At 64.5% G+C, this 57671-nt stretch carries 47 protein-coding genes, 1 other RNA gene and 6 pseudogenes (2 of these 54 running past the window's edge); 19 read left to right on the top strand and 35 right to left on the bottom strand.

The annotated features are described in order from the left end of the window. The 8 genes from DK389_RS32340 to DK389_RS13245 form a co-directional block, all read left to right on the top strand. Positions 1 to 202, top strand: partial view of a hypothetical protein gene (locus tag DK389_RS32340; protein WP_162560633.1) — the 3' portion only. 38 nt of this gene lie to the left of the window's left edge; 202 of the gene's 240 nt are visible here — the last part of the coding sequence; its start codon lies off the left edge, out of view; it ends in the stop codon at positions 200 to 202. Between the two features lie 748 nt (positions 203 to 950). Continuing rightward, positions 951 to 1066: a transfer-messenger RNA gene (gene ssrA / locus DK389_RS35870) on the top strand. A 304-nt stretch (positions 1067 to 1370) separates the two neighbouring features. Further along, the gene (locus DK389_RS13260; RefSeq protein ID WP_109890195.1) at positions 1371 to 1631 is read left to right on the top strand and encodes a hypothetical protein; all 261 of its coding nucleotides are present in this window, start codon (positions 1371 to 1373) and stop codon (positions 1629 to 1631) included. 599 nt (positions 1632 to 2230) lie between these two features. Then, positions 2231 to 2440, top strand: a complete 210-nt coding sequence (locus DK389_RS13255; protein WP_109890193.1) for a cold-shock protein — start codon at positions 2231 to 2233, stop codon at positions 2438 to 2440. Between the two features lie 465 nt (positions 2441 to 2905). Further along, positions 2906 to 3169 carry a hypothetical protein gene (locus tag DK389_RS13250; RefSeq protein ID WP_236960846.1) on the top strand — a complete coding sequence of 88 codons (264 nt, stop codon included), beginning with the start codon at positions 2906 to 2908 and terminating at the stop codon, positions 3167 to 3169. 82 nt (positions 3170 to 3251) lie between these two features. Continuing rightward, positions 3252 to 3494: a hypothetical protein gene (locus DK389_RS32335; protein ID WP_162560632.1), complete on the top strand. Its 243-nt coding sequence runs from the start codon at positions 3252 to 3254 to the stop codon at positions 3492 to 3494. 22 nt (positions 3495 to 3516) lie between these two features. After that, positions 3517 to 3708, top strand: a complete 192-nt coding sequence (locus tag DK389_RS32330) for a hypothetical protein (RefSeq protein WP_162560631.1) — start codon at positions 3517 to 3519, stop codon at positions 3706 to 3708. A gap of 508 nt (positions 3709 to 4216) precedes the next feature. Next, a complete protein-coding gene (locus tag DK389_RS13245) occupies positions 4217 to 6190 on the top strand; it encodes a hybrid sensor histidine kinase/response regulator (protein WP_109890191.1) in 1974 nt (657 codons plus the stop codon). Positions 6191 to 6550: 360 nt separating this feature from the next. Here the strand turns inward: DK389_RS13245 and DK389_RS13240 are convergent, their stop codons facing one another. The 3 genes and pseudogenes from DK389_RS13240 to DK389_RS13230 all read right to left on the bottom strand — a co-directional run bounded on the left by DK389_RS13240 (position 6551) and on the right by DK389_RS13230 (position 10011). Continuing rightward, positions 6551 to 8578, bottom strand: a complete 2028-nt coding sequence (locus DK389_RS13240) for an ATP-binding protein (protein ID WP_109890189.1) — start codon at positions 8576 to 8578, stop codon at positions 6551 to 6553. Beyond that, complete coding sequence (locus tag DK389_RS13235; protein WP_109890187.1) at positions 8571 to 8765, bottom strand: ribbon-helix-helix domain-containing protein; 195 nt, start codon at positions 8763 to 8765, stop codon at positions 8571 to 8573. The genes DK389_RS13240 and DK389_RS13235 overlap by 8 nt, the downstream gene beginning before the upstream one ends. 183 nt (positions 8766 to 8948) lie before the next feature. Continuing rightward, positions 8949 to 10011 (bottom strand): annotated as a pseudogene (locus tag DK389_RS13230) (IS630 family transposase). A 292-nt stretch (positions 10012 to 10303) separates the two neighbouring features. Between DK389_RS13230 and DK389_RS13225 the strand changes: the two are divergent. Both DK389_RS13225 and DK389_RS13220 read left to right on the top strand, forming a co-directional pair. Then, on the top strand, positions 10304 to 10498 hold the full coding sequence (locus tag DK389_RS13225) for a type II toxin-antitoxin system ParD family antitoxin (protein ID WP_210206761.1): 195 nt from the start codon (positions 10304 to 10306) through the stop codon (positions 10496 to 10498). After that, positions 10491 to 13489 (top strand): annotated as a pseudogene (locus tag DK389_RS13220) (PAS domain-containing hybrid sensor histidine kinase/response regulator). The gene DK389_RS13225 and the pseudogene DK389_RS13220 overlap by 8 nt, the downstream one beginning before the upstream one ends. Positions 13490 to 13702: 213 nt before the next feature. On the opposite strand, the gene DK389_RS13215 reads toward DK389_RS13220, so the two are convergent. From DK389_RS13215 to DK389_RS13175, 9 genes are all read right to left on the bottom strand, one after another. Next, the gene (locus DK389_RS13215; RefSeq protein ID WP_109890185.1) at positions 13703 to 14056 is read right to left on the bottom strand and encodes a hypothetical protein; all 354 of its coding nucleotides are present in this window, start codon (positions 14054 to 14056) and stop codon (positions 13703 to 13705) included. A 98-nt stretch (positions 14057 to 14154) separates the two neighbouring features. Continuing rightward, on the bottom strand, positions 14155 to 14646 hold the full coding sequence (locus DK389_RS13210) for a DoxX family protein (RefSeq protein ID WP_109890183.1): 492 nt from the start codon (positions 14644 to 14646) through the stop codon (positions 14155 to 14157). Positions 14647 to 14828: 182 nt separating this feature from the next. After that, positions 14829 to 15602: an anti-sigma factor family protein gene (locus tag DK389_RS13205; protein WP_109890181.1), complete on the bottom strand. Its 774-nt coding sequence runs from the start codon at positions 15600 to 15602 to the stop codon at positions 14829 to 14831. Then, positions 15599 to 16132, bottom strand: a complete 534-nt coding sequence (locus DK389_RS13200; protein ID WP_109896357.1) for an RNA polymerase sigma factor — start codon at positions 16130 to 16132, stop codon at positions 15599 to 15601. The genes DK389_RS13205 and DK389_RS13200 overlap by 4 nt, the downstream gene beginning before the upstream one ends. Positions 16133 to 16307: 175 nt before the next feature. Next, positions 16308 to 16496 (bottom strand): hypothetical protein, encoded by a 189-nt coding sequence (locus DK389_RS13195; protein ID WP_109890179.1) that lies wholly within the window; start codon positions 16494 to 16496, stop codon positions 16308 to 16310. Between the two features lie 482 nt (positions 16497 to 16978). Further along, the gene (locus tag DK389_RS13190; RefSeq protein WP_109890177.1) at positions 16979 to 17656 is read right to left on the bottom strand and encodes a haloacid dehalogenase type II; all 678 of its coding nucleotides are present in this window, start codon (positions 17654 to 17656) and stop codon (positions 16979 to 16981) included. Positions 17657 to 17685: 29 nt separating this feature from the next. Then, positions 17686 to 18456 (bottom strand): SDR family oxidoreductase, encoded by a 771-nt coding sequence (locus tag DK389_RS13185; protein ID WP_109890175.1) that lies wholly within the window; start codon positions 18454 to 18456, stop codon positions 17686 to 17688. Between the two features lie 26 nt (positions 18457 to 18482). Then, positions 18483 to 19454: a zinc-binding alcohol dehydrogenase family protein gene (locus DK389_RS13180; protein ID WP_109890173.1), complete on the bottom strand. Its 972-nt coding sequence runs from the start codon at positions 19452 to 19454 to the stop codon at positions 18483 to 18485. Positions 19455 to 19534: 80 nt separating this feature from the next. After that, entirely contained in the window at positions 19535 to 20386 is an 852-nt protein-coding gene (locus DK389_RS13175) for an alpha/beta fold hydrolase (protein WP_109890171.1), read from the bottom strand. A gap of 247 nt (positions 20387 to 20633) precedes the next feature. On the opposite strand from DK389_RS13175, the gene DK389_RS13170 reads away from it, so the two are divergent. Next, on the top strand, positions 20634 to 21254 hold the full coding sequence (locus DK389_RS13170) for a CGNR zinc finger domain-containing protein (RefSeq protein ID WP_109890169.1): 621 nt from the start codon (positions 20634 to 20636) through the stop codon (positions 21252 to 21254). Positions 21255 to 21472: 218 nt separating this feature from the next. Here the strand turns inward: DK389_RS13170 and DK389_RS13165 are convergent, their stop codons facing one another. The 4 genes from DK389_RS13165 to DK389_RS13145 form a co-directional block, all read right to left on the bottom strand. Beyond that, entirely contained in the window at positions 21473 to 22006 is a 534-nt protein-coding gene (locus tag DK389_RS13165) for a YkgB family protein (protein WP_109890167.1), read from the bottom strand. Positions 22007 to 22332: 326 nt separating this feature from the next. After that, entirely contained in the window at positions 22333 to 23310 is a 978-nt protein-coding gene (locus DK389_RS13155) for an AraC family transcriptional regulator (protein WP_109890165.1), read from the bottom strand. Positions 23311 to 23405: 95 nt separating this feature from the next. Further along, positions 23406 to 23654, bottom strand: coding sequence for a LysR substrate-binding domain-containing protein (locus tag DK389_RS13150; RefSeq protein WP_109890163.1), 249 nt, complete (start codon positions 23652 to 23654; stop codon positions 23406 to 23408). A 90-nt stretch (positions 23655 to 23744) separates the two neighbouring features. Then, a complete protein-coding gene (locus tag DK389_RS13145; RefSeq protein WP_109890161.1) occupies positions 23745 to 24209 on the bottom strand; it encodes a MerR family transcriptional regulator in 465 nt (154 codons plus the stop codon). A gap of 463 nt (positions 24210 to 24672) precedes the next feature. On the opposite strand from DK389_RS13145, the gene DK389_RS34215 reads away from it, so the two are divergent. From DK389_RS34215 to DK389_RS35610, 3 genes and pseudogenes are all read left to right on the top strand, one after another. Beyond that, on the top strand, positions 24673 to 24882 hold the full coding sequence (locus tag DK389_RS34215) for a hypothetical protein (protein ID WP_236960845.1): 210 nt from the start codon (positions 24673 to 24675) through the stop codon (positions 24880 to 24882). Positions 24883 to 24897: 15 nt separating this feature from the next. Continuing rightward, positions 24898 to 25092: pseudogene (locus tag DK389_RS35260) on the top strand (DUF4267 domain-containing protein); the annotation flags it as partial. Between the two features lie 260 nt (positions 25093 to 25352). Then, positions 25353 to 25589: a DUF6894 family protein gene (locus DK389_RS35610; RefSeq protein ID WP_418292030.1), complete on the top strand. Its 237-nt coding sequence runs from the start codon at positions 25353 to 25355 to the stop codon at positions 25587 to 25589. 429 nt (positions 25590 to 26018) lie between these two features. Here DK389_RS35610 and DK389_RS13130 read toward each other — a convergent pair whose 3' ends face one another. From DK389_RS13130 to DK389_RS32325, 5 genes are all read right to left on the bottom strand, one after another. Then, positions 26019 to 26375: a hypothetical protein gene (locus tag DK389_RS13130; RefSeq protein ID WP_109890157.1), complete on the bottom strand. Its 357-nt coding sequence runs from the start codon at positions 26373 to 26375 to the stop codon at positions 26019 to 26021. 91 nt (positions 26376 to 26466) lie between these two features. Then, complete coding sequence (locus tag DK389_RS13125) at positions 26467 to 26664, bottom strand: hypothetical protein (RefSeq protein WP_109890155.1); 198 nt, start codon at positions 26662 to 26664, stop codon at positions 26467 to 26469. A 132-nt stretch (positions 26665 to 26796) separates the two neighbouring features. Further along, positions 26797 to 26931, bottom strand: coding sequence for a hypothetical protein (locus DK389_RS34975; RefSeq protein ID WP_257791942.1), 135 nt, complete (start codon positions 26929 to 26931; stop codon positions 26797 to 26799). Between the two features lie 39 nt (positions 26932 to 26970). Next, the gene (locus tag DK389_RS13120; protein WP_109890153.1) at positions 26971 to 28179 is read right to left on the bottom strand and encodes an IS256 family transposase; all 1209 of its coding nucleotides are present in this window, start codon (positions 28177 to 28179) and stop codon (positions 26971 to 26973) included. A 287-nt stretch (positions 28180 to 28466) separates the two neighbouring features. After that, complete coding sequence (locus tag DK389_RS32325; RefSeq protein WP_162560630.1) at positions 28467 to 28634, bottom strand: hypothetical protein; 168 nt, start codon at positions 28632 to 28634, stop codon at positions 28467 to 28469. A gap of 395 nt (positions 28635 to 29029) precedes the next feature. Here DK389_RS32325 and DK389_RS13110 point away from each other — a divergent pair, with 395 nt between their 5' ends. Then, positions 29030 to 32047 (top strand): bifunctional diguanylate cyclase/phosphodiesterase, encoded by a 3018-nt coding sequence (locus DK389_RS13110; protein ID WP_162560629.1) that lies wholly within the window; start codon positions 29030 to 29032, stop codon positions 32045 to 32047. Between the two features lie 519 nt (positions 32048 to 32566). Here the strand turns inward: DK389_RS13110 and DK389_RS13105 are convergent. From DK389_RS13105 to DK389_RS13060, 8 genes and pseudogenes are all read right to left on the bottom strand, one after another. After that, positions 32567 to 33601, bottom strand: a complete 1035-nt coding sequence (locus DK389_RS13105) for an adenylate/guanylate cyclase domain-containing protein (protein WP_109890147.1) — start codon at positions 33599 to 33601, stop codon at positions 32567 to 32569. Between the two features lie 46 nt (positions 33602 to 33647). Then, positions 33648 to 34007, bottom strand: a complete 360-nt coding sequence (locus tag DK389_RS13100; protein WP_109890145.1) for a response regulator — start codon at positions 34005 to 34007, stop codon at positions 33648 to 33650. A gap of 193 nt (positions 34008 to 34200) precedes the next feature. After that, positions 34201 to 37068 (bottom strand): response regulator, encoded by a 2868-nt coding sequence (locus DK389_RS13095; protein ID WP_236960843.1) that lies wholly within the window; start codon positions 37066 to 37068, stop codon positions 34201 to 34203. Between the two features lie 791 nt (positions 37069 to 37859). After that, a complete protein-coding gene (locus DK389_RS13090; protein ID WP_109890141.1) occupies positions 37860 to 38234 on the bottom strand; it encodes a VOC family protein in 375 nt (124 codons plus the stop codon). A gap of 77 nt (positions 38235 to 38311) precedes the next feature. Next, a pseudogene (locus DK389_RS13085) lies at positions 38312 to 39028 on the bottom strand (IS3 family transposase); the annotation flags it as partial. Between the two features lie 347 nt (positions 39029 to 39375). Continuing rightward, a protein-coding gene (locus tag DK389_RS13080) for an IS3 family transposase (RefSeq protein WP_109889188.1) occupies positions 39376 to 40727 on the bottom strand; the annotation gives its coding sequence in 2 pieces (ribosomal slippage) (positions 39376 to 40389 and positions 40392 to 40727; 1350 coding nt in all). A 1511-nt stretch (positions 40728 to 42238) separates the two neighbouring features. After that, positions 42239 to 42484, bottom strand: coding sequence for a hypothetical protein (locus tag DK389_RS13070; RefSeq protein WP_109890137.1), 246 nt, complete (start codon positions 42482 to 42484; stop codon positions 42239 to 42241). 1023 nt (positions 42485 to 43507) lie between these two features. Then, on the bottom strand, positions 43508 to 43969 hold the full coding sequence (locus tag DK389_RS13060) for a Ros/MucR family transcriptional regulator (protein WP_109890135.1): 462 nt from the start codon (positions 43967 to 43969) through the stop codon (positions 43508 to 43510). 331 nt (positions 43970 to 44300) lie between these two features. Between DK389_RS13060 and DK389_RS33415 the strand changes: the two genes are divergently transcribed. Next, on the top strand, positions 44301 to 44477 hold the full coding sequence (locus DK389_RS33415) for a hypothetical protein (RefSeq protein WP_194075200.1): 177 nt from the start codon (positions 44301 to 44303) through the stop codon (positions 44475 to 44477). A 27-nt stretch (positions 44478 to 44504) separates the two neighbouring features. Here DK389_RS33415 and DK389_RS13055 read toward each other — a convergent pair whose 3' ends face one another. Then, the gene (locus tag DK389_RS13055) at positions 44505 to 44714 is read right to left on the bottom strand and encodes a hypothetical protein (RefSeq protein WP_162560628.1); all 210 of its coding nucleotides are present in this window, start codon (positions 44712 to 44714) and stop codon (positions 44505 to 44507) included. A 1582-nt stretch (positions 44715 to 46296) separates the two neighbouring features. On the opposite strand from DK389_RS13055, the gene DK389_RS13050 reads away from it, so the two are divergent. Next, complete coding sequence (locus DK389_RS13050; protein ID WP_109890131.1) at positions 46297 to 46578, top strand: hypothetical protein; 282 nt, start codon at positions 46297 to 46299, stop codon at positions 46576 to 46578. 14 nt (positions 46579 to 46592) lie between these two features. Here DK389_RS13050 and DK389_RS13045 read toward each other — a convergent pair whose 3' ends face one another. Together DK389_RS13045 and rnhA are read right to left on the bottom strand one after the other, a co-directional pair. Then, positions 46593 to 46790 (bottom strand): hypothetical protein, encoded by a 198-nt coding sequence (locus DK389_RS13045; protein WP_109890129.1) that lies wholly within the window; start codon positions 46788 to 46790, stop codon positions 46593 to 46595. Positions 46791 to 46930: 140 nt separating this feature from the next. After that, positions 46931 to 47602: a ribonuclease HI gene (rnhA, locus tag DK389_RS13040; protein ID WP_109896355.1), complete on the bottom strand. Its 672-nt coding sequence runs from the start codon at positions 47600 to 47602 to the stop codon at positions 46931 to 46933. Between the two features lie 381 nt (positions 47603 to 47983). Between rnhA and pepN the strand changes: the two genes are divergently transcribed. Together pepN and DK389_RS13030 are read left to right on the top strand one after the other, a co-directional pair. Beyond that, complete coding sequence (gene pepN / locus DK389_RS13035) at positions 47984 to 50638, top strand: aminopeptidase N (RefSeq protein ID WP_109890127.1); 2655 nt, start codon at positions 47984 to 47986, stop codon at positions 50636 to 50638. 177 nt (positions 50639 to 50815) lie between these two features. Next, positions 50816 to 53191: a PAS domain-containing sensor histidine kinase gene (locus tag DK389_RS13030; protein ID WP_109890125.1), complete on the top strand. Its 2376-nt coding sequence runs from the start codon at positions 50816 to 50818 to the stop codon at positions 53189 to 53191. Between the two features lie 46 nt (positions 53192 to 53237). Here the strand turns inward: DK389_RS13030 and DK389_RS13025 are convergent. The 3 genes and pseudogenes from DK389_RS13025 to DK389_RS13015 all read right to left on the bottom strand — a co-directional run. Further along, positions 53238 to 56162 (bottom strand): annotated as a pseudogene (locus tag DK389_RS13025) (bifunctional [glutamine synthetase] adenylyltransferase/[glutamine synthetase]-adenylyl-L-tyrosine phosphorylase). After that, a complete protein-coding gene (locus DK389_RS13020) occupies positions 56159 to 57586 on the bottom strand; it encodes a HAMP domain-containing sensor histidine kinase (RefSeq protein WP_109890123.1) in 1428 nt (475 codons plus the stop codon). Before DK389_RS13020 ends, DK389_RS13025 begins: the two are co-directional and overlap by 4 nt. 24 nt (positions 57587 to 57610) lie before the next feature. Then, positions 57611 to 57671, bottom strand: a pseudogene (locus DK389_RS13015) (winged helix-turn-helix domain-containing protein); it runs 637 nt beyond the window's last position.

Here is a 57671-nt window from a genome sequence, read left to right as displayed (position 1 = left end):
TGTGTTTGATTATGACAAAGAAGCTGTGTCGGTTCATGGACCGATGAGTGACGACACTGAGATAGCCAGCCGTGTCTTCGCGGCTCAGAAGAACGGCCGGCAGGTGAATTACTCGTCCTTCCAGACAGACAGCGTGGAGACTGTGACCGCGGAAGCGAGGGCTTTGCAGCCGAGCTTCCGACAGGTCAAACGTGCGGTCTGATCCGCAAAGACACGGGCCATGCGGATGGCTCCGATTGCACGGGACCAGCCGCCCCGGAAAGCGTCCACGACGGTCTATGTTGCGACGCAAGGTACCCGGAACATGGGAATACACCGTGGGTTTCCTGAGCACCTCCCAGTACCCGTCCTCTCGAAGGCAAACTAAAGCGCGACCAGAGCAACTCTGTCGGCAATGTTATCCCGTCTGCAATGAAGCGTGCAGGCATTCCGCAAGCTTCATCCACCAACAGCGGCCTCGCAAAAGCGGGGTCTTACAGCACAAGGGGTCGCACTGTTGGCGAAGCGACGCCGACCCCCGTCAAGCGAGTTGCACCTTCCAATGACTTCGAAGGCTTCGGCTCCTTCTCAGGCTGAGCCAAGGGCCGCCCGGAAAGTATCAGAGATTAAAACTTCCATCGAAGTGGTCGGAGGCTCTCTGGTTCCTTTTCCGTGACGCGCCGCTAGAGCGTTTTCGATTTAGCTGGGTTCATATCCTGCTGCGACAAAGAAGTTGGCGCACTAGTTGGAGCTGAAGGTATCGATGAGACGCCCGATGAAGGATCAGAGTCCCATTGTACGCGCTCGCGTCCGCTACACGCGCGGGCAGAAGTGCTGCCGGGGACGGGCCCGACGATGCAGCCCAGAAGCAGGGTGAACTCCCCTGGAGGGCGATGCCAGCCTGCTGGAAGAGCGATGAGCGGCTGGATCTTGCCCGTGCGATGGGGTAGGTAGCTCGCGAGGTTGATGACCGGTTCGTAATAACGTTTCAGGACCCGGGGGCGGTACCCGGCGCCTCCACCATGAGCACAACGCGGTGTGCTTCTGTTGGGGGCGAAATAGGTTCGACTGGACGGTAAAAGGACCGCGAGTTCTATCTCGCTTCGGCGAGAGACGATGCGACTTTCGGTAAGGACTCGACCGGCCTGACGCAGGACACCCCTGGTTCAGGCACCTGGCCAAAACTCTAAATGCCAACGATAACGTTGTCATGGATGCCCGCCTCGCGGCGTAAGCATCTTGCGGTAGGGTAACCGTAGAAACAGAACCCGGAGCTTCGGCTCCGGGACCCACCCTTCTTCCAGTCTCGGCATGTCTTCGGAGGCTGCTCTTTGCCCGCGAGGGCTGATTGCCACATTGCGGTAGGCGCCGGGTTGGCTCAAGCTACCGTTATGACGGAAACTCTGACGACTGCAGCCCTGTGCGGACTCAAGCTCATCGGCGACGCGGAGGTGGAGGCGGCCGTCGACGCCTTCCTGGCGGATCCGATGACCCCGCCGTTCGTGTTCAAGGAAGGCTACCGGCTTAGTCTCAGCAAAGCGGTTCGAAGGCATCCCGGTGCCAACGACCTCGTGAACCGCAATGCCGGCCCTTCCTTGACACGCCCCTTCGTGCGCGCGGCGATCCTGCAGGCCCGCCCAGCGAGAGGTTAGGCGCACGCGTCTGGTCGCTGAACGCGGCCGCCTACTCCTCCCGGCAACAACCGAGCGGCTAAGGTCAGGCAAGTAGTGCGAGGCACGGCGCCGAGGCTGTGAAACGCGCCGGTCGCACCACCATCAATTAACCCGGCGCTTCCTGGGCTGGCCCTTATGCTGGCGTGTGTGATCCCCCCGGCGGCAGCTCCATCAGCTTTCCACGTCCGCCAAGCACCGTGGCGGACTATGACACCGGATTCCGAGCGCATCTAAGGCACCTTCGATTGCCGCGGCTTGCGATGCATCTGTGAGAACCCAGGGGATGCTCTGTCGATGATGCACGGACCACATCTCAGGTGACATAACCGCAGATCACTGAGCAAATCGGCCATTTACAAAGGGCCGTCGCGCTCAGTCACACCGTGTGCTGAGGGTTCGGTTGTCAAAATTTCGTAAATGTGCTAGAAGCCAAAAATCGATTTTTGGCCAGATATCGGCTGCAGCGCTCGTCTTGAGTGCGCACTCTGCATTTCTCCCTTATTTCGACGACGACCGGCCGAACGCGTGCTTGCATGCGTCTGTCATACCCTATCGCCTATTAATCTACGGGAATACTAATGCCTACCGGTACTGTTAAGTGGTTCAACGAGACTAAGGGCTTCGGCTTCATCCAGCCAGACAATGGTGGTTCAGACGCCTTCGTTCACATCTCGGCGGTTGAGCGCGCGGGCATGCGCAATCTCGTTGAGGGCCAGAAGGTCTCCTATGAACTGGAGACTGATAAGCGCAGCGGGAAGCAGTCTGCGACAAACCTGCAGTCGGCCTGAAGGCCAACCGACAGTGGATTTCAGCGAAGCCGTTCCGCCTGGGACGGCTTCGCTTGTTTAAACCACCAGCGGTCTGTCCAGGCATGGATGGATCGCAGGCGAGCCAACTCGGGAAAATATCCGTTTGCTGCACGCCTTCGCGGCGCTGCCAATGCGCGGCAGGAAGCGATCGATCGATGTCGATCGAGGCCGACGGCGGAGGGCTTTGAGGTTGTCGCAATGCATGCGGCGCTTTGAGGTGTACCTGACGCCTGGGAGGCGCCGTCCGCCAGGGATGAGGCGTTGCGCCATGCTCCGGAGGCTGAGCGCTCGAGGGAAGCCGAGTTCGAGCAGGGGCATGAGGCTGAGGAACTCGCCGACAATGCATCTGAGAAGATTGAGCGAATGGCCGCGAACATCACAGACTAAAATCTCGTGCGCCATCCGCACCATGCTGCTCACAGAACGAAAGCTTCGAAGTAGGCCATGAACCAAGACGTCTATCCCACCTGGATCGTTGAGGCGAACCAGACTGCCTACATCGTGCACGTGAGCTTCCTGGATGAGGAGGTGTCGGCCATCCCATTGGCAGCTTTCTATGCAGCTCTGACGGAGACGCCGGAGCGGGCTGTGGCGCTGGTTCGCCAGGCCGTAAAGCCAGGCGCTGCTGTGGCCCTGACTGATGCTAGGCTGTCTCAGAATACTGCACAGGCTATTGGCATGATTCCAGACGTCGCAATGGCGCTGTGATGATGCTCACAGCTGTACTCGGTATTACGCAATAATTATTATAAAGCTAATAAACACTTCTGCTGATCCGAGGAGCCCGTTGGTGGCAAAGTTTGCAGGATACATCCCGACCATTTTGGAGCCTCTCGTTGATCGCCAGAATCGCTGGACGCAGGATGGCGGTGACGCTTGGGTCAATCACGAAGAAGTACGCCAAGCACAGGATGAGAAGACGGCTCTCCTGAAGGCTCTGCGGCTCGCGAAGGAAGCTGCTGAGACTGCAGCTCCCGCTGAGACCGCTCTGTTGCCGAAGTCCAAGTCAAAACAGAAACAAAATCACGGCTGATCAAGAGGTTTGGAGTCAGAGAATGGCCAGCAGTCACAGTAAAGAACGGAAGCAGGCCGACGCTGAATTCGCAAAGACGCAGAGCCTTTCCAGGCTGGATGCGGCGAAAGCATCGGTCATCAGCCCGATGGATGAGAAGAATGCGCGTCTGAAGGCAGCCCGGCTCGCAAGGGATGCTGCGGACGGCAAGCCGAAGGGCAAGGGGAAACGCTAAGCCGCAGGTGCTCTACGGCGGGAAGCCGTGCCAGGATGTCGCTGAGGCTCGGCCGGAGAGCACCGCCGACAGTGGGCAGGCTCCTTGTCAGACAGGCCGGGATACGCCTGAGCTGTTAAGAGCCGCAGTGGCCCAAACCTTCCAGGATGCCTCCCGCGGCTGGTTCGGTCTGGCTCAGAGCCATACAGGTACTTGCCGAGGAGCGATCTGAGCTGCGCAGTCACTCCAGCAAGCGCATCGTGCAGGAACAATCCCGGTCTCGCTCGTTGTGTTTGAACGCATTAGGGTTATCTCCTGCTGTTGTGTCTCAGTTATGCAAGACCATTGGCGCATTTCCATTGCAATTTCTAATACCCATCCCAAATCTGTAAAAAACCAGCACCGAAACTTATGTGTAATGGACCATGAATATATTCGACGAGCTAACTCGCCCAGCGGCTCTACTTCTGCTTTTCGTCGGCAAAATTGATGTTTGCGCTTTGGCGCCAGTAGAAATCGAGATCCACGCATGCACACAGATAAGGTGACCGGGACATCGGTGACCCACGATGGCCGGTACCGGATCCTGGTCGAGAGCATCGTCGATTACGCAATCTATATGCTGGACCCGCAGGGCCGGGTGACGAGCTGGAACCGGGGCGCGCAGCGCTTCAAGGGCTACACGGAAGACGAGATCATCGGTCAGCACTTCTCCCGGTTCTACACTGACGAGGATCGTGCCTCAGGTCTGCCCGCCCGCGCTCTCCAGATCGCTGCCACAGAGGGCCGCTTCGAGCAGGAAGGCTGGCGGGTCCGCAAGGACGGCACGCTGATGTGGGCCCATGTCGTCATCGATCCGATCCGGAGCGACAACGGTACGCTCCTCGGCTACGCCAAGATCACCCGTGACTTGACTGAGCGGCAGACCTCCCGGGCGGCGCTGCGCCAGAGCGAGCAGCACTTCCGCCTGCTCGTCCAGGGCGTGCAGGACTACGCAATCTATATGCTGGACCCGCAGGGCCGGGTGACGAGCTGGAACCGGGGCGCGCAGCGCTTCAAGGGCTACGCGGAAGACGAGATCATCGGCGAGCACTTCTCCCGGTTCTACACGGAAGAGGATCGCGCCTCGGGGCTGCCCGCCCGCGCTCTCCAGATCGCGGCGAGCGAAGGCCGCTTCGAACGGGAGGGCTGGCGGGTCCGCAAGGACGGCACGCAGTTCTGGGCGCACGTCGTCATCGATCCGATCCGGGGCGAGCACGGCGAGCTGGTCGGCTTTGCCAAGATCACGCGCGATGTCACCGAGCGGCGGAACGCCCAGCAGGCGCTCGAAGAGACCCGGGTCCGCTTTATCCAGTCTCAGAAGTTGGAGGCCATCGGGCAGCTCACCGGAGGCGTGGCGCACGACTTCAACAACCTGCTCGCCGTCGTGCTCGGCAACTTGAACCTTGCGCGCAAGCGTCTGCCGCCGGATCGCAAGCTCGTGCAGCTCATTGAGAACTCGATCCAGGCAGCCGAGCGGGGTGCGACGCTGACCAAGCGCATGCTGGCGTTCGCACGGCGGCAGGAGCTCACAACCGGGCCCGTCGACGTGCCGGAGCTCGTGCGCGGTATGGCCGAGCTGCTACAGCGCTCGATCGGCTCCACCATTCCCGTCAGCACGCAGTTTCCTCTTCAACTCCCACTGGCTTTTGCAGACGCCAATCAGCTGGAGCTGGCGCTTCTTAACCTGACGGTGAACGCCCGGGATGCCATGCCGGAGGGTGGCGCGATCACGATCGCCGCCCGCGAGGCGAAAGCGGGGACTGACGAGATCGCCGGCCTCGCACCAGGCAGCTACATCGTCCTGTCTGTGACGGATACCGGCGAGGGTATGGACGAACAAACGCTGGCGCGGGCGGCGGAGCCCTTCTTTACGACCAAGGGCATCGGCAAGGGTACCGGCCTCGGCCTCTCCATGGTCCACGGCTTTGCAGAACAATCCCGAGGCCATCTATTCCTCAAGAGTGTGAAAGGTCAGGGGACAACTGCCGAGCTGTGGCTACCCGTAGTTGAGGCGGGCCGCCTCGTGGAGAAGATCCCAGAGTTCAGCTCCTCGGTGCCAACCTCTCAGCCACTCAAAGTGCTGGTTGTGGACGATGATCCGCTCGTCCTGATGAACACGTCGGCGATGCTGGAAGACCTCGGACACGAGGTGCTGGAAGCTACCTCGGGCGAGCAGGCCCTGCGCGTCCTTCGTCGTTCAGAGCACATCGATCTCGTCATCACGGATCAGATGATGCCGGGCATGACCGGCATGCAGCTGATCGAGCTGATCAGGGCCGAGCAAGCCACGGTGCCGGTGATCCTCGCCAGCGGCTATTCGGAGCTCCCTGAGGAGGGGCTCGCCGACCTCGTGCGCCTGGGCAAGCCGTTCAAGCAGGCCGACCTCGCCCGTGCGCTCCTGCAGAGCCTCCGGCAGGAGGGCCAAGTCCTGCCGTTCCGGCCGAAGCACGGGGGAGGCTAAGCTGCGCGGGGCGGAGAGGCTTGCTGGACGTTCGGGAGCTGCTGGCGAGCACCAGAAGCGTTGATTTCTGAACGTCAAAGCGCGTCCACGCGGCTGCTGCCTGGATCTGCGTCGAGGGCGACGGCGTGAGAGCAAGGCGGCGAACGCTGCATAACGCCCAATCGGCGCATGCCCTTTCATGGCCTTGCGCGAATTTTCCGCGAGCTCTGCATGCAAAAGAAAAGCCCCGGCGGTGCCAGGGCTCGGAAGGTGCTGCCCGCCGCGGTGTGCCACAGCGTACCTGCTTCAGGCGCATAGATGGATCGGTATTCTCAGCGCCGTACAGATCCCGGTGCGCTGGATCGCTGCGGTCCCACTGACTTAAGTCTGCCTCGTTGAGCGCCTGCGCTTCCTCTTGCCTATCGCACGACGAAGAATGTGCGAGAGCGCCTCGACCGAGTAGGGCTTCTGCAGGAGCTCGAAGCCGTCCGGACCCTCCTTAGCCAGCACGTGACTGTAGCCACTCGTCAGCACAACCGGCAGACCGGGGTATAGGCGCCGGATCTCTCGGGCAAGCTGAACGCCATCCATGCCTGGCATCACCACGTCCGAGAACACTGCGTCGAACATCGCTGCATCGGCGCCAAGCGCCTTCAGCGCCTCAGGAGCGTTGTGGGCCCAGGTTGTGACATATCCAAGATCCTCCAAGATCTGTGTTGCGAACCGGCCCACCTCCAGGTTGTCCTCAACCACGAGCACGCGCTGTCCTGAGCCGCCCGTCGATGGACCGAGTTCGTCCTCGGCTTCTTGGGTGATCTCAGCCTCGACCTCGGGCAGGTAGAGCGTGAACGTGGTGCCCTGACCGAGCCTGCTCGTGACATCCACATCGCCTCCCGATTGCTTGGCAAAGCCAAACACCTGCGACAAACCCAAGCCTGTGCCGCGGCCGATCTCCTTTGTCGTGAAGAAGGGCTCGAAGATGCGGCTGATCCGGCTCGGCTCGATGCCGGAGCCTGTGTCGGTCAGCGACACCGCCGCAAAGGGCCCGGACGCACCTGAGTGGTGGCGAATAGGCGGCATCCCATCGCAGCAGGAAAGGTGCAGGGTCAGCGTGCCCTCACCCTCCATCGCGTCTCGGGCGTTCACCGCCATGTTGACGAGGGCTGTCTCAAACTGGCTCAGGTCCGCCCGCACGTAGCAGGGAGTGTCTGGCACCTCTGTCACGATGTGGATGCGCGCGCCCATGAGCGGATCGAGCATCTCGGCCACAGCACGCAGACACGTGCTGACCTCGAACACCTCCGGCTGCAGAGCCTGCCTGCGGGCGAAGGCGAGAAGCTGACTCGTCAGCTTGGCGGCCCGCTCAACCGTATCCGAGACCGCATCCATGTAGCGCTTGCGACGCTCCTCCGGCAGGTTCGGTCGCCGGAGGAACTCCACCGATGAGCGGATGATGGTCAGGAGGTTGTTGAAATCGTGGGCCACGCCGCCCGTGAGCTGGCCCACCGCCTCGAGCTTCTGCGACTGCCGCAGCGCTTCTTCCGCTCTGGCGAGAGCCTCTGCCTGCTCGCGATGGGAGGTGACGTCCCGCCCGTTCGCGTAGACCTTCCCGTCCTCGAAAGCGCCGGTCCACGCGAACCAGCGGTAGCTGCCGTCCTTGTGCCGCACCCGGATTTCGTGAGGCTCCGTCAGGGGCTTCTCAGCGATGCTGGTACGGAGGGTAACCAGGTCCTCTGCCTCGAGAGGATGGGCAAACTCGGCGAAGCTCCTGCCGACGAGTTCCTGCTCCTGCCAGCCGAGGAGCCTCGTCCAGGCCGCGTTCACGGTTTGGAGCCTGCCGTCGGCGGTGACGATGACGAGCAGATCCTGCGACAGGCGCCAAGCCCGGTCACGCTCGGCAGCGCTGACGCCCACGCGCTGCTGGGCATCGAGGTGAAAGGCGATCAGGTCAGCGAACGCCTTGAACATGCCGATGGTGCCAGGCGTGTTCAGGCGAGCCGGCTGCGGATCAATGGCGCAAAGCGTGCCCCAGACCGTGCCGTCCGGCAGCACGATGGGCATCGAGATGTAGCTCTGGAACCCATACAGCGCCGAAGTCGGATGACCGCAGTAGGCCTCGTCTTCAGCGACGTGGTCGATGACGACAGCTGCTCCGTAACGCCGGACCTCGCGGCAGATCGTCGTTTCGACCTCTAGCTCACCCCCAGGTGGCAACCCGAATGCGATCCCGTCACGCACTTGGCAGGCAACCCAGCGATCGTCCGTCACACGAGCAACCGCAGCGAAGCCCATGCCTGTCGCCCGGCAGACGGTCTCCAAGATCGTCGGCACCACCTTGATGCTCTCGATGACTGCAAGGTCGGCTTGGAAGTCGTGACCTACGTGGAGATCAGGCGCAGGCCTATTCATCGGCTGATGCGGTCTGGGAGGCCGCAAGGTTGGGGCGAGCTGCAGCTCGATCGCGCTCCATCAGAAGACGGACGGCAGCCCGGACCATCTCGCTCACGGAGGCATATTCACCTCCGGCGATCTGGGTCTCGACGTACTCGGCGAGGGGGCCGGTGAGTGCGATGTGACGGGAGTGCTTTGCAGCCATCCCGAAGCTTAGCACCTCCCTACAAGGGTGTTGCAACCGAAACACCCGCTACACTGCTCTGCGTGAGCAAGCGCCAGGCCTGCGGAACACGATCTGCCCGCTAGAGCATGCCCCAACGGACAGGCCGAGGCATGTGCCACCGGCATGATCGTTCCAGCAGGGTTTAATACCAATCGGCATTGGTCATAACCGATATGCCCAGTCGCGCAGGCCGATGGACATGATCTTCCAAGGCTGGTCGATGAAGCGGCTCCAAGCCTCGCAGCAGCGATCGACGATGTCGTCGTAGGAGTCAAAGATCCGGTCGCCGAGCCAGTTGTCGCGCAAAAGCTGCCAAACGTTCTCAACCGGGTTGAGTTCCGGCGCGCAGGGCGGCCGCGGCAGCAGGGTGATGTTGGCGGGCACGACGAGGGCGTGGGCGCTGTGCCAGCCCGCGCCGTCCAGCATCAGCACGGCGTGGGCGCCGGGATCGACGCTGCGGCTGATCTCAGCCAGATGCAGGCTCATCGCCTCGCTGTCGCAGCCGGGCAGGACGAGGCCGGCGCCCTTGCCCTTTTCCGGGCACATCGCCCCGAAGATGTAGGCGTAGGCCGTGCGCTGATCCTTGAGGGCCGAGGGGCGGCTGCCACGACGGGCGCAAGCGGCGCGGCAAGGTATTCTTCTGGCCGACGCGGGCCTCGTCCTGCCACCACAGCTCGATGGCTGTTCCAGGCGGCAAGCCCGCGCGGATCGCGCTCACGGTGGCGGGCAGGCTGTTTTGAACGCCGCCAAGGCGGCCGGGTCCTGCTCATGGTGGCGTGGGCGGGCCGACAGCTTGCGAAACCCCATCTGCTTGAGCGTGCGGCCGAGCGTGCTCTCGTCCAGGCTGATCCCGAAGCTGGCATAGACCCAGGCGGCCAAGTCCTTCAGCCGCCAGCGCACCATGCCATCCCGCTCCGGATCCGGCCCTTCCTCGATGACCTGCGCCAGTGCCTGCCGCTGGGCCGCGCCCAGCTTGGGTGGGTTGCCCGGCGCCTTGCGGTCGATCAACCCCGCTGGGCCTTGCGCGTTGAAGGCGAGCACGAGAGCCGCGCACCGTCTGCAGGCCCACCGCCCCGGTCCGGGCCGCGTCCCTGCGGCTGCCGCCCTCGTAGATCGTCGCCAGCGCCAACAGCCGACGGCTCTGGCCGGCATCCCGGCTCACCCGGGCCAGCCGCCGCAGATCATCGGCGCTGAAGTCCTCGCGCAGCGGCACAGCAGCGGACATGGCAAACCCTCTCGGTCCGCCTCATCGAAACACAGCTGCCGCCCTTGGAAAACCCCGTGAGTCCCCATCACCGCCGACCAGTATAAGACACCGGGCAACCTGAGGCTGGGCATTCAGTAGAGCAGGGCCTCGATGGGGCTGGAACGCTCGGCTTGGGCAAGACCTATCCGAACAGCATGCTGAGGGCAGAAGCCTGCGGCAAATTTCCTCCGCCGAGCTATCGCTGGAGCTACCCGAGCTTTGCTGTAGCACAAACTTTGACAGCCCTGTCCGCCCATGCCATCCGCCTGGCATGCCAAACCGGATCGCCAAGAACGTCTCCATCACGCTCGAGCTGGATCAGTTCATCACCGCCCAGATCGCCTCCGGGCGCTACCAGAACGCGAGCGAGGTCATGCGAGCAGCTCTGCGTCTGCTGGAACGTGAGGAGACTGCTGAGAGCCGCAGGCGCGCCCGTCTTGCTGAGCAAAAGCTCCAGCATGCCTGAGGCCGAGCAGCTAGGACTTCGCGAGCAAGTCCAGGAAAGCAGGTCAGCGGGAGCGAGGGAGGAGCGCTACCGAGCGATCGTCGAGAGCGCAATCGACTTCGCCATCTTCGCTATGGACCGGGACGGGCGTGTCACCGACTGGAACCAGGGCGCGACCCGCATCCTGGGCTGGAGCAAGGGAGAGATCGTCGGTCAACTCGTCCGCCTCATCTTCACGCCCGAGGACCAAGCAGAAGACAGGCCTGAGCAGGAGTTGCGCACCGCGATGGAGTGCGGCCGAGCCCTGGACGAGCGCTGGCACCAGCGTAAGGACGGCAGCCGCTTCTGGGCTGTGGGCGAGCTGATGCCGCTCAGGACCGAAGCCGGAGAGGTCGAGGGCTTCGTCAAGATCCTGCGCGACCGCACGGCTCAGCACCAGCAAGAGGAGCGCCTGCGCGCCCAGGCCAGCACCCTGCGGACGATCACGGACCACGTCAGCGAGGCCGTGTTCCAGCTGGACGCGAGCGGCAACATTACGTTCGCCAACACCGCCGCCGAGGCGATGTTCGGCTGGCCGGCCGAAGAGCTCCTCGGGCGCAACCTGCACGAGGCGCTGCACCACCACTACCCGGACGGTCGCCCCTACCCGGCCGAAGACTGCCGGGTGGTAGCTGCGCTACACACCGGCGAGGTCTTGCGAGATCACGAGGAGGTGTTCTTCCGCCGGGACGGCACCTCGCGCCATGTGCTGTGCACGAACGCGCCTGTGCGCGTGGACGGCCGGATCGCCGGCACGGTTCTGACGGTCACCGACATCACCGAGCGCAAGCAGGCCGAAGCAGCCTTGGCGGAGACAACCCGCCGGCTGAATGCGGTGCTGGACAACGCGACGGTCGCGATCTTCCTCATGGATGACCGGCAGCACTGCGCCTACATGAACGCGGCGGCGGAGCGGCTGACGGGCTACACCTTTGCCGAGACGCAAGGCCGTCCCCTCCACGACGTCATTCACCATACCCGGCCGGACGGCAGCCACTTCCCGCTGCACGAGTGCGCCATCGACCGCGCCTTCCCGGAGAACGCTCACACTGACGGCGAGGAGGTTTTCGTCCACAAGGACGGGCACTTCTACCCGGTCGCCTTCAACGCAAGTCCTGTCCGGGATGAGGCGTCCCGGACCATCGGCACCATCATCGAGGTGCGCGACATCTCGGTCGAGAAGGCGCATGAGGCGGCCTTGCGCGAGAGCAACGAGCGGCTCGCGAGTGAGCGTCACGCGCTCGAGGTGCTCAACCGGACCGGCACCCGGATCGCAGCTGAGTTGGAACTCGACCGGCTCGTCCAGACAGTGGTGGATGCCGGGGTCGAGCTGACGGGAGCGCAGTTCGGCGCCTTCTTCTACAACGTGCTCGATGAGGCCGGGGGCAAGTACATGCTCTACGCGCTCTCGGGTGCGGAGCGGAGTGCATTCGAGAAGTTCGGCATGCCGCGTGCCACGGCCGTGTTCGCGCCGACCTTCCTGGGTGAGGGTGTGATCCGCTCTGCCGACATCCTGAAGGATGAGCGCTACGGGCGAAACTCACCCCACTCCGGCATGCCAAAGGGCCACCTGCCGGTGCGTAGCTACTTGGCGGTTCCGGTGACGTCCCGCTCAGGTGAGGTGATCGGGGGCTTGTTCTTTGGCCACCCGGAGCCGGACGTGTTCAGCGAGCGCTCCGAGGAGTTGATGAGCGGTCTTGCGGCACAAGCTGCCATCGGCATCGACAACGCACGTCTGTTCCAAGCGGCCCAGCAGGCGAACGCGACGCTGGAGCGGCGGGTCGAGGAGCGCACAGCCGAGCTTCAGAAGACAGAGGAGGCGCTGCGCCAATCGCAGAAGATGGAGGCTGTGGGCCAGCTCACGGGTGGGCTCGCGCACGACTTCAACAACCTGCTCACCGGCATCTCGGGCAGCCTAGAGCTTCTCCAGACGCGGATGGCGCAAGGGCGACTGACAGACCTCGACCGCTACATCAACGCGGCCCAGGGTGCCGCGAAGCGCGCCGCTGCCTTGACCCACCGGCTGCTCGCCTTCTCGCGCCGCCAGACGCTCGACCCGAAGCCCACCAACGTGAACGACCTGATCCATGGCATGGAGGAGCTGATCCGGCGCACCGTTGGACCTGAGATCGCTGTGGAGGTTGTTGGCTCGGCTGGACTCTGGCCGGCGCTCGTTGACCCACCCCAGCTTGAGAACGCGCTGCTGAACCTCTGCATCAACGCCCGCGACGCGATGCCGGGGGTGGGCGCATCACCATCGAGACCGCCAACAAGTGGCTGGATGATCGCGCCGCGAAGGAGCGTGACCTCCCACCCGGTCAGTACCTGTCGCTCTGCGTGACCGACACCGGCACTGGCATGACGCCAGACGTGATCGCCAAGGCCTTCGACCCGTTCTTCACCACCAAGCCCATCGGTCAGGGCACCGGGCTCGGCCTCTCGATGATCTACGGCTTCGCCCGGCAATCGGGCGGGCAGGTTCGGATCTACTCCGAGGTGGGCCAGGGCACGACCATGTGCCTCTACCTGCCCCGCTACTATGGCGAGGCAGAGGAGGCAGATGCCCTGGCTGGCCTGAGCGACGCACCGCGAGCCGCGCAGGGCGAGACGGTGCTGATCGTCGATGACGAGCCCAGCGTGCGCATGCTGGTGACGGAGGTGCTGGAGGATCTCGGCTACACGGCCATCGAGTCGGCGGATGGGGCTTCGGGGCTGAGGGTGCTGCAATCGGACGTGCGCCTCGACCTTCTCGTGACGGATGTGGGTCTGCCTGGAGGCATGAACGGTCGGCAGATGGCAGATGCAGGCCGAGTAGCGCGCCCCGGTCTGAAGGTGCTGTTCATCACCGGCTATGCTGAGAACGCGGTGATCGGCAACGGGCATCTGGAGCCAGGCATGCAGGTGCTCACGAAACCCTTTGTCATGGAGACGCTCGCCAGCCGCATCCGAGAGATGATCGAGAACGAGGCGTAGCCAAAGGCCCTGCGGGCCGATCCATAACATCCAGTCGGCGAACGACCGCTTTAGAGATGCCACCGCAGGTCGCTGAATGGCCGAGATGGGCGCAATGAGGAAGGTCTGCTTTTCGGCCAAGAGCCAAAGGGTGGTTTTACTGCCGATCGGCACAGCTTTTCAGTTGAGGCCGATCCGAGCCTCAAAGCAGCGACAGCCACGCAGGTCACCCTGCTAGCGTGGCCTGTTCAGCTTGCAGCTCACGCGACGGGCCCTCGGCCAGCCGTAGTAGATTACCTCAGTTCGAACGGTGGCATGGCGAGTGATCTCAGCGATGGAGGCTTCTCTCGTCTCAAGATCCACGCCTCCGTCATGTGAGAAGGTGCAGGTGAAAGCTACGTCCCTGACCGGATTGGATCCTGTGTTCTGGATGTCGACCAGTGCCTTCTGCGGCGCGTGCGAGTCTGAAGGCTGGACGAGCGCGACTTCCCTTATCTCGACCGGGCCATTCGCCTCTGCCGGGCCGACGCCCGCGATGAGAAGGCCTAGCAGCACGAGTTCTACGATCAGCGCGGTGACGTCCTTCATCTCAGGCCTACGGTTCGGAAGCAGCAAGCGGCCAGATCGAACAATCCAACAGACTGCCCGATTTCAGGCGCTCCAGAACAAACGCGGCGCCTTCGGCCTCACGTCCTGCGCCCGAGGCTTGCACGCCGCTTGATCACCGCATCGACCGAGAGAGGCCCCGACCCTCCGAGGACAAGGGTCGCGAGGCAGGCGAGGTAGAGCAGGTCCGTCTCGTAGCCGGGCTGCCCGAAGCGCGCGCCGGTCTCTGTGATCGCCTGAAGCTTGATGGAGCTGAACCCGTAGGGCAGGTGCACAGTGAACATCGCGACCAGCAGGACGATGGCCATCGGAACGCTGGCCAACGGGATAAAGCTGCCGAGCAGCACCGCCAGCCCGCCGAAGATCTCGACGAGGATCGTGAGCCATCCCATCAGGAACGGTTCCGGTATGCCCATGGCATGCAGGAGGGCGGGAAAGGCATCCGGACCGCGGGTCGCCTTTGCGACGCCATGCGCCATGAAGCCGTAACCGACGATCAGGCGGAGCGGCAGAGGCGCCCAGCGCCTCAGGAACGCTCCGCCTTGGATGTTCCAACCAGCGAAGACCGACATTGGTGTCCCTTGTTCTCGGGTAAAGGAAGGCTGCTCTCCCGCGGAGCAGGGCCGGCGGGAGGTTGCAGGGTGACGTCGTGTTCGGACGGGCGTGCGGATCTCTCAGGACGCGACCCGCTGGGCCGGGACAGAACGCGGATCCCGAGGACAGGCGGCCACGCCTCCTCCCGGCAGCGTCCTGCTCACCCCTCGGTGGCGGCCCGTCGCCGGATCTCCCGGACGAGCGGGTGCAACACCTCGGGATTCGCGGCCGCCACCAGTGAGTAGCCGAGCCCCTTCTGAGCCCAGGCACAGCCCGCGATCGGGCCGTAGATGTGGTCCACCATCGGCACATCGCCCGTACCGTCAAGCGAGCGCACGAGCATGACGATGCGGGTACCCCGGGCATCGTCGTACATCAGCATGCCGGCGGGCCCGTGCGGCGTCGCGACGAGACGACCGCCGAGGAGGTGGTAGCCGGCCTCGCTGAGGTCGGGCACGCCAACCGGTCGCTTCAGGCGGGACGAGAACCAGCGTGCGATCTCGTCTCGGTCCGAGGCTGCGAGTTCGATCGGTCGGGCCTGATCCGGCGCGTAGACCGCGTAGTTCGCTCTTGCTTCCTCTGCGAGCGCGGAGATGCCAGTCGGCTTGTCCGACAGGGAGCCGCGAGCCGTCCAGCCGCTGACGCCACCCAGCGCAATCAGCAGAGCTGCCGCGCCCGCTTGCCAAGCCGGAAGCCGTCGGCGACGGCGTGCCGCGATTAGTCGAGCGAGGTCCAGCTGCGGCGGCACAGGCTCCGCCGCGACCGGGGCGAACGCGGCCCGCAGATCATCGCGAAGCGCCATCAGCCGAGCGACGCGCGCTCGAGCCGCGCTATCGGCAGCCAGGTAAGCCTCGACGCGGGCTCGGCTGTCGGGGTCCAGGCGGCCGTCGACGAACGCCTGGAGGTCATCGTCGGTGATCGAACGCGCGTTCATTTCAACCTCCGCAGGGCCGGGCGCTGGAGTCGAGCAGCATCGACCTCGTCGTCCATCAGCTGGATCATCCTGTCGCGCGCCCGTGACAGGCGCGACATCACGGTGCCGATCGGCACGCTCAGCACCTCGGCCGTCTCGGCGTAGGACAGCCCCTCGACCGTCACGAGGAGCAGCACACCGCGCTGCTCCTCGGTGAGCGCATCAAGGGCACGCATGAGGTCCCTGGAGCCGAGGGCCGCCTCCTGCGGAGCGGGCATCGCGAGCGCCGCCTCGTGGGCCTCGTCGATTGGCAGGTGGGCTCCGCCGCGGCGCCGATGCTGACGCATACGGCTGACCGCGAGATTGTGCAGGATCGTGAAGAGCCACGAGCGCACGCTGCCGTCGGTCCGGCGCTGATGCCAGCGGGTAATCACCAATTCCAGCGTGTCCTGCACCAAGTCGTCGGCGTCTGCCCGATCCCGCGTGAGCGCTGCTGCGTAGCGTCTCAGCGCCGGAATCAACGGCTCCACGAGGAGCATCATCTGCTGCACGGCCTGCCTCCTGCGGAGTGCGCGCATCGCGCACCCGGATCGTGCCATCCGGCCCCATCCCAAGCGTCACGGGAGGGCAGACGCCGGGCCATCAGGATTATTCCGGCGGGTCGGACTTTTCTTCGGTCCACCTGGGACCAGTCCGCTCCTGAACCCTTCGTTCTTCAGCTTCTCGTCACCTCGGATAGCGCGCGTAGGCCGACGCGGGCGTGTTCGCGCGCTTGTGGGCACGGTCACCGTGCCAGAGGCTGGAGGTGGCCAAGTTGTCGGGATGTTGGCCGGCTCCCCGCTCGATCAGGCGGGGGTTCTGCAATTCCGCGCGGAGCGACCCGTCGCCGTCGCCCTCCGCACGGGCTCCCGGCATGGCCGCAAGGCTCAGGCAGATCGCTGCTGCGGCAAGGCGTGTGCAACACGTAGGGCTGACCTGACACATGTCTCTCGTCTCCTGCCGCTGCTGAAGCCACTCTCGGCCGCAGCGACGGCAGCACAGACGCGGATGAGGGCGGATTATTCCGCGTGTCTCATCGCTGCGCGCAGTCTCCTCCTGTTTGCCCCGCCACAGGGAGAACGGGCGATTGTGCCGCAGACCCGACCTTCGTAGCGTCCAGGCCGTATTTACAAACAAAAGCGCTGCGCGCGGTGCATGATTTTGGCCGGAAGCCGTTCGTCTGCTTTGAAATCTCTTCATGCGCAAAGCAGACGCGCCGTACCGTTGCATTCCAGATGGATCACAAAGCCCGATTTTCTCAACGATGGCGTCCGGAGCGCTACGGTTTGCCCCAGCGGAAGGATATGAAACGCACAATCAGCTCAAGGCTGCGGAGTGCTCGCATTCCGGCCACAACGTCACCTGAGGAGAGCGCCGAGGCTGTCGATCACCTGCACAGGCGCGAGGTCGGGATACTCCTCTGGCTGACGTGTGCGATTCACCCACACCGGCGTGAAGCCGTAGGCGGCCGCTCCAGCCACATCCCACCGATTTGACGACACGAACACGATCTCCCGGCGATCGACCCCAAGCCGCTCGAGCGCGAGGTCGTAGGCGCGCGGACTGGTCTTGAAGACCCCGGCCGGGTCGACCGACAAAACCGCGTCGAGGTGATCGTGAAGCGCGGCGCTGCTGACCGCCATCTCGAGCATCGCCGTGTCGCCGTTGGACAGGATCGCGGTCTTGAGCCCTTGTGTCCGAAGTGCGTCCAGGGTCGCGGGCACTTCCGGGTAGGCATCCAGTCGTCGATAGGCTTCCAGAAGTGCTGGCCTCAAGGACGGGTCCACGTTTGGGTGACGGGCCAACGCGTAATCGAGCGCCCGCTCCGTCAACGTCCAGAATGCCGTGTAGCGGCCACACAGGGAGAGCACCCAGGAATACTCGAGTTGCTTCTGACGCCAAGTGTCCGACAACGGCTTCGCGTCGGGCCCGACCGAGCCGGCATGGCGCTGCACGGCAGAGTGGACATCAAGCAAGGTGCCGTAGGCATCGAAGACGACGGCGCGGGCGCCGATCAGGATATCAGGCGTGGGCATCAAGGCCTCCTGGACGGATGGAACTGAACTCAGACCGACCTGACCTCTCCGCCGTCCATCCGCAGCACGGTCCCCGTCATCCAATGCGCCGCCGGGGAGACGGCGAACGCCACCACATCCGCGATCTCCTCCGCTGTCCCGAAGCGGGCGATCCCGGCCTGTCTCAGGAAGCCCTGTTTTGCGTCCTCGATGTCAATCTGCTTGGCCTCAGCGGCTCTCTGAAGCATCGCCGTGCGACGGTCGGTCATGATCGCGCCGGGCGACACGCAGTTGACCTGCACGTCATCCACGATGCCGCGTTCCGCGAACGCCTTAGCCAAGGCCTCTATGCACGCATTGATCGCGCCCACAGCTGCTGCGCCCGCCCGCGGAATCGCGGCCGCGTTGCCCGACATGAACACGACCGCACCCTGGGACACCCTAAGGGCATCCCACGCCCGAACGGTGAGGCGCCGAGCTGCGTGAAGCTTGAGTTCCAGACCCGCATGCCACTGCTCGTCCGTCATCTGAAAGACGTCCACCCCGGGAACCGCGCCGGCGATGTTGACCAGCGCGTCGATGCGGCCGAACGCGGACAGCGTCCGCTCGACAACGTTCGCGGCCGCCGCCGGCTCGGCCAGATCGGCGTCGATCACGAGCAACTCAGATCCGGCCGCCTTCACGGCCGCGGCCGTGTCCTCGAGCTTGGCCCGGTTGCGGGCCACCAGCACAAGCGCGGAGAAGTCCCGGGCCAGGCGCACGGCCGTGGCTCGACCGATGCCCTGGCTGGCCCCGGTCACGATGGCCACTGTCTTCGTCATCTCGATTTTCTCCGATCAGATCGGGCTCAGTGCACGACGACCATCTTCCCGCCGGCCGCGTTGGCTTCCATCATGCGATGCGCCTCGCGGACCTCGTCGAAGCCGAAGACGCGGGCGGGCTTCACGTCGAGCCGGCCGACAGCCGCGTCACGGGCGATCTGCCCGAGCGGGACGTCGGAGAGCGGAAAGCCGGGGGTGCCGAACACGAAGCTGCCGAAGAAGGTCAGATTGACGCCGCTCGGCATCTGCAGCAGCGGGTTGAAGTCCTGGATTGGATCGAGGCCGCCCAGCCAGCCTGCAAGGCACGAGCGGCCGCCACGGCGCAGGATCGCCAGTGAGTCCAGAACCACGCTGTTGCCGACGAGGTCCAGAATGGCGTCGATCCGCTTCGCCTCTGGGATATGCTGCGACAGGTTCGGCCGCTCGATCTCGCAACGCTCGGCGCCTAGAGCCTCCAGTTTGGCGAACCGCTCTGGATTGCGCGTGGTGGCGATGACGCGGACGCCGGCGTTTACTGCCATCTTGAGAGCGGCCTGACCGAACGACGAGGTCGCTCCGCGGATCAGCAGAAGCTGCCCCTCCTGGATTTCGAGATTGCGGAACAGGCAGGTCCAGGCGGTGGCATACGTCTCGGGGATGGCCGCGAGCTCGGCCCAGGGAAGATCGGCGTCAATCAGAGCGACGTTGCCGATAGGCGCCTGGGTGAACTGGGCGTAGCTGCCATTGATGGTGCGGCCGAGCCCGCCCATCAGCGCCGCCACTTTAGCGCCGACCGGAAATTCGCCGCCGGGACACGACTTGACGATACCGACGCACTCGATGCCTGAGACTGGCGCCGCCTCGGCCCATTCGCCTCGGCGCATGTGCACTTCGGCGTGGTTGATGCCGAAGGCTTTGATCTCGATGACGACGTGCCCGGCCAACGGTTCAGGTTCGGGGATGTCTCTGTAGGTCAGGACGTCGAGGCCTCCGAAGCCGTCCAAGACGATGGCGCGCATGGCAGTCTCCCTGATTGGCGGGCGCCGTTCGGGCGCACGATGGGCGGAGCGGGACGCTTCCCGGCGTCCCGGCATCGGGCTCAGGCGAGGAAGTCGCGGATCGCCGAAGCGATCTCGGCGGCGTGGGTCTCGAGCGCGAAGTGGCCGGTGTCCAAGAAGGTCACCTTCGCGTCGGGGATGTCGCGCCGGTACGCCTCGGCTCCTGCCGGTAGAAAGAACGGGTCGTTGCAGCCCCAGATCGCCAGGAGGCGCGGCCTGTGGCTGCGGAAGTACTCTTGGAAAGCCGGGTAGAGGGCGACGTTGCTCTTGTAGTCGCCGAACAGGTCGAGCTGCACCTCGTCGGCGCCGGGACGGCCCAGGTAGTAGTTGTCGAGCGAGTAACCGTCGGGTGAGACCTGAGTCGTATCGGCGACGCCGTGCGTATACTGCCAGATCGTCGACTCCGGCTTCAGGAGGTCGCGGAGAGCGTCGCGGTTGGGCTGCGACGGATCCTGCCAGTAGGCCCGGATGGGGTTCCACCCCTCGCTCAGCCCTTCCTCGTAGGCGTTGCCGTTCTGCGAGATGATGCCGGTGATCCGCTCCGGATGCTTCGCGGCGATCCGGAAGCCGGTCGGTGCCCCGTAGTCGAAGACGTACACCGCGAACCGGTCGAAGCCGATCACTTCGGTGAAGCGGTCGATGACCGAGGCGATGGCGTCGAAGCTGTAGGTGAACCGCTCCCGCGCCGGCCTCTCCGAAAGGCCGAAGCCCGGTAGATCGGGCGCCACGAGGTGGAAGCGGTCGGCCAAGAGTGGAATGAGATCCCGGAACATGTGGCCCGCGCTCGGGAAGCCGTGCAGCAGCAGCAGCTTGGGAGCAGTCGGGGCGCCTGCCTCCCGATACGCGATGCGGAAGCCGTCGACGTCGACGGTGCGATAGCGGATCTCGGACATGGCGTCCCTCTTTGGTAACCGCCTCAGTAATGATGGAGTGGTTATGGACGACTAGGAGTAACCTGTCAATTCGTAGTTTGAAGGTTACGCCCTAGGTCGCCAGTCTGGCATCGGAAGGCGTGTATGGGCATGGCTCTATGGCAGCGGCTCGTCGATCTCAGGTTGAAGATCCCTAACCCCCGTGGTGCAATCGACGGGGTTAGGTGCCATATGGAATGGGCCTGCCGGCGGCTTGGATGGCGACCTCATGGACAATCAGCACTCACCCGCGATCTTCGTAGCCGACGAGACCGGCCTCGACTTCCTCAACTCGGTCGCGACACCCGTCGATGTACCCGTCGACTGGATCGGCGACGGCGAGGGTCTGCTGCGTTGGCTCGAACAGGCCGGACTTGTGCCGGCGGCCGCGGCTGCGATCGTGCGGGACCGGGCTACGCCGGGGGAGCTCGACGTCGTCGCTGATCAGGCCCGGCAGCTGCGGGAGTGGTTCCGAGGCTACGTCGAAGAGCGTAGGGGCAGACCGCTCACGGCCGACGACCTGGCCGATCTCAAGCCGCTCAACCGACTCCTGGAGCGGGACGAGAGCTTCAACCAGATCGTGGCCCGGGATCACGACGGTCAGGTGCATCTGGAGATGCAGGCCTCGCGCCACTGGCGCGGTCCGGAAGCGCTGCTCCAGCCGATCGGGACGGCACTCGCCCGGCTCGTCTGCGAGGAGGATTTTACGCACATCAAGGCGTGCGAGGGACATAGCTGCACGCTGATGTTCGCCGACCATACGCGCCGCCGCAGCCGGAGGTGGTGCAGCATGGCGGTTTGCGGCAACAGGGCTAAGCAGGCTGCCCACAGAAGTCGCCACAGGCCCTAGCTGCAGACCTCAAGCAGGTCGCTCGGCGAACTGAGGAAACGATCAGCTTCCACGAGAGCGGTCCGACCTTTGGTCGTCCAGGGCTTCGGTGCTTCTGCCCCGAAGGCAGGTTGAAAGCGGAACGGCAGAGATCCTCCAGCAGCTTGCATCCGGGTTTGCGGTAGGCTGGACCAAAGAGCGCCCCTGAACCCAGCAGTGGGGTCAGGGGCAGTGTCAGATTAGGTCCTCTGCGGCCAATTAGCGAAAGTACCGGGCTCCTCACCAGAGTGGCGAACCGCGATCGACCGAGTTACGTCTTGCCGGAGCAAGTAGATCGAGACGACAAGCAGGACGAGATCTTTTAGGAGGAAGGCGGCGTTCATCGCCATGGCGGGGAATCCACCAGCGCCCGCTTCCCAGGCATCGGGCACGAACGGCAGGATTGTCAAAGTCGAGATGAATGTGGCTGTGGAGCCGAGGGCGCCCAACACGCCCAGCTTCTTGTTCCAGAAGCCCAGGAACAGGAGCGTGCCAAAGGTCCATTCGGAAGCGCCGAGGAAAATGGCCGTGCCGCGAATGCCTAGGATCGGAATGGTCCAAGAGGTGAACGGGCCGTGCGTGATCAGGGGGAGAAGTCCCCTGATCTCGGCTTCGAACCATTTGTCGTACCCGAACCAAGCGAAGATGACGACCATCGCGGCCCGGAGCAGGTGATAGTCGAGGTCGCGCCGGAGCAGACCCGAGCCAGCCAGCTTGTCGATGAGGAAGTTCATGGTGCCCTCCGAAGGCGTTGCGTTCAGTGCGTCCTTGATACCGACGGAGTTTGCGACATTCGATGCTTCACACAGCCGAAAATATGCCGGAAGGTCTCATCATGATCCGTCTCGGCGTCGACCGATCGGCGCAACCAGCTCATTGAACGGTCCGGCCATGATCGGCTCCGAGGCTGGCGAGGTCGTGGCGGTGGTGCAGACGGCGATGCTGGCGGGACTTCCTACCAGCGGCTACGAGACGCCGTCTTGGCGCACCCGACGATGGCAGAGGGGCTTGGTCCGCTCTTCGCGAGCGTGCCGCCGCAATCCCCGTAGCGACGCGGTCCTCACGATGGCGGCGGGACGGGCAATGCGGCGGACGGCGCACCCCGGCGCCACTGCGCCGGCGTGACGCCCATGCGCTGCTTGAAGGCGCGCTGGAAGGCGGCTTCGGACTGGTACCCGACCGTCTCCGCAACCGCACCCGTGCTCGCGGACGGCTTCCGCAACTCGTTCGCCGCCAAGGTCATGCGGATGTCCATCAACAGCTCGCTGGCGGACTGGCCCAGTCTCTCCTGGAACTGCCGCGCCACGGTCGCCCTCGACATGTTGCAGAGGCGCGCCAGCTTGGGCAGCGTCCACGAGCGGCCCGGCTCGTTGAACAGGGCCGACAGGGCCGGAGCCAAGCGGGCATGGCCCGCCAGGGCCAGCAAGCCGACCGGCGTCTCCCGGGCCTCGCTGGCCAGTCGCAGCGTCAGCGTGAACAGCGCCGTGGACAGCGCGTCCAGCATGGCCCGGCCACCCAGGCTGTCGGACACTGCCTCACGGCGCATGAGCGAAACGAGGCCGTTCAGCACGTCCCGGGTTCCGGACAACGTCGCGGATGCGCCCGGGTCGGCCGTTCGCACCACGACCCGCAGCGGCAGGTAGTCCCGCAGCAGGCGGTCCTGGGGGGGCGCGAGCATGAAGTGCCCGCAGAGCATGTCGAGCCGCTCGCCCGCGCCTGCATTCTCGCTGATCAGCAGGTTGGAGCCCGCCCGCGTGTGCGCCGGCGCAGCAGGAGCTCCGCTGCCATCGTGGAGGACGTGTGCGTCCCCCCGCGGGAGCAGCAGGATGTCCCCGGCCGAGAGGCGCAACGGCGGGCCGCGCGACGGATCCTCAAGCGTGGCCGTTCCGGCGACAACGGCGTGATAGGCCATCTCACCGATCTCCGCACGGGCTTGGTCGATGCGCCAGGGGGCACCATAGGTACAGTAGATGTCGAGGCGCCCACGGACGGGGACAAGCGCGAGCAGGCGGCTCAGCCAGTCCTCGGGTGTTGCCATGGCGGACCTACGGGTTTGGAACGATAGGGCGGAATGCCGCCCGTTTTCCGCACTAATCAGCTCGCACGAGGCCTGTAAACCGCTTCCGGCGCTGCTCAGGTGCGTGGACGAGTGGACAACTCTTCTTTCATGACATCGAGGAACCTGCGCACTCGGGCGGGCGTGTGCTGTCGGGTTGGCAGCACCGCCCAGATAGCGAGCAACTCGGGCTCGGCGTCCTTCAGGGTGACCGTGACGAGCGTCTCGTCGGCTAGGTCCCGTGCCACGTCCCAATAAGTCAGGAGCGCGAGACCGGCGCCGGCAACGCAGGCGCCGCGAACCGTATCGACGCTGTTGGCCGCCAAGCAGCATGTCCGCTTCTCGCCAGCCTGAGGCCGAGTAAGCCAGCCTCAGGCAGTCGCAAGCGATCAGCTGGGATCCCGCCATCTTACCCGTCAGGACTTTGCACGCTTCCGTTTCGGATTAGGTGTTGAGGGCGGTGTCGCTTCGCCATCGCCTTCATCGACGGCGTCAGCAGCTGGCTGCCCCTCAGTTTCATCAGTGAGCCGATCGAACGCGCTCGCTTCCTCGATCTCTCCCGCCCGCATTGCGCTAGAGACCGACCGCATGGCCTCGCAGAAGCGCTGCAGCTGAGTAGCCCGTTCGCGGATGGCCTGCTCGAAGACGTCGATCTCCTCGCAGTTGCCCTCTCCGATCATCTCGATCAAAGCGCGGATCTCGTCCAGCTCCAGCCTGAGGCCGCGGCCGAAGCGCACGCGGGCGATGTCAGCTGCCGCGTACAGGTTTTGCCCGTCGCTCAATCGATGAGGCGCTGGCAGAACGGCTCGTCGTTCATAGTAGCGGATCGTAGAAGCATTCACCCCTGCCCGCTCGGCCAGCTCGTAAATCGTGACACCCATCTTCCGCCCTCCGCGTTCTGTGACGCAGCGGACCCTCCCCCATCCGATCCAGAGCTCAACGGGCTGCCGTTGTGAGACTATCTCGTGGACCTACGACGGCCACGGCGTGCTGGCGGTGATAGACATCGAGACCGCTCTAACCCTCGCGCCGAATTGGATGGTTGAGCGCGCGTCTCCACGATCTGCACTGTTAGGCGTACAGCTAACCCATTGAGTAAGCTGAGATAGTCACTCGGATGGCGTCGTGCGTTCGCCGACGAGAATGTGAGTAGTATCGTTAATCTACCCAGTTCTCGGTGGTTGATCCATGATTCAAGGACGGTCGGAAAGAAGGACACCTGCAGCGTCCCGTTTAGCAATCGAATTATAGCGAAAGGAGCCAGCGTGAAGCCTCACCGAAGACCACGCATGCCCGTGAGGTAGCCTCCTGAGGAAATCCCCGTCGCGGTAACGAGGCGTCCTGATGGCTGAGAACTCAAACACGACCCTGCAAAGCCTCTCATGGGCGGAGCCGAGCACGTGGGCAGTTGTGGCTTTGTCGGCCGTCTTCCTCAGCCTCGGAGGCCTGTTCATCGCGCTCCCCGCAGCCGGTGCGGCGATCTTCGGCATCCCGGCTCCGAGCGGTGTCTCAGTAGGCTACCTGCGTGCAATTGGCTTTCGCGATATCGCCTAAGCTCTCTACCTCGGCGGCCTCGCTCTGGTCTTGACGCGGCGCGCTGTGTGCCTTGTGCTGGGAGCCAGCGTGTTCATTCCCGTGTGTGACGTCATTCTGGTCTGGACTTCAGGATCTGCAGCCGCATGGCAGATCGCGCTTCATGCAGTGAGTGGAGCCGTTCTAGCCCTCATCGCCACATGGGTGTCTCGGTCGCCGCCCGGTGAGTGATCCTTACGACTCCGTGATCCCGAAGGCGTGTCGTTGAAGGCTAGTGGCGTATCGTTGTCCGTAGAAGCGCGAGAGAGAGGCCTGCTAGGCTTAAATAGAAACATCAGCCCTTACAGGATAATCGTAGAAGAATCTTAGGATGGAATTCTCTATCCACATCGTACCTTGGAGTACAACTCAATAAGACGCCAAGCCGCTTCGGAACTTTACTCGCTTAACGGAGTCGCCCGTGTGGGTGTAGCTCTGCCGTGGTGGGTCACATGCCGCTCTTCTATTTCGACTTCCACGACGGGCAGCGGCATTGCTTCGACGATGATGGCCGCGAGTTTCCTGACCTCAGCAGGGCGCGCGATGAGGTGATTGGCCCGCTGAGTGATGTTGCCCGCGATACGCGCCCGCCTGGGGATCGGCGAGATTGCATCGCGCACATCTGTGACGAGAGCGGAAGGATCGTGTTCCGTGCTCGCCTACCGCTCACCCCGGAATGGATGAGGTAGCGGCGTCCTGTGAGACTCCTTGTACATAGGTCAACCCGGCTTGCCGGGCTGCCCGATAGGGCATCGTGCAATTGCGGGAGACCGGCACGGTGATAGCTCCGCAGTTCCTGTTTATCTGTCCAAGTCGCACGTGGCGCTTGCAGCTCGCGAAAGAAGGTCTGGAAATATGGAATAAATTCTACACCCCAGTCGCCATAGCGCTGGCGCTTGGCTTTAGCAGCAAGGCTGTTGCAATTGATTTGAATTTCAAGTCATGCTCTCAATCTATATTATATACAGCCCGTCAAAACACAGATCAAAGGCGAGCATGGGACACGGCGTGACCGACCTGAGCTGAGAGCGGCGCTTACATCGGCGTTTGCAAGTGGCTCGATCGTCGTTTGGGGGCTCGACCACACGGCGCGTCGCTCAGCCAGCTGATCCAAGATCTTAAGCGTAGGCAGCCTCCCGGCCGGTCTTGCGCTCGCACAGCAACCTGCTCACCAGCTTGGTCATGACGGCCGCTAAGCCGTTCCGGAGCTCGTGCTCTGCTAGACACTCTGCCTCAGCCAGCACGAAGCTGATGCCATGGCCGCGGGCACCGCCGCGAGCCACCTCATCCCGGATGCGGAACGCCGTGAAGCAGCCATCGGCTGACTGGTACTGCTCCTCGAGGCGCATGTGCTGATCATAGCCAGGCGCGTCCATCAGAGCCCGCCGAGCGATGTCGAACACGTCCAAAGCTGAGAGGAGGTGGGGACGCGCCGGACGCTCCAATACGGCTTCGATGAAAGCAAATGGGTCCATGGTGCTGCTCCACCACTGTCGCGCTGTGCACAGGCGATCTGAGGGCTGAAGACCATTCTGAACTTCTCGCTGGCAGGATCCGTGATGCCAGTCACTGAAGTGTCGTCGACGGATTAGCAGCAATCCAGCAGTGGGAAGTAGCGATTCGAGTGTCGATCAGCTCCCGGCGGAGCGCGTCCAGGCGACGCAGCATGCCCGCCGCGTCCGCACCCATGAGGCGACTGTAGCTCACGATCTCGGCGACCATGATGCCTGCCAGACGACGTTTGGCAACTCTCCTGTTGTCCATGACACAGATCCGAAGCGGCCATTTGCAGCCGGATGTCTCCGACATCTCTCGAAGAGCATAACATGACCGGAGCGTGGACTACGCGTCTTCAGCCGACGCTGTGATGCTCCCAAGCAATCACCAGCGCACCCTTCAGGCAGTGGCTTCGCTGTCGCGGACTTTCACGTTGAACTGCGCAAGATCGAGTTCATCAAGGAAGAGGTCGTGCTTGCGACAGCTCATCGCGACCGCAACACGAGCAACAACGCGGCCGGTTACGTCCGTCAATGAGGTGGACTTTCGGGGTGGAATTGGAGCCGCCATCGGTCAGGCAGCCTGTGGTGGAAGTGTCGTGACGCTCTCCTCGATCAACGCCGAAGCAAACCCGGCCATGCCCTCGATCTGCATATAGCGGTGCTGAAGCTGCCACTCGTCGTTGGCCTCCAGAAGCACCGCACCGATCAGGCGTTGGATCGAGTCCGTGTTGGGGAAGATGCCGACCACATCGGCGCGCCGCTTGATCTCCTTGTTGAGGCGTTCCAGCGGGTTCGTGCTGTGAAGCTTGGCCCGATGCTGGAGCGGGAAAGTCAGGTAGGCCAGCACGTCCTCGCACGTGGCCTCGATGAAGACCTTCAGCTTCGGCCAGCGGTTGTGCAGTTGCTCGCCCAGGTGCTGAAGGGCGGCCCGGGCGGCGTCCTGATCGGGCTGCTGGAAGGCGTGGCGCAGGCCGGCAGCCACCATGGTCTGCTGGGTGCGCGGCACGTAAGCCAGCGCGTTCCGGGTCCAATGAACGCGGCAGCGTTGCCAGGTCGCCTTCAGCATCCGGCGGATGGCCGCCTTGAGCCCCTCGTGGGCATCCGAGATGACGAGCTGCACGCCCGAGAGCCCGCGCTTGACCAAGCTCCGCAGAAAGTCTGTCCAGAACACCTCGGCCTCGGAGGGACCGATGTGCAGGCCGACGATCTCGCGCCGGCCTTCGGTGTCCACCGCGACGGCGACTATGGCAGCGACAGAGACGATGCGACCGCCCTCGCGCACCTTCAGGTAGGTGGCATCGAGCCAGAGATAGGGCCACGCACCCGAGAGCGGACGCGTCAGGAAGGCTCCGACGCGCTCGTCGATCTCCTTGCACAGCTTCGACACCGAGGACTTGGAGATGCCCGACAGGCCCATGGCCTGCACCAAGTCGTCCACGCGCCGGGTCGAGACGCCGGCGATCCACGCCTCCTGGATCACGGCGACCAGCGCCTTCTCGACCGTGCGGCGCGGCTCCAGGAAGCCGGGGAAGTAGCTGCCGGTCCGCAGCTTGGGGATCTTCAGGTTGAGTGAGCCGAGCCGTGTGTCGAGGCTGCGCTCGCGATAGCCGTTGCGGTAGGTGCTGCGTTCGCCTGTGCGCTCGTAGCGGCCCGCGCCGATCAGGCCCTCCACGTCGGCCTCCATCAGGATCTGCAGGACCGTCTCGGCCAACGAGCGCAGGAAGTTGCCGTCGTCAGCCTTCTGCAGCGCCTCGATCAGTGCCACTCTGTCGTCGGTCATCGGGTGCTCCCGGCTCAGGTTGAAGTCCGCAAACTCCACCTTAGCCGCCGGCCCCGATGGCCACCCCAATCCCCACCGAAACGGTCCCGGAAATTACACCTCGTCCGTGGACGCTACCACGCGGCCTCGAACCTCGCGGCTTTCTCTCAACGATGCCACCTGCTGCATGACCAGCCTGAGCACCAGCGGCAACGATGGCTCACATTGTTCCGGCACAAAGTGGACTGCACCTGACCCGGCAATGAGGATTTCGGGGAAGCGTCGAGTCGGCGCTCAGAGACAGTGCGTCAGCGAAACAGGGGCAAACTACCACCTAACACCGCGAGACCGGCGATCAGGAGGGCCCCGGAAACACTCTCCAGTACAGCATCCTGTTGCGAATACCGCAACGAGACATAAGCCGCACTTGCAGCCAGTGTAAGCAATGCACTGACAATCAGCGGAATGATGTTCATATCAGCCCTCACCCTCGCGGAGGGGTTTACACGACTTCCGAGGGCGGGCAAGTGCTGAACCAGTTTTATCCCAATGAAGAATGCCCACTTGATCTGAATTAATCAGTACTAATCGGTCTTGAATAGACTACCTATCGAAATTTTTCAATACCTGAGGCTGCAATTGATCGTTCACGGCGAACCAATTTTTCGCATGGATGGATGTAGATGAGCAGCCGCTCCAGAGCCTGCACTCTGGTCCGCAATATGGCGCCAAGACATTGCTGGTCAGCTTGACCGCTCTAGGGACGCATTCGCCCAAAATTAAGCATCCGGCAAGAGGCCGCGGTAACGGTCTGCGCGCTATCGCTCACGTTGGAGGTTCGACCTGTCTGTCGAACCATCGAGCGTGTTGCATGTCCCTGCCGATTCCGACACGGCCTCTGGTTCTCTACGCGATGGCATTCGCGCTCGCCCTCGTTGTGCCGACGTTGATCTTCTGCGCCGTGATCACATGGCATTGGGTGAGCGCAGAGCAGGAGCGATATCAGGCGACCACCATCGATCTGACCCAGAGAGCCGCCGACGAGATCGACCGGTTCATCGAGGCCCGGATCACCATGCTCCAGGCTCTCGCAACATCCCCTGCGCTCGATGCAGGCGACTTCTCGCGGTTCGATCAGCAAGGTCGTGACCTGCTCGAAGCTGAAGGCATCGCGGTGATCCTGCGCGATCCGACTGGCCAGCAGCGGGTGAACACCCGCAAGCCGTTTGGCACGTCGCTTCCGCAGACCCCCGCGGATGCCGACCGCATCATGGCTGAGACGAAGAGGCCATATGTCTCAGACTTGACTACAGGGCATTTCCTGAAGCTGCCGATGGTGGTGCTGAGCGTGCCGGTGACCCGCGCTGGCAAGCTGCTCTACATCCTCGACGCCAGCATGCATCCGCTGGTCTTCGCCGATCTCCTTCAGCGATCGGGTATCCGCGCTCCGTATTTCGGCACGATCTCAGATCGTAACGGCCTCATCATCGCTCGCTCGATCAACAGCAGTTCAATGATTGGCCAACGCGCGCGATGCTTTTCCGAGCACAATCCCGGCCAAGGTACGTGGTCCGGCACGGACGCGGACGGTCAGCGCATTGCGGTGCACTTCCTGCGCTCCTCGCTGACAGGCTGGCAGGTCAGCATCGGCATCGAAGAGGCTGCTCTCGTCGCTCCGCTGACGCGATCCATCGCCTTGCTCGCGGGCTTGGGCGCCTTCCTCGCGTTCATTGCCATCGCTGTCTCACTGCCAATCCTGTGCAGGATGCTGGATGCACAGCGCGCAGCCGACGCGGCCACGCAGTCTTACGCTGAAGCCGAGGCGCGACAGCGCATGCTGGCCGACGCTCTGCCGCAGATGGTCTGGGTCATGTCCGGCGACAGGGGCGACGCAACTTACTCGAACCGGCAGTTCCGGGGCTTCTATGGCCCCTACGGTGCGACACGCTCTGAGCGCTTCAAGCGCCTTCATCCTGAGGATAGCCCCCGCTTCGTAGAGGCATGGGACGCCGCCAGAACCGTGGGTCAGCCCTACGAGATCGAGGCGCGCCTATGCCGCCAAGATGGTGTCTACCGCTGGCACAAGCTCATCGTCATCCCCGTCCGGCGAGAGGGTGAGGTGGTGGAATGGCTCGGGACCGCTCTCGACATCGACGACATACTCACGGCCCGTAGGCAGCTTGAGGAGACGACCGATCTCCTGCGCCTTGCCCAGGAAGCGGCAGAGGCGGGTTTGTGGGAGTGGAACGTGCAAACCGGCCTCGTGCGGCACTCCGCCGAGAGTGCCCGCATGCACGGCATACCCGTCACTCCTGAGGTTAGTTCGGACTGCGTGGTTGAGATGACCATCGCCGAGTGGGAGGCGCGGGTCTGCCCGGATGACCTGCCGCAGGTCTGGCGCGGGGTGCAACAGGCCATCGAGCAGCATTCAACCTACAGTGGCGAGTTCCGGACGGTCGAACCTCTGCCTGGAGGAAGGCCGCGCTGGGTACAGGTGTTTGCGCGGGGCATTTTCGACGAAGCCACCGGCGAGGTGATCCGCTTCGTCGGCCTGCATCTCGACATCACGCGGCGCAAGGAGGCCGAAGCTCGCGTCGAGCACATGGCCCTGCACGATGCCCTGACGGACCTACCCAACCGCACCTTCTTCCGCGAGCGCCTGCACGATGAGATCGGCCGGATAAGCCGAGGTGGTGGTCACTTCGCGGTGCTCTGCCTCGACCTCGACCGCTTCAAGGCGGTGAATGACACCTTCGGCCATCCGGTCGGTGATGCGCTGCTGAGGTGTGTGGCTGAACGCCTGAATCAGATCGTTCGTGAGCGTGGCACGGTCGCACGGCTCAGCGGTGACGAATTCGTCGTGATCCTCCCCGGCCTGCCTGACCTCACTACCGCGAGTATGATTGCGCAGGAGATCATCGGCGCGATCCGTGAGCCCTTCGACCTCGACGGCTGCATGGCCCACATCGGGGTGAGCATCGGCATTGCTGCTGGTCCCCAGGATGGAGACGACGCCGATACCCTCTTCAAGAATGCAGACATCGCGCTCTATCGCGCCAAGGCGGCTGGGCGGAACGTGTTCCGGTTCTACGAGGCTGGTATGGACGCCGCTGTGGCAGCTCGGAACCTGCTGGAACTCGATATGCGCGAGGCTATCGCGAGCGGCGGGTTCAGCCTGCACTACCAGCCGGTCGTCGATCTCACGAAGGGAGGTATCGGCGGGTTCGAGGCGCTTCTGCGCTGGCAGCATCCGGTGCGTGGTGCGATCTCGCCCGCCGAGTTCATCCCGATCGCGGAGGAGAGCGGTTTGATCGTCCCGCTGGGTGAGTGGGCGTTGCGCGAGGCATGCTGCGCAGCCGCCGCTTGGCCGAGCGACGTACGTGTGGCCGTAAACGTCTCGGCCGTTCAGTTCCAGCAGCCCGGCCTGGAGCAGAGCGTCGTCAAGGCTCTGTTGGCTTCTAGCCTTGCACCGAGTCGGCTGGAACTAGAAATCACCGAGAGCGTGCTTTTGACCGACGCTGAGACCGTCATAGCGATCCTGCATCGCCTGCGCGCACTCGGGGTACGCATCGCGCTTGACGACTTCGGTACCGGCTACTCCAGTCTGAGCTACCTGCGCCAATTTCCGTTCGACAAGATCAAGATCGACCGCTCCTTCATCCGCGAGATCGCCGAGCCGAACACGGCAGCGATCATTCGAGCAGTCGTGGCCCTCGGTACACGCCTCGGCATCGCGATCACGGCCGAAGGCGTCGAGACGGCGGATCAGCTTGAGCGCGTTAGACTCAAGGGCTGCACTGAGGTGCAGGGCTACCTATTCAGTCGGCCTCTCCCCGCAGCGGAGGCGCTCCAGTTTGCTCAGACGGGCAAGTGGGACGCAGCAGCGTGAGGCCTCAGTCTTAAGGGATCATGCCCGGCGGGACGACCTGCTCATTATCCTCGCCTGCTCGAACCTCTTGCGTTGGCCGCGGAGACGGCTTGGTGTCCGTGGGAGCCGAGTTCGGGCTGATGACGTCGTCCGACCACGTCAGAACGACGACCTGAGAATGTGTGGCCGCGACGCGATTACCGAGAAATTGCGCGGTGCCACGAAGGTCGCGCACGACCAGCTTCGCAGCCCCTGTGCCATGACAAACGACGGAGTAGGTGGTGAAGAAGTTGGCCTGGCGACGGATCGTCTCGCGTGAGTCTTCGGTAGCAAAGGCGCCAAAATGATGCCGACTATGCGCTCTTGCTTCTCAGCAATCACCACAGGCGTGGTCGGGGAGCAGTAGACGTAGCTCATCACTTCCGCACACGACGCCCGGCCACTGTGGCTGGCGTGGAACGTTTTCAGCCCCGTTCGCTACAAAATTCCTTCAGGTGTGGTCCGAGGTCGCAATTAACCTCATTCACCGGCAACGGGATGCTACGCAAACTCGCAACAGTAGATCTCGCACTCGCCCTTACCTTTAAGGAATACCTTGCCGACAGGACGGATCGGGCTTGCGTCATGTACACGGGCAGAGGCTTCCTTCGATAGGTGAACAGCACATCCGTCTCCGAGCGCACAGAGGCGCGCGGCCACGTTCACCGTGTCGCCCCAGAGATCGAAGGTGAACTTCGTTCGGCCAACGATGCCGCCGACGACCGAACCGATGTGAATACCGGCCCGGATCCGCCAGCCAGCAGAACCATCACCCGCAATGGCAACCATGTCCCGCGCGCAGCGGACAGCCGCAGTCACGGGGTCGGTATGGGGCGACAATAGGTTGGCCGTCGCCATAAAGGCGTCGCCGATCGTCTTGATCTTTTCCATACCGTGCCGGTGCGCCACCACTTCGAACGCTTCGGCCAAACACTGAACTTCAGCGACGACGGTTTCAGGGCTTTGGCTGTGGCACCAAGCTGTGAAACCGACGAGATCAATGAAGAGCACTGCGACATCGTGGAAGAGCCGGGGCTTGACCTGACCGGTCGCCATCAGTTCGGCCACTGCCGCTACGGGCAGGATCGCGTGGAGCAGTTCGTCGGCTCGCTTCCGCTGGCGCTCAATGGTCTCCAGATGCGCCATCTCCCGATCGTGGAGCCGCTTCCTGTCCAGGCAGGCACGAATCCTAGCTTCTAGCAGCACCGGCTCGAAAGGCTTCGGCAGGTAATCCTCGGCTCCCATCTCGATGCAGCGCACAACGCTGCTGATCTCTGTCAGCGCCGAGATCATGACCACCGGGGTATGACGCAGCCGAGCGTGTGACTTCATCCTATCCAGCACGGCGTAGCCGTCGAGCATCGGCATCATCACGTCGAGTAGGACGAGATCGAACGGCTCTTCGTTCAGGAGATCAAGTGCCGCGCGTCCGTTCGCGGCTCGGACGCTCATGTGTCCGAGAAGCTCGAGTTCCTGCTCCAGCAGGTCGAGATTGAAAGCTTCATCATCGACGATGAGGATGCGTGCCGGGTCCACAGGTCTCGCTCTCTCCAGGCCAAGGCCGCTTCAGTGCCGCTCGCACTCATGCGAGCCAGTGATGCAGCTTGGCGAAAAGAAGGTCTTCGTCGACGGGCTTCGTCATGAAATCGTCGCAGCCCGCCGCCTTGGCTTTGTCTTCGTCGCCGCTCATCGCGTTCGCGGTTATCGCGATGATGGGAATACCCGCCGTCGCTGGGTTGGCCTTGATGCGCCGCGTTGCCTCCCAGCCGTCGATGACCGGCAGCGAGAGATCCATTAGGATAAGATCCGGGGTATTGCTCGCCGCCATCGCGACGCCCGCTTCGCCGTCGACCGCGATCACCAGCACGTAGTCGTCCTCCAGAAGCTGCGTCAGCAAATCGCGATTCAGCTCGACGTCTTCGACAATGAGGATGGTCTTCATCGGGCAAGACCTTCGCAGACCGCGTGCAGAAGCCCTAGGAGTTGCCGGCACGAGAATGGCCCGAGACCAACTAGACCCGTTTTCTCGGCAACAATCTGGCAACTGGCAGGATGAACCACGGCTCGCGAGCAGAGGGGGCCGCCGCGGCTAGGCCGACATCTCATCGCGACCACCCGTGCAGCCTCGGCCCAGCTCATAGACCGACCTCGGCCGCCTGGCCCTCCGACTGCGGCAACACCCGCCTGACCTCCCGGACGAGGGCGTCACGATCGAGGCCCCGCTTGTCGATCAGGCCGAGCACGCGCTCCCGCAGCATGCCATGCTCGGCCGCGTTCAGAGATGCCGCCGTCAATACGACAACGGGGATCGTCCGGCCAATGGGATCGGCCTGGAGATGGTCAAGGAAGGTGAGGCCATCCATGCGCGGCATCAGGAGATCGAGGAGGATCACGCTCGGGCGCGCCTGCGCGATGCGTTCGAGGCCCGCAACGCCGTCTGGAGCCCAATCGATCGTGCAGCCCTCGGTGTCCAGCAATTGGCGGACGAGGTCGACTACGTTCGAGTCATCGTCCACCACGAGAATGCGCTCGCTGTTGGGCGCGATGCGCGTCAGGGCGCCAATCAACGACTCACGCTCGAACGGCTTCACGATGTAGTCGTTGGCGCCGAGACGGAAGCCGAGCTCCTTCTGGTCGACAATCGAGATTAGGATGACGGGGATCTCGCGCGTCAGCGGGTCGGTCTTGAGCGCGTGCAGCACCTGCCAGCCATCCGTCCCTGGCATCATGATGTCGAGGGTGATCGCGCGCGGCTGAAGCTCGCGCGCCTTGCGAAGGCCGTCCTCACCGTTGGAGGCGCCAACCACGTCGTAGCCCGCGTCGGACAGGTTTTCTTTCAGCAGGTAGACGACATTCGGGTCGTCATCGATCGCAAGCACGAGCCTGGACCCGGTCCGGGACGCAACGTCCAACGCGAGCACTGGCGACGGTAGACTGGACTGAAGATCGAGCGCACCCTCGACACACTGCGGAATGGTGAGCGTGAAGGTCGAGCCCTCGCCCTCCCGGCTCTCCACGGCGACATTGCCGCCGAGCATCCGTGCCAGCCGGTGGCTGATTGCGAGGCCAAGCCCCGTTCCGCTATGCACGCGGCTCGCGGAGTTGTCGACCTGCTGGAACTCCTCGAAGATCAAGGACAGCGCCGCACTCGGAATGCCGATGCCCGTATCCACCACCGCGAGCGCGATCTGGTCTCCTACGGGGCGAGCGCGCAGCGTGACCGAACCAGTTTCAGTGAATTTGATGGCGTTGCTGAGAAGGTTGATGAGGATCTGCTTCAGCTTCTCCTGATCTGTGCGGACGATTTCCGGCAGGCCCTGAACATCTTTGACCAGCCGCACGCGCTCGCTCTTGACCAAAGGCTCGACCGTACGGAGGCAGAGGTCAAGGATTGGCTCGAGCGCGAATTCCGACGCCTTCACCTCCATTCGGCCCGCCTCGACCTTTGCGAGGTCGAGGATGGTGTTGATGAGTGACAGTAGGTGTTCGGAACTCGTCAGGATTTTTTCCAGATTTTCCAGCTGCTTCGGAGGCAATGCGTCCTTGGCGCGGCGCATCACAAGTCGTGTGAAGCCGATGATGGCGTTGAGCGGCGTCCGCAACTCGTGGCTCATGTTGGCAAGGAAGCTGCTCTTGGCCCGGCTTGCGTTCTCCGCGGCGTCCTTTGCCTGGCGCAGGTTCTCCTCCGCGCGCTTGCGCTCAATCACCCGCCCAAGTTGTGCGCCGATGTTGATCATGACCTTGAGCAGGGCCCGCTGCGGTGCCCGCGCCTCGCACGCGAAGAACTCCAGCACCGCGACGACCTCACGCCCGATCGTGATCGGGAAGCCAAAGGCTGCTCTGATTCCATCTGCGGCAGCCGCGGCGGCGCGCGGGAGGTCGGGCTGCAGTTCAGCGTCGAGGATCCACAGCGGTTCGCCGGCAGCCAGCACGCGTCCTGGCAGGCCGACGCCGGCCGAAAGCTGCGTCTCCTCAGTAATGGTCCGGAAGCGCGCGAAGCGCTCCGGCGCGTCGCAATGCCAGATGCCGGTCGGTACAAGCGTTCCGCTCCCGTCCTCAGCCAGCGCGTAGGCGTGGCCGAGCGGCCACCCAGTGTGAGCGGAGATCCGGCGCAGACAGAACCGCACAGCATCCTCGACGGTGACGGCCTCGTTGGCCGCGGCCGCTGTCACCTGCAGCAACTCGACGAAGGCGGTTTGCTCCCAAAGCGCAAATTCAGCCTCCTTGCGTTCGGTGACATCGCTCCAAGACTCGACGACTTCGACTGGCTCGCCGTGCGGACCGCGGACGAGGCGCTGCTCGTCCCTGACCCAGCGATAGGTGCCGTCCTTGAGCAGGAACCGGTACTCGATGACGTTGTGGCCCATCTCCAGAAGGCGCGGGAACTCGGCCAAGACCCGGTCCCGGTCGTCAGGGTGAAGCCGCTCCAGCCAGAACTCCGGACCGGCGAGATAATCGCTCGGCTCATAACCGAGGAGATCTCGCACGTTCTCGCTGATGAAGGTCGGCTGGTTTCGGCCGCCCACCTCGAAGCTGCAAATCATCGACGGTGACGCAGTCAGGAGATAGGTCAGCCGCGCTTCGGTCATGAGCAGGGCCTGCTCGGCACGCTTGATCTCGGTGACGTCAGTATAGACGGCGACCGTCCCGCCATCTCGGGTCTTTCGTTCGTTGATCTGTGTCCAGCGCCCGTCGATCTGCTGCTGGAGGATCGGACCGCGTGGGTCACGGTAGAGAGAGAGCCGCCTTTCGAGCCATGCGTCGACCGTCGTGCCATCATCCCGCACGAAACAGCTTTCCGCGGCAGCGCGGGCAATCGCGGAGAACGACGCCCCCGGGACAATCACATCGTCGAGGCCGGGGTGAAATTGGCGAAAATGACCGTTGCAGAGGAGAAGGCGATCTTCGGCATCGAACAGTGCAAAGCCGTCCGAGCTGGTCTCGATCGCCTCAATAAGGCGCTGCCGCTCGCCGTCGCGAGGCTCTGTGTTGGAAGCTGCCATTTCATGCCCCACCGCCTTAGACTTACGACGCATAGGCCCCAACCATCAGACAGATTTAGAGTATGATTTTACATGAAATTCAGGCACAATCCGCTACAGCACTTCGGAGGTGAAGGAACACAATCTAAGAAAATCTTGTTCGTCTCACCTGCAATTGCGTGGCCGTCTTTTGCCTTCATTGTAGATTATACTGCATAGTTGGGCTGCTAGATAGCCGTCCCTTGTCCAGTGCCAGCGCCTTATGGGCAGTGAGCGGTCTGTGACAAACAGCGACGAATGGTCTTATGGGTTCGTCTAGAGCTGACGTGGAGCGGGCGGCAGGTTGGCCAGGATTCTCCCCGCACGGCGGCGACAATCTGGCCTCTTTCCGCACCGTTTCGGCCCTCTCTCGACGTGCCTAATGCCGCTGCTACCTCTCTGCCTGTGATCGGCTTGGTATTGAGCAGCCGCATCATCGGCACGGCAGTGAGCGTTCAGGCGGGTGATGAGCCGGGGCTAGGCGGCCTGCTGCAGCAGCTGTTCTCGCCCGGTCGATCCGCTGAGCCAATCCAGCAGGTCGCCCCTAAAGCGAGCTTGTAGGCGCAGCCTTCATCAAGTTCGATACCCTTGATGAGGGGGTCCACCAACGCTTGGACTTCCTCACGCATCGTCCACCTCTCCTTGTAGAGGGACGTTGCTGCTGAGCGTCAGGTTCCCGCCGGGCGTGGTCGGCGCCGTCAGGTGGAAGTGCCTGCGGACGCCTGTGACGGCCTCCGCCAACTCGCTTGCCCTCGCGCTTGCCACCGGTCTCGTCACTTCGTTGCCCGAGTTCGTGCGGTGAGCTTGTTTCCGTCCGGATCGCGCAGATAGGCAACGAAGGATCCATTCGGGCGCTCTGAGGGCGGGCTCTCGATCGCAGTACCGCCATGCGCGATACCGGCCTCATGCCAAGCGAGAACATGGTCGCGGCTTGCGGCAGCGATACCGATCGTCCCGCCGTTAGCGGCGGTCGCCGGATTGCCGTCGATCGGCTTCGTTACCATCAGCCGACCACCGTCATGGGCATAGATCAACCTGCCCCTATCATCCATTTTACCAGGCTTGCCTCCTAGGGCGGCGAATGTGGCGTCGTAGAAGCCTCTAGCTTGCTGAAGGTCATTGCTGCCGATCATGACGTGAGTGAACATTCTTCCTCTCCAACGTAGGTCCACCGGAGTCAGCCTTGGAGTGCATCCTGTTTGACCGGACAGGTGGCGGGGTGGGCTTAGGCACTCTGGCTGAGGAACTCTCGGGGTGAGAGCATGCTCAGACCGGAGTGTGGGTGGACAGTGTTGTAGTCCTCGAACCAGCCCGGCAGAAGCCGCATCACGGTCTCGGCGTCGGGCAGGATCGCGAGGCGCGCGTAGTCACGCTTGAGTATCTTCACGAAGGCTTCAGCGATGCCGTTGCTCTGTGGGGAGCGCGCCGGCGTGACCAGCAGCCGCAAGCCGAGCGCGGTGGCCGTCTCGCTGGTCTGGCGGGCGAAGTAAGCCGAGCCGTTGTCGGACAGCCACTCGATCGGGTGCGGGGTCTTCGTCGCGCCAAAGCGCTGCTCGACGCAGGCAATCATCAGGTCGCTGACCCACTCGCCATAGACGCCGGTTGTCGTCGCCGACCAGGCCATGACCTCACAGTCGCAGGCGTCGATGGAAAACAGCACCCGGACAACTGCGCCGTCCCGGCAGCGCAGGTCGAAATGGTCCGAGCACCAGCGGATGTTCGAGTGCAGCGCCACCACCACACCGTCGTGGGTCCGGCCGGTGCGGCGAGCGGTGTAGGGCGCCAGCGTCAGCCCGTTCACCTGCAGAATGCGCAACACCTGCTTGGCGTTGACGACTGGCGCGCCGCGCGAGCGCAGCACCCGGTTCAGCAGCGCGGTGATGCGCCGGTAGCCGTAGCTGGGACGTGCCTCGACGATCGCGCGGATGGCGGGCAGCAACAAGCGGTTAGCCGAGCATCACGATGAGGGAACACACCTCGCGGGCGAGCGAACCGGTCTCACAGGGGCGCCACCCGCCGGCCGCTCAACCGGGAGCCACAAGGCAAGCCGCAACGGTCCAAATCTGCACAACTTTTAATAGAAAATGCCGTATTTTGTGCTCTTTGGGTTGAATGTACTGCGCTTCAATTGAAATTTAATTTGCAAGCGAGAATACATGCGCTTGGGGAGGGGCATGTTGTCTCTCGCCGATGCAGTTTTGTGGCGCGTCAAGTCTGTCCGTCGTCAGATGATTTGAGACGATCTGGGACGCTCAGGAACGGAGGCTCTGGTCCACCTGGGTTGAGAGGTTAGGCAGCCCGCGCGTGGTGGCGCAAGCGGCGGTCGATGAGGGTCTGACGCTTGATCTGCGCCCGCTCGCGCAGGATGCCCTCGCCGCGGCCGAGATAGACGTCAGCGGGGGTGAGATTGCCCAGGCTCTCGTGAGCTCGGACGTGGTTGTAGTGCTCCACGAAGGCGGCAACCCGGGCCTCCAACTCGCCCGGCAGGTAGGCGTGTTCGAGCAGGATGCGGTTCTTGAGCGTCTGGTGCCAGCGCTCGATCTTGCCCTGCGTCTGGGGATGGCGCGGCGCACCGCGGATGTGGGTCATGCCTCGGCTGCCGAGCCATGTCGCCAAGTCACCCGCGACGTAGCTCGATCCGTTGTCGGTCAGCAGCCGCGGGCGATGCGCCACCGGCACCTGATCGAGCCCGGCCGCGGTCAGCGCCAGATCGAGCGTGGCGGTGACGTCGCTGGCCTGCATCGTGGCGCAGAGCTTCCAGGCCACGATGAAGCGCGAGAAGTCGTCCAGCACCGTCGACAGGTAGTACCAGCCCCAGCCGACAACCTTCAGGTAGGTGAAGTCGGTCTGCCAGAGCTGGTTGGGCGCCGTGGTCTTGTCGCGGAACGCGTCGGCGGCCTTGACGACGATGTAAGCGGGGCTGGTGATCAGGTCCTGGGCCTTGAGCAGGCGGTAGACGCTGGCTTCCGAGACGAAGTAGCGCCGCTCGTCGGTGAAGCGCACCGCCAGTTCGCGTGGGCTGAGTTCCGGCTCCTCCAGCGCGAGGGCGACGATCTGCTCGCGGATCTCTGTCGGTAGACGGTTCCAGACCCGGCTGGGCCGGGATGGTCGGTCAGCCAATGCCTCGGGACCGCCTCTCAGGTAGGCGTCGTACCAGCGGTAGAACGTCGATCGGGTGATGCCGAGCTTCTCCAGGGTGCGGCGCACCGGCAGGTGGGATTGCTCAACCAGCCGGATGATCTCCAGCTTCTCAGGGGCTGGGTACCTCATGCCTCGTCGTCCCCAGCCCCGCTCATGCTTTTTTTGAGCAGGCGGTTCTCCAGGAGGAGATCGGCCACAACCTCCTTCAGCGCGCCCGCCTCGCGGCGCAGCTCCTTGACTTCGTCTGCTGTCGCCGCCCGCGCCGTGTCGCCCGCCAGCCGCTTCTTACCGGCTTCCAGGAACTCCTTGGACCAGCCGTAGTACATCGAGCTGGCGATGCCCTCGCGCCGACACAGCTCGGCGATACTGTCCTCGCCGCGCAGGCCCTCCAGCACGATGCGGATCTTCTCCTCGGCCGAGAACTGCCGGCGGGTGGCCCGGCGGATGTCTTTGATCACCGCGTCTGCCGGCTTGCGTGCCAGTCCGGATGTCTGCTTCATCGTCGTGCCTCAGGACTACGATGAACCAGCCATCCTCCGTTCGTGAAGGGCCTCGATGTGTCTCAGGAGCGCTGACGGCGGACAGCGTCAAGTCATGCCGGACACTCACTACCTCGTGCTTGCCGAGCAAGGCTCCGTCCGCGTTCAGGCCGAACGGGACGGAAAGACTATGCTATCTCGCCAAAGGTTTCGGGACGAGCAAGAAGCGTGGGAGTGGATCGCCTCGGTCAGGCAATGGGCACGGCTACCCCCACGAATCGGCAAAGAGATGTTGCGCCGGATCTTGATGCGCTAGCCCCGGACGCGAAGGATGCCTTTCTCCTTTAGCGTCTGTCGTTCAGAAGCCATCTTTCGGAGATGATGTAATGTTCCCGCCGGGTGTGATCGGCGCCGTCAGATGGAAATGGTTCCGATCGCCCGTGACGGCCTCAGCCAGTCCGTCGATCGCGTCCACGATGCCGCTGGCGGCTACGTAGAATATCGAGTGGATCGGAGCTCGCGAAAGGACGCGGATGCACTCCTTCCGCCAGACCTCGGCACGGTCGAGAAAGTCGCGCCGCTAGGGGCCAACGAACACGCGCTGCCTCGGCATCTCTTTCGTTCCGCTTCTCCGCAGCGCCCAGAGATAGAACAAGCCCGGAACATCGAAAGGGGACATAGGAGGAGGCAGACAGCTCCTAACAGACTTTCACAGGTGTAAGGAGCAGGGAGAGAACCTCATTCGGACGCCCTGTGTCTCGGTCCCAGCCAGACGCGAAGTCCACGCGATAGGTCGTGCCTTCCACCTCTACGAACGAGCCGACAAGACCAACGAACTCCGCTATCCCTCCGTGAGGCGAGCGCACGACAACCCGCAAGGCCCCTTCGACCGGTTCCGTTTCGAGAACTTCTGGCTTCCACATCCCGTTGTCGTCCTGAGGCAGGCGAGCGTGTCAAAGCAGTTGCGCACTGCCGTGCTTGCACGCTCAAGCCCAACGGCAGAGCATCGGAGCGCACCTTGGATAGCATGTCCAGGGCGGCAGGCGTCGGCCCGGTGCGCCCCTTTTTCCAGCGATACTGCGGCCGGGTCTCCCCGTTACGGAAAGTCGAGAGCCATGATGCGGTGGCGCCTGTCGATGTAGATCTCGACATGTTCAAACAAGCCACCGCGGTTGCGTGTGCGCCTGATCATTCCCATAGCGCTGCGCAAGATGGCAAGAAGCATGGTTCGGAAGATACGGTAACTTGGCCTAATTGGGAGTATCGTATTAATGGATTTCCAGCAAAGATATAGATGGCTGCTCTCCCCAAGTAGCAGCCTCGGTCCTGACCTTTCCGACAGCGGGTCTGGACCCGAAGCCCCTTCCCGCCCCCCCGCGGGGAGGGGCTTTGCGTGCACCGCCTGATAGTTCACAGCCGCTACGGTTCCAATGGCGGCTACTGGATGGGTAAGCGGATTGTCGCCTACGACAGCGCCCGAATGCGCTCATCTCCGGGGCCCAATGTGATCGAGGAAGACGCGGTTCGTGCCCTCAATCCCTCCGCCTTGGGCGATCACGCTCGACCTCATAGCGCCGAACGAGCCACGCCAGCAGACCATCCTCGTCAGCCGCAAACCAGATCGCCGCCATGAACAGCGCACCCAGGATGAGGGCTAGAGCCATGTCTGGCAGCAAACCCGAGGCGTACAAGCCGATGACGCCAAGGCCTATCAAGGCGGCCACTGCACCCGTCAGCCATTGCGCGAGACCTAACAGCGTCCAGTGGCGAGGGATCATAAAAGCTCGCTCCCCAAGCGGTCCTTGAAGGCGTTGGCCCGGCGAATGTAGACCAACATCGTCCGCGGGTCGCGGTGTCCGCTCTGATCCATGATGCGCACACGATCTGCACTGCGCTGAGCTTTATGCCCGCCAGAGCCTCAGTAATAGTATCGGCTCTGTCGTGACACCGCGGCGTGCCCCGCCGCTCCGATCCCCTCAAGCGGCGGGGCCTTTTGGCGAAGCGCACCAAAAGCACTGTCAAGTCTGTTTCATATGGTTAAGCTTTGCTAAGCTCCTCGTCGCCGTTGTGAGGAGGAGCCGTTATGCCAACAGCCCTAGCCGCCAAGGCCAACCTGCAGCCTCAGCAGGCCCGTCTAATGGACGGGACGCAGAGAGGCGATAGCCCACGTTATCGACCAAGTGCTCGCGGCAGAAGGTTTGAGGATCTCGCCCGCTACAGCGGCGGTCTTACGGGCCACGAACTCATTGAGATGGCGCAAGCCGCTCGTCTCCGACCGGCCAGCCTCTGACCAGCCCCCTCATCGTGGCCGACGCAAGGCTGGCCTGACTTCATGAGAACGGGAGACCGCCTTCCCAAAATCCTGACTGCGGCGGACGTCTGCGGCAGCCTTGGCATCTGCACCAAGACGCTTCGCACCCACATCCGCACTCCACACGGCTGCGCTAGCCTTGCGCAACAAGGATCTGACCGGACAACCTAACGAAGGAGGGCAATCCTAGCGCCGCTGAAACGGGATGATGTTAGACGGTACAGTGAGCCCGATGGGTGCTTGTTAAATGTCAGCGACAGGCTGCACCAGACGCTTTGCCAAGCTCGACGAGACGATCCATCGGACCACCCACGCTGCCCGGCCGCGATTGCGGCGCCGCTCCATCAAGCGACACACCCAAATCGGCTCACTGTTCCAAGAACGCACGGCCACCCTCACTGCTAAGTTGAGCTTGAAGCATAGCAGTGTGAGCAGCCCCGCCATCCATCTGAATCAATGGCAGCGAGACATGCTCGGAGCCGTACAGTGGTCAGGTGGTCTTAAGGCTCCCGCGGGCCGCCCTCTCCGAGCTTGCCTGTGCTCCGGGGCGTCCGAGGCCAATGGACTTGGCGAGCTCGGAGCGCTGCGCGGCGTAGCTTGCCGCCACCATCGGGTAGTCGCCCGGCAGGCCGTAGCGCTGGCGGTAGCTGTAGGGGTCGAGCCCGTGCGTCGAGAGATGGCGCTTGAGCGTCTTGTAGGGCTTGCCGTCGATGAACGAGATCAGCGCGTCCGGCGTGATCGACTTGCGAACCTGCGAAGGCGTGGCCTTTTCCACCTCTTCGGCAGCCGTCTGGGAAGCGGCGCTCCCCAAACCACACAACGCAGCATGCACACTTGCGATAACGGCAGGCAGTTCGCTCATAGGAATGGGGTTGTTGGCCACAAACGCTGAGACAATCTCGGCGGCGAGCTCAACAAATTCAGCGCTTTGCGCTGGCGTTTCTTCCAACATCGGCGGCCTCCAATTGCCAGACCTTCAAACGTCAACAAAACTTCTGACGCCGACGGCTTGCCAGGGATATGGCATACCAAAACAGATATTCCAATCCGCCTACGGAAGCATTGTGCGCAATGATCTTTTGTTCTTTGCAGCTAAATTTGTAAGCTGTGACAGGAATGTGAGCGAGAAATGAGCAATCTCAACGTGGCTCACGAACAACGTGCATGAAGGCGATTGAACCTTTGTCAACCAAGTGCCTCGTTGAAGTCTCAGATCGGGAGGGCGAGCAAAGTCGCTGTCACCACGGTTGTCGAAAGGGGCCGCTCCAACTAAAGCCTCGACGATGCAAAAGCTCGAAGCTCTTCTTAACCGTCTGAAGGCCCACCAGCGCGAGCTCATTCTCGAAGCAGCTGAGCGAGCTATGCTCCCGCCAGACAGCATGCTGCGCCGGATCGCCGAGCTGGAGAACGTCATCGCTGCGGTTGAGGCTGTGACGGACGAAGAGCGGCACACTGCCTGAGGCCGGTAGCCCCTCAGATGGGCGCGTTCAGCGTAGAAGACCCGCCGAGCGCAAGTCTTGCTCCACCGCCTCGTAGACCGGCCGCATCAGATCGTCGTTCTCGGCAGCGGGCGGGCTGAGTGGCTTCATGGGCGGGAACTCGAAGGCGTCAGGCTGGAACGGCTCGGCGCTCTGCTCATGCTGTGCGCGAGTTCCCGAGGCACCGATCCCTGTCAGCGACTTCAGCTTTCCCAGCATAGTCCCCTCCAGCTCCGTTATGCACAACTCACATCGGCGTTGTTCGTTCTCCGCCTGCCGGACGGCTTCGGCAATTTAAGCGCCTGAGCATACCCGCGGCACGGCGCGCTCGCCTGACGGCTTCCTCGCAAGAGGGATGAAAGGTCACAGCTGCCTCGTGATGTCATGGCCGCGAGGATCCTTGGCGGAAGCCTCCCGCTTCATTCTGCACCTACTCCGCCGGTCGCCATCGAACGATGAGCGTCAGGGCGCCTGACAAAGCTGGTGCCGATGCCACTCACGAGCATGCAGCCTGCTCGGCCAATCTGCCGATCCAGCTCTCATTGGCCATTGCTGGAGGCGTTCGTCCGCCTGCTGCAGGAGGTCTGCCCGCCGCCATCGGTTCGCACCCTGCCGGCCAACATCCGCGATGCGCTGATGCGCTCGTCGGCATCGGTACCGTCTGCGCGCAGACGACGGTCGTAACGACGCTATCGCATAGGTTTGGGCTTCGGGATCGTTACCGGCCTGCCTGTCACCGGATTAAGAACTGTGATCGTCATGCCGGCCTCAATCGCACCAAGCTCTGGCTTGGTCTCATCAACCGCGCGTCAGCCCCCGAAATCGTAAACACCGCGTAGAAAGCGTGCAGTATTGGGGCGGGGTGAAATGCGTTCTGCAGCCGAAGACTACGAAAATTCGCCTAAGTTGCCGCAATCGTCGGTTCAATGCGCCGCAGAAATCTGGCGCGTTCCCACAGTTCAATCGCACAATTCTTAGCCAAGCACTTGCTGAGGTGGATCGCCTGAGCGTCGCTTTTAGCCTGAACGACTTGAGCAGATGTGAAGCGTCCATCTGAACCTATTTTATAGGCTCGATATACGCGCATCTCGCCTGCGGTTTCGGCTTGGCAGCTTCGCATAAGTCCCCTCGCAGGTTCAGACCTCCAGATGTCGAGCGTGTCGAAGCTGTGTATTAAATGGTTAACAAATCGTTAACGCTATTGGATTTGTACCGCACCAGCAGACGGCGATGCAGCAGAAACTGCAGCAAGAACGCGAGCGGGCAAAATCCAAAGCAGTGCGGACAGCACCGCAAGCCGGAAGCTGCACGGCTGCGTATGAGTGTGAACGATTCGTCTCCATCTTCGACACGGATCATCTTCCCTAGAGCGATTTCAATCGGCCACACCAAATACCGGAACCCTACACCAAGGCACCGGCCGTAGCGTAACGGATGCGACGCGGGTGCACGCGTTAGGCCCGTCATTATCCTCTCGGCTTCTGTGAACCGGCTTCTTGACGGAGGGCTATCCGAGCAGGCGGCGCCCGATCGTGGCAAGTTCGTGCCCAAACCCTACTACTCGGCCCAAATGCTCGGCGCGTTTGGCTTAGCCTGAAATGGGGATCCCTCTCATCGCTACCTGAGCCAGAGCCAGGATCTGACCCTCAGGCCCCATGCTGGTCACCATGCTACGGGTCAGCATACTGTTGCCGTGTGGTCACAGGCGTCCTGGAAGGAGGGAGCGGAAGCTTAAGCTGCCACACTGCTCGCACAAAGCCTCGCGACCACTTCGCACAGCCCACCGCAGCGAGGAGAGCTTATGAGCACCGGTCGACGTTCGTCAGCCAGCGCGTCCGTCTCAGCCATTCGGCCGCACGTTGCGGCAGTCGAAGTGGATGAGAACATCGCCTCGATCATCGAGGTTTTGCAGGACCAGCTCGCCTTCGCCCGCGAGGGCAAACTCCGCTCGGTGGCGGTCGTTTCTGTATCGGCTGATGGCGGGGCAGTGGGCACACAGTGGTCCTGCAAGCCGGCCGACATCACGAGCCTGATTGGCAAGCTCACCGTGCTGACGCACGACCTCATGGCTGGGCGCCAGTAGTGTGAATGGTAGCGTCACGCCACGATCCTGCGCAGGCGCTCGGCTTCAGCCCGCCATGCGTCTCGCTCTGCCTGCAGCTTCTCAACTTGAAGGTGGAGTTCGCCTGCGTCGACGGCCGCCTCGACGAGCTGATCCTGTAGCTCGGCGAGCTGAAGGCGCAGCTCGGCGTTCTCGGTGGCTAGGGCCAGGATGGTCAGGGCGTCACCACTCATCGCGCAGCAACTACCCCAACACCCTGTGGCGATGGGGCCACGCAGCGGGAGCGTATGCAGCCAGAGCCTCTTCCATGTTGCGCTCCGCGAGTCCGCACGTCGGCTAAGCATCGTTAGGCGTGCTTTTCTCGGGAGGCGCTTCAGGCCGGCGATGCCAGAGTAGCTTTTATCTTGGCGTGCAGCCGTCCGACTTCCTCCGGCCCGAGCGCAAGCACAAGCTTGACAGCCTCCTCGATGAAGGCCGCGGGTGTGGTGCCAGCGCGCTTGGCTGCCAGGGAGACTTCGAGGCCCAGCGCGAAGTCGATCTGCACTGGCGTGGTGCGTCGCTCAGCTTCCGCATCGGCCGACGCCGGGACTGGAGCCGGGGCGGGCTGAGCCGGCCCAGCGAGCGCTTCGCGCCGTCCCTTTGCAGCGAGGCGATCTGCGCGCTCGTTGAGCGCGTCACCGTTGTGGCCACGAACCCAGGTCCAGACCACATCGCGCTGGCTGACGAGTTCGTCCAGGCGCTGCATTAGGTCGCGGTTTTGCACCAGGCCCTTCGCGCCCCGCCAGCCCTTGGCCTTCCAGCCACGCACCCATTCGGTCATGGATTTAACAACGTACTGGCTGTCGCATCGCATTTCGATTTGCGCGCTCTCTGGGAACTCCTCGAGAGCCGGGATGGCCGCGGTAAGCTCCATACGGTTGTTCGTAGTGGCGAGCTCGCCCCCGTAGAATTCCCGGGAACCTTCCGGCATCGAGATAACGACGCCCCAACCGCCAGATCCGGAATTTCGGTCGCAGCCGCCATCGGCATAGACGACGATTCGCATCAGCTCGGCATCATTCGGGGGTGAAAGTGTTGTGGTCATGAAGTCCATATCCATGGCGATTGCGACTTCATAGCACCGTTTCAGCCTTTCACGCAGCCATATCGACGTGTCGCAAATAATCAGCAAGCATCGAGAAGCGTCAATATGCGATCAAAGCGTATCAATTGCCTCTAATTGCCCTCACAAAACGCTAATTAAAGCGAAATTTCGTGGTAAAAAAATTTTACACTATGGTGTGCGGGTATTCCATCTGTGCTCTCCTGATGGGCCCTATCTGGCCCTCCGTGCGGGCTGGTCAACGCCGCGGCCCTGGCCCCGGCATTGCGTCGCGGGGGGATCGCGTGAGAAGGCGGTGCTCCCGCCCTGGCTGCCGGAGGACCCATGCGCACCGAGACGCCCCAGACGATCCGGCTGGAGGATTACCGGCCCAGCGACCATCTGATCGACCGGGTCGATCTCGACCTCCGCCTCTCGCCCCACGACACTCGCGTCACGGCCACGCTCGCGATCCGGCCGAACCCGGCGGGGGAGGCTGGCGCCCCTCTCGTCCTCGACGGCGACGAGTTGATCCTCCTCGGCCTCGAATGCGACGGGCAGGCGCTGCCCGCGGACGCCTTCGCGGCCACGCCCTCAGGCCTGACCCTGCACCGGCCGCCTCGGCGGCCCTTCACGCTGCGCATCGAGACGCAGATCGACCCGACCGCCAACACCAAGCTGATGGGCCTCTACCGCTCGAACGGCGTCTACTGCACCCAGTGCGAGGCGGACGGGTTCCGGCGCATCACCTATTTTCTCGACCGGCCGGACGTGCTCTCCGTCTACACGACCCGGATCGAGGCGGGGCGCGACGAGGCGCCGGTGCTGCTCGGCAACGGCAATCCGGGCGCGTGCGGCGTGATCGCGGACACCGATCGGCACTACGCGGTCTGGCACGATCCGCACCCGAAGCCGGCCTACCTGTTCGCTCTCGTCGGCGGCCGTCTCGACCGGGTCGCGACCCGCTTCACGACGATGGAGGGGCGCGACGTCGCGGTCGCCGTCTACGTTGAGCCCGGCAAGGGACCACGCGCCGACTACGCCCTCGATGCGGTTGTTCGATCGATGGGCTGGGACGAGACGGCATGCGGCCGTCCCTACGATCTCGACGTGTTCAACGTCGTCGCCGTCTCCGATTTCAACATGGGCGCGATGGAGAACAAGGGCCTCAACATCTTCAACGACAAGTACGTGCTTGCCGACCCGGAGACGGCGACCGATACGGACTACGCCAACATCGAGGCGGTGATCGCCCACGAGTACTTCCACAATTGGTCGGGCAACCGCGTCACCTGCCGGGACTGGTTCCAGCTCTGCCTCAAGGAGGGCCTCACCGTTTTCCGCGACCAGGAATTCTCCTCGGACATGCGCTCGCGCGCGGTGCATCGGATCGGCGAGGTGCGGACGCTGCGGGCCCGCCAGTTCTCCGAGGATGCGGGCCCCCTCGCCCATCCGGTCCGGCCCAGGGCCTACGCCGAGATCAACAATTTCTACACGGCGACCGTCTACGAGAAGGGCGCCGAGATCGTGCGGATGATCCGGACGCTGCTGGGCCCCGCCGCCTTCCGTGCCGGCATGGACCGCTACTTCGCCGAGAACGACGGCCGCGCCGCCACCGTCGAGGATTTCCTCGCTGCCTTCGCGGCGGAGAGCGGGCGTGACCTGTCCGCCTTCGCCGGATGGTACGAGCGGCCCGGAACGCCGCGGGTGACCGCGGCCGGGATCTACGATGCGGACGCGCGCCGCTACACGCTGAGCTTGCGCCAGAGCCTGCCCAGCGGGGACGGCGCACCCCTCGTCATTCCGGTGGCTCTCGGTCTCGTCGGCGCCTCCGGACCGATCGAGGCTGCCTGCCCCCGGGTCCCGGACGGCGTCTTCGTGCTCGAAGCCACCTCGGACACGCTCACTTTCGAGGGCGTGGCGGAGCCGCCGGTCCCCTCCCTGTTCCGGGGCTTCTCGGCGCCGGTGCGCGTCGAGATGAATCTCGGCGACGCCGAGCGACTGACGCTGCTGCGGCACGACACCGACCCGTTCAACCGCTGGCAGGCGGCCCAGAGCGTCGCGATGCGCCTCATCCTCGACCGGGCGGGCGCGCGCTTGGTCGAAGCCGACGAGGCAGGGCCGGCCGCGGAGGCATACGCCGCGGCGCTCGGTGCCTTCCTCGACGCGGAGGCACTCGCCGACCCGGCTTTCGCCGCCCTCGTTCTCGCCCTGCCCAGCGAGGGGGAAGCCGCGAACGAGATCGGTCGCGACGTCGACCCGGACGCGGTCCATCGCGCCCGCCAGACCCTGCGACGCCATCTCGGCCGGAGCCTGCGCGGGCGCCTCGAATCCCTACGCGAAGCCCTGGCACAAGCCGCCGGCGCGCCGTTCAGCCCCGACGCGGCCTCGGCCGGACGGCGGGCGCTCATCAACACCGCCCTCGACCTGATCGCGATGGCCGACCCGGAAGCCGGGACACGGGCGGCCGAGGCGCAGCTCTCCGCAGCCAGCAACATGACCGATCGCCTCGCGGCGCTCGCGATCCTCGCCCAGATCCCGGGCAAAGCGCGCGAGACGGCCCTTGCCGCCTTCGGGGAACGCTACGCCGACGAGCCCCTCGTGCTCGACAAGTGGTTCGCGCTCCAGGCCACCATTCCGGAGGCGGGCACGCTCGACCGGATCGCGCGCCTGCGGAGCCACCCGGCCTTCGCGATGACGAATCCGAACCGGGTTCGCGCCCTCATCGGCAGCTTCGGCCTCGGCAATCCAACCCAGTTCGCCCGCGCCGACGGCGCGGGTTTCGCGCTCCTCGCCGAGACCGTCGAAGCCCTCGACCGCGTGAATCCGCAGATTGCGGCCAAGCTTCTCACAACCTTCGGTTCCTGGCGCATGCTGGAGCCCGCAAGGTCCTCGAAAGCCGGTGAAATTCTCTCCCGAATGCAGGCTCGGCCAAGCCTCTCGCGAGATGTCGCCGACATCCTCGCCAGAACCCTTGCCGGCTCGTTAACACATTCTTAGTAAACGGAAATTCCGAATCGGCGGGGACCCTGCCCCGGTCGAATAGCGGGCCGCCCTGTCAAGCGATCGCGCGAGAAATCCGTGGACAAGTCGCACCCACGGATGATCATATATCCATGATTCGGGGCGAGCGTTCCCACCGCCCCGACACATTACCGAAAGCGACGAGGTTCGGCTATGCCGGAGGCGGATTCCGCTTCCCTCTCCGCGCGCGCGGATACGATTCTCGGCATTCACCGCCCCTCGCGTGCCACTCATGCCCGCTTCGTGCGGGCCGAGACGTGGCTTCGCTACGCCGTCCCCGCGCTGCTGGCCACGTTCCTGGCCTGCCTCGGCGGCGTCGCCGCCCTCCACCTGCAGATCCAGCGGGACGATCTCCTCCACCGAACCGCCGCCGAGGTCGAGACGTTCACGCGGCTCGCAGCCGCCGCTCTGCTCTCCGCGGCCGATGACGAGGCCCCCGCGCGGCTCGGCGCCCTTCTGCCTCAAGCCTCGCTCCAAGCCGGCCGCCGGATCCTGATCGTCTCACCGACGGAGCGGATCCTCGCGTCCCATCCCCCGCTACCGGCGCGCATCACCCAGTTGCCCGAGGTGCTCGGCGAGGCCCAGGCCCTCACGGTCCTGGCGGAGCGGGCCGGGGCGATGACCGTCATGCTGCCCGGTGGCGAGGCGGCGTTGGCGGCCATGCACCGGCTGCCCGGCGACGGGACCACCCGCGTGGCGGTGGTGCAGCCCCTCGGCCAAGCGCTGGCCGCCTGGAGCGAGCGTGCCCGCAACCAAGCCATCCTCCTCGGAGCGGCCGGCCTCGTGATCGTCGGCATCGCGGTGGCCTACGGCCTGCAGACCCGGCGGGCGCACGCGGTCGACAGGCTCTGCGAGCAGATCAAGCAGCGGCTCGACACCGCGCTCGGGCGCGGCGGCTGCGGCCTATGGGACTGGGATATCCCGCGCGGGCGCATCTACTGGTCGGATTCGATGTACGCGCTCCTCGGCTACCGGCGCGAGCGCGAGTTCCTCTCCTTCGGCGACGTCAACGCCCTCGTCCACCCGGACGACGGCGACCTTTACAGCCTCGCCCGAGGGCTCGCCGCGAACCAGACCATGGTCGATCACGCCTTCCGGATGCGCGGGGCCGACGGCTCCTACGTCTGGCTGCGGACCCGCGCCGAGATCGTGCCGGATCAGAGCGACGGCGGGCGCCACCTCGTCGGCATCGCCGTCGACGTCACCGAGCAGCACAATCTCGTGGAGTCGACGGCCACCGCCGACATGCGTCTTCGCGACGCCGTCGAGGCGATCTCGGAGGCGTTCGTGCTTTGGGACACGAGCAACCGGCTCGTGCTCTGCAACTCGAAGTTCCGTCACCTGCACGCGCTGAGCCCCGAGGACGCGCAGCCGGGCCGGCGCTACGGCGAGATCATGGGGCGGGGCGTGCTGCCGCGCGTGCGGCGCGAGTTGCCGGACGCGGAGCACGCGGGCGCCACCTCGCGGACCTTCGAAGCCGAACTGGCGGACGGCCGCTGGCTGCAGATCAGCGAGCGACGGACCAAGGACGGCGGCTACGTCTCGGTCGGCACCGACATCACCAATCTGAAGCGACACCAGGAGCAGCTCGTCGCCTCGGAGCGCGAGCTGATCGAGACGGTCAAGGACCTCAAGCGCTCCCGCCGCACCCTCGAGCTGCAGACGCAACAGCTCGCCGACCTCGCCGAGCGCTACCTCGACCAGAAAGCCTCTGCCGAGAGCGCCAACCAAGCGAAGTCCGAGTTCCTGGCCAACATGAGCCACGAGTTGCGCACGCCGCTCAACGCCATCATCGGCTTCGCCGAATTGATGGAAACGGAGGTCTACGGGGCGTTGGGCTCGCCGCGCTACGGCGAGTATTGCCGCGACATCCGCTCCAGCGGCAATTACCTGCTCTCGGTCATCGACGACATCCTGAACATGTCGCGCATCGAGGCGCATCGCGTGAGCCTGGTGCGGAGGGATCTTAACGTGGACGCGGCGGTGAAGAGCGCGATCAAGCTCGTCGCGGAACCCGCCCGGTCGAAATCCCTCGCGATCAGCGTCGATCTGAGCCCCGGCCTGCGGCTCCTCGCCGACGAGCGGGCCCTCCAGCAGATCCTCGTCAATCTCCTGCAGAACGCGGTGAAGTTCACGCCCTCCGAGGGGCGCCTCATGGTGCGCGCCCGCCCGTCCGGCGATCACGTCAACCTCTACATCGAGGACAGCGGCATCGGCATCCCGAAGGCCGCGTTGCCGAAGCTCGGCGCGCCTTTCGCGCAGGTCGAGACCAACCTCACCCGCAGCCACAACGGCTCGGGCCTCGGCCTCGCCATCGCCCGCTCCATGGCCGAGCTGCACGGCGGCTCGCTGCGCATCCGCTCCGAGGAGGGCCTGGGGACCATCGTCCTCGTCCGCCTGCCGGCCCCGACGCCGGAACGCCTGCGCGCGCTGGCCGCAGAGGAAGCCTCGCAGCAGACCGTGGCGGCCCTCCGCGAAGCCTCTGGCGCGAGCCTGCGCCCGAGCCCGGTGCATCAGGCGGTGGTGTGAGGCTGGCGCGGCCCGGGGTCACCAAAAGCCCCGCGAGACGAGCTCCCTATCCGAGCAGGCGCTCGAACAAGGCCCGCACCTCCGTCCGCTCCGCGTCGAGCTGCGCGGTCAGCGCCCGCGCATCCGGCATGCCGGTGGCGGCGGCGAGCCGAGCGAGGGCCACCGGAGAGGCCGCGGTCGGGTCCCCCTCGACCATCAGGCGCTGCCAATGGTGCACGTCGTCGAACAGGCGATAGGCGGCGCAGAGGCGCTCGGCCACGTCCTCGCTCAGGAGCCCGTGCTCGGCCGCACGGCGCAGAACGCCCGGCGCGTCGCGTCCGGCGAGGTCGGGATGCGTCGCCGCGTGGCCGAGCACCAGCGCCTGGGCCAAGAAGTCGAGGTCGAGGAGGCCGCGGGGGCGAGCTTCAGGTCGAGGGGGCCGGCATCGCCTTTCTCCCGCGCGACGAGAGCGCGCATCTCGCGCACCGCGCGATTCACGGTCGCCGGATCACGGGGCTGGCAGACGATGGTCCGGATCACCTCGGCCACCTCGGCGCCGAGATCCGCGTCGCCCGCGATCACCCGGGCGCGGGTCAGCGCCATGTGCTCCCACAGCTCCGCCTCCTCCAGGGCGTAGCTGCGGAAGCTGCGCAGCTGCGCCGCGATCATGCCCTGGCCACCGCCGGGGCGCAGGCGCAGGTCCACCTCGTAGAGCCCGCCGCGGCGGGTCGGCACGGTGAGGGCCGCGACGAGGCGCTGGGTCAGCCGGTTGTAGGCCACCGCCGCGTCGAGGGGCGCGGGCCGGTGCTGGTGCGATTCTCGGGGTCGAAATCGTACAGCACCACGAGGTCGAGATCGGATTCCGCCGTGAGCTGGCACGAGCCGAGCCGGCCGAAGCCGAGCACCGCGACGCGCCCATTCGGCACCGTGCCGTGCTCGGCGCGGAAGGCTTCCGAGACGGCATCGAGGGAGGCCGCCACAGCCGCCTCCGCGATACCGGCAAAGGCTTGGCCCGCCCCCTCGGGCGTCAGGATGCCCGAGAGGAGGCGCGCACCCGTGACGAAGCGGAGCTGGCGCGCCGCGTCGCGGCTGCGGTCGAGGAATTCTTCGTGACTGCCCGGCGCGCCGACGAGGCCGCGATACTGCTCGGCGAGCAGGCCCGGATCGGTCGTCGGATCGACGAAGGCGGGGTCGATCACGGCGTCGAGGACGTGCGGGCTGAAGGCCACGGTGTCGGCGAGACGCGGCGCGGTGCCGAGGAGGTCGGCGAAGAGCAGCCGCAGGCGCTCGTGCGAGCGCAGGATGGTGAGCAGTTCCACCGCCGCCGGCATCCGCCCGAAGGCGCGGTCGAGGGCGTCGAGAGCCGCGTCGGGGTCCGGCGTGCCGCCGAGCGCCTGCATCAGGGCCGGCACGAGTTCGGTCAGCACCTCCCGCGCCCGGGGCTGCGCACGGCGGCGCGGCGCCCGAAATGCCAGCCGCGCACGGTCTCGGCCGCCCGCTCCGGCTCGCGGAAGCCGAGGGCTTGCAGGGTCCGCAGCGTCGCCGGGTCGTCGCCCGTGCCGCTGAAGACGAGATCGCCCACCTCCGCCGAGAGATCGGGCTCGGCCTCGAACAGCAGAGCGTAATGGGCCTGCACCCGCCGCGCGTGGAGGAGGAGCGCCGCCTCGAACTCCGCCAGCCCGGAGAAGCCCGCGAAGCGCGCGAACGCTTCGAGCTCGCCGGCCTCCTGCGGCAGGCGCTGGGTCTGCTCGTCGCGCACCATCTGGATTCGATGCTCGACCGTGCGCAGGAAATCGTAGGCGGCCGTCAGCTCGTCGCGCGCCTCGGCACCGATCCAGCCCTCGTCGGTGAGGCTGCCCAACATCTCGACGGTGCGCCGGCCCCGCAGGGCGGGACGTCGCCCGCCGAAGACGAGCTGCTGGGTCTGCACGAAGAACTCGATCTCACGGATGCCGCCGCGGCCGAGCTTGATGTCGTGTCCGGCCACCGCGATCGTGTCGTGCCCGCGCACGGCGTGGATCTGCCGCTTCATGGCGTGCACGTCGGCGATCGAGGCGAAATCGAAGTATTTGCGCCAGATGAACGGCCTGAGATCGGCGAGGAAGCGCTCGCCCGCCGCGATGTCGCCGGCGATGGCGCGGGCCTTGATAAAGGCCGCTCTTTCCCAGTTCTGCCCCATGGTCTCGTAATAAGTGTAGGCGGAGTTGAGGCTCATCGCCGTCGGCGTCGAGCCGGGATCGGGCCGCAGGCGGTAATCGACCCGGTGCACGTAGCCATCCGCCGTGCGCTCCTGCAGCAGCTTGGCGACCCCTTGCGCGAGGCGGCTGAAGAACGGCGTCGGCTCCAGCCCCTCCTTCAGCGGCGCGCCCTCCGGATCGAAGAACACGACGAGATCGATATCGCTCGAATAGTTCAGTTCGTGGGCGCCGAGCTTGCCGAGGCCGAGCACGACGAGCCCGGAGCCGGCCTGCGGCTCGGCCGCGTCGCGCGGCCGGTAGCGTCCGGCCTCGGCCGCCTGCAGCAGCAGGGCATCGAGGGCCGCCGAGACCGAGGCGTCGGCGAAGTCGGACAGGGCGCGGGTGACGGTTGCGAGCGGCCAGAGGCCGCCGATATCGGCGAGCGCCACGAGGAGGGCGTGGGCGGCCCGGTTCTCGCGCAGGCGGCGGCCGACCGCCTCGAGATCGAGGGCACCTCCGTCGGTGGGCCGCCCGGCCGTCCGCTGATCGGCGATGATCTCGGCGACGCGGATCTCCGGCGGCGCAGCGAGGAGATGCGCCAGCCGCTCCGGATCGCGGGACGCGAGCTGCCAGAGGAAGGGGGAATGGTCGGCCAACGCGAGGAGATGGGCCCTCACCGCGCCCGTGAGATGCCGCTTCGGAAGCGTGTCCGTGATGTCGGCCAGCCGCGCCTCGGCCCGCGCGGGATCCGAGAGGGGCGGCGCCGCGACGAGGCGTTCGGCCAAGGTCCCCTGTGCGCTGCCGTATTCGCTCATGTCCGTTCGCCCTCGCTGCGGACGGGCAGGGTTATCACGACGGCGAGGCCCGGGTCATTGTCCAGAAGCGCGATTGCGCCCTGGTGCAGCCGCACCACCGCCGCGACGAGGCTCAGCCCGAGCCCGAAGCCGGGGCGTGTACGCGCCTCCTCCAGCCGCACGAACCGGTCGAGCACCCGGGCGCGGTCAGCCTCCGGAATTCCGGGGCCGTGGTCGGCGACCGTGATCTCGATGTCCGGGCCACTGCGCCGGGCCTCGACGCGGATGCGGGGCTCGCCTCCGGCGCCGTACTTGATCGCGTTGTCGATGAGGTTGGCGAGCGCCTGCCCGATCAGCTCCCGGTTACCGTCGAGGACGAGCCCATCCTCCGTCCGCACCGCGAGGGCGAGGCCGCGTTCCTCGGCCAGCGCCTCGTAGAGCTCGCCGACCTCCTGCACCGTGCGGCCGATATCGAGGGGCGCCAGCGTCTCGCGGGCATTGCGGGCCTCCAGCCGCGCGATCATCAGGAGCGCGTTGAAGATCCGGATCAGCCCGTCGCTCTCCTCGATCACCGACTCGATCGCAAGGCGCAATTCTTCCGCGGTGCTGGCCGTGCGCAGGGCCTCGTCGGCGCGGTTGCGCAGGCGCGTCAGCGGCGTCTTCAGGTCGTGGGCGATGTTGTCCGAAACCTCGCGCAGGCCCCGCATCAGCTCGCCGATCCGCTCCAGCATCTCGTTGAGGTTCTGAGCGAGCCGGTCGAGCTCGTCGCCGTTGCCGGCGACCCTCAGGCGTCCGTCGAGGTTGCCCGCCATGATGGTGCGGGTCGTCTCGGTCATGTCGTCGACGCGCTTGAGAACGCGGCGCGCCACGAACCAGCCGCCGACCACGCCAAGCAGCACGACGAGAGCGAGCGACGAGCCGAAGGTCCGGGTGATCACGGCGCGCAGGCGGTCCCGCTCCTCCACGTCGCGCCCGACCAGGAGGCGAAATCCGCCGGGCAGCGTGAAGATTCGCACGATCGCCCGGTGATCATAGCCGCCGCTCTCGCCGCTGCGGGCGTAGTTCGCCTCCGTCTGGCCGGGCAAGGCGAGCAGCCGCGCAGGAACCTCGCCGACATTGCCGACGACGTGCTCGCCGGCCGCCGTCGTCACGAGGTAGAGCGAGGCGCCGGGCTCGCGGGAGCGGCGCTCGACCACCGCGATGAGGCGGCGCAGGCCGCCCGCATTGTATTGCTCGGACAGGCCGTTGATCTCGGCGTCGATTGTCGAGACGATCTGGTCGTCGAGGACGCGCCGCGCGTTCCAGGCGACGTAGCCGAGGGCGAAGAACGCGAAGGCCGCGAAGACGACGAGGTAGGCGAGCGACAGCTTGAAGGCCGTCGTGCGGAACAGCTTGCCGAGGCGCGCCGGCAGAGTCTCCGGAACCGGCAGCGTCCGCGCATTCATCGGGGACGCCTCAACCACGCCGCCTCACGAGGCGCGGGCCTCCTCGGCCCGGACCATGTAGCCGGCGCCCCGCACCGTGTGGATC

The sequence above is a fragment of the Methylobacterium durans genome (genome assembly GCF_003173715.1).
Taxonomy (GTDB): Bacteria; Pseudomonadota; Alphaproteobacteria; order Rhizobiales; family Beijerinckiaceae; genus Methylobacterium; species Methylobacterium durans.
This window is presented reverse-complemented; position numbering and strand designations above follow the sequence as displayed.

Coding starts and splice junctions, on each gene's coding strand:
- DK389_RS13260 (WP_109890195.1), top strand. CDS start 1,371: ATGACGGAAACTCTGACGACTGCAGCCCTGTGCGGACTCAAGCTCATC.
- DK389_RS13255 (WP_109890193.1), top strand. CDS start 2,231: ATGCCTACCGGTACTGTTAAGTGGTTCAACGAGACTAAGGGCTTCGGC.
- DK389_RS13250 (WP_236960846.1), top strand. CDS start 2,906: ATGAACCAAGACGTCTATCCCACCTGGATCGTTGAGGCGAACCAGACT.
- DK389_RS32330 (WP_162560631.1), top strand. CDS start 3,517: ATGGCCAGCAGTCACAGTAAAGAACGGAAGCAGGCCGACGCTGAATTC.
- DK389_RS13245 (WP_109890191.1), top strand. CDS start 4,217: ATGCACACAGATAAGGTGACCGGGACATCGGTGACCCACGATGGCCGG.
- DK389_RS13240 (WP_109890189.1), bottom strand. CDS start 8,578: ATGAATAGGCCTGCGCCTGATCTCCACGTAGGTCACGACTTCCAAGCC.
- DK389_RS13235 (WP_109890187.1), bottom strand. CDS start 8,765: ATGGCTGCAAAGCACTCCCGTCACATCGCACTCACCGGCCCCCTCGCC.
- DK389_RS13225 (WP_210206761.1), top strand. CDS start 10,304: ATGCCAAACCGGATCGCCAAGAACGTCTCCATCACGCTCGAGCTGGAT.
- DK389_RS13215 (WP_109890185.1), bottom strand. CDS start 14,056: ATGAAGGACGTCACCGCGCTGATCGTAGAACTCGTGCTGCTAGGCCTT.
- DK389_RS13210 (WP_109890183.1), bottom strand. CDS start 14,646: ATGTCGGTCTTCGCTGGTTGGAACATCCAAGGCGGAGCGTTCCTGAGG.
- DK389_RS13205 (WP_109890181.1), bottom strand. CDS start 15,602: ATGAACGCGCGTTCGATCACCGACGATGACCTCCAGGCGTTCGTCGAC.
- DK389_RS13195 (WP_109890179.1), bottom strand. CDS start 16,496: ATGCCGGGAGCCCGTGCGGAGGGCGACGGCGACGGGTCGCTCCGCGCG.
- DK389_RS13190 (WP_109890177.1), bottom strand. CDS start 17,656: ATGCCCACGCCTGATATCCTGATCGGCGCCCGCGCCGTCGTCTTCGAT.
- DK389_RS13185 (WP_109890175.1), bottom strand. CDS start 18,456: ATGACGAAGACAGTGGCCATCGTGACCGGGGCCAGCCAGGGCATCGGT.
- DK389_RS13180 (WP_109890173.1), bottom strand. CDS start 19,454: ATGCGCGCCATCGTCTTGGACGGCTTCGGAGGCCTCGACGTCCTGACC.
- DK389_RS13175 (WP_109890171.1), bottom strand. CDS start 20,386: ATGTCCGAGATCCGCTATCGCACCGTCGACGTCGACGGCTTCCGCATC.
- DK389_RS13170 (WP_109890169.1), top strand. CDS start 20,634: ATGGACAATCAGCACTCACCCGCGATCTTCGTAGCCGACGAGACCGGC.
- DK389_RS13165 (WP_109890167.1), bottom strand. CDS start 22,006: ATGAACTTCCTCATCGACAAGCTGGCTGGCTCGGGTCTGCTCCGGCGC.
- DK389_RS13155 (WP_109890165.1), bottom strand. CDS start 23,310: ATGGCAACACCCGAGGACTGGCTGAGCCGCCTGCTCGCGCTTGTCCCC.
- DK389_RS13145 (WP_109890161.1), bottom strand. CDS start 24,209: ATGGGTGTCACGATTTACGAGCTGGCCGAGCGGGCAGGGGTGAATGCT.
- DK389_RS34215 (WP_236960845.1), top strand. CDS start 24,673: ATGGCTGAGAACTCAAACACGACCCTGCAAAGCCTCTCATGGGCGGAG.
- DK389_RS35610 (WP_418292030.1), top strand. CDS start 25,353: ATGCCGCTCTTCTATTTCGACTTCCACGACGGGCAGCGGCATTGCTTC.
- DK389_RS13130 (WP_109890157.1), bottom strand. CDS start 26,375: ATGGACCCATTTGCTTTCATCGAAGCCGTATTGGAGCGTCCGGCGCGT.
- DK389_RS13125 (WP_109890155.1), bottom strand. CDS start 26,664: ATGGACAACAGGAGAGTTGCCAAACGTCGTCTGGCAGGCATCATGGTC.
- DK389_RS13120 (WP_109890153.1), bottom strand. CDS start 28,179: ATGACCGACGACAGAGTGGCACTGATCGAGGCGCTGCAGAAGGCTGAC.
- DK389_RS32325 (WP_162560630.1), bottom strand. CDS start 28,634: ATGAACATCATTCCGCTGATTGTCAGTGCATTGCTTACACTGGCTGCA.
- DK389_RS13110 (WP_162560629.1), top strand. CDS start 29,030: ATGTCCCTGCCGATTCCGACACGGCCTCTGGTTCTCTACGCGATGGCA.
- DK389_RS13100 (WP_109890145.1), bottom strand. CDS start 34,007: ATGAAGACCATCCTCATTGTCGAAGACGTCGAGCTGAATCGCGATTTG.
- DK389_RS13095 (WP_236960843.1), bottom strand. CDS start 37,068: ATGGCAGCTTCCAACACAGAGCCTCGCGACGGCGAGCGGCAGCGCCTT.
- DK389_RS13090 (WP_109890141.1), bottom strand. CDS start 38,234: ATGTTCACTCACGTCATGATCGGCAGCAATGACCTTCAGCAAGCTAGA.
- DK389_RS13070 (WP_109890137.1), bottom strand. CDS start 42,484: ATGATCCCTCGCCACTGGACGCTGTTAGGTCTCGCGCAATGGCTGACG.
- DK389_RS13060 (WP_109890135.1), bottom strand. CDS start 43,969: ATGTTGGAAGAAACGCCAGCGCAAAGCGCTGAATTTGTTGAGCTCGCC.
- DK389_RS33415 (WP_194075200.1), top strand. CDS start 44,301: ATGCAAAAGCTCGAAGCTCTTCTTAACCGTCTGAAGGCCCACCAGCGC.
- DK389_RS13055 (WP_162560628.1), bottom strand. CDS start 44,714: ATGCTGGGAAAGCTGAAGTCGCTGACAGGGATCGGTGCCTCGGGAACT.
- DK389_RS13050 (WP_109890131.1), top strand. CDS start 46,297: ATGAGCACCGGTCGACGTTCGTCAGCCAGCGCGTCCGTCTCAGCCATT.
- DK389_RS13045 (WP_109890129.1), bottom strand. CDS start 46,790: ATGAGTGGTGACGCCCTGACCATCCTGGCCCTAGCCACCGAGAACGCC.
- rnhA (WP_109896355.1), bottom strand. CDS start 47,602: ATGCGAATCGTCGTCTATGCCGATGGCGGCTGCGACCGAAATTCCGGA.
- pepN (WP_109890127.1), top strand. CDS start 47,984: ATGCGCACCGAGACGCCCCAGACGATCCGGCTGGAGGATTACCGGCCC.
- DK389_RS13030 (WP_109890125.1), top strand. CDS start 50,816: ATGCCGGAGGCGGATTCCGCTTCCCTCTCCGCGCGCGCGGATACGATT.
- DK389_RS13020 (WP_109890123.1), bottom strand. CDS start 57,586: ATGAATGCGCGGACGCTGCCGGTTCCGGAGACTCTGCCGGCGCGCCTC.